This is a genomic window from Butyrivibrio sp. YAB3001 (genome assembly GCF_900112195.1).
Taxonomy (GTDB): domain Bacteria; phylum Bacillota; class Clostridia; order Lachnospirales; family Lachnospiraceae; genus Butyrivibrio.
The window spans coordinates 20,204-77,874 of the sequence record NZ_FOKR01000013.1; the positions used below are offsets into that span (position 1 = coordinate 20,204).

Genomic DNA, 57,671 nt, shown 5'->3' on the forward strand with positions numbered 1-57,671 from the left:
CAGTAGAAGCAACAGCTTCGGGAAGCCAGACAGATGTAGGAAGCAGCGCAAACGTAGTAAATGATGGCTATGTTATCAAGGATGCACAGGGAAATAATAAAACAGCTAACTTTACAAACATAACTAAGGTGAACGGAACACTTACAGTAAATCAGGCACAAGTAACCATAACAACAGGTTCCGACAGCAAAGCATATGACGGAACAGCACTTACATGTGCAACAGCAGGAATAACAGGACTTGTAAATGGTGAAACAGCAATAGTTACAGCAACAGGAAGCCAGACAGAGGTTGGTGATTCCCAAAATACATATTCAATTAACTGGGGAACAACAAAGTCTTCAAACTATAAGGTGACCGAAAGCCTTGGAACACTGACAGTAACTAAGAATAGTGCAGCAGTGAAACTTACAGCAGCAACAGCTTCCAAGCCCTATGATGGAACAGCACTTACAGATTCAACAGTAACTCCATCAGGACTTCCGACAGGCTTTACCGTAGAAGCAACAGCTTCGGGAAGCCAGACTGACGTAGGAAACAGCGCAAACGTAGTAAATGACGGTTATGTTATCAAGGATGCACAGGGAAATAATAAAACAGCTAACTTTACAAACATAACTAAGGTGAACGGAACACTTACAGTAAATCAGGCACAAGTAACCATAACAACAGGTTCCGACAGCAAAGCATATGATGGAACAGCACTTACATGTGCAACAGCAGGAATAACAGGACTTGTAAATGGTGAAACAGCAATAGTTACAGCAACAGGAAGTCAGACAGAGGTTGGTGACTCTCAAAATACATATTCAATTAACTGGGGAACAACAAAGGCTTCTAACTATAAGGTGACAGAAAACCTTGGAACACTGACAGTAACAAAGTCAGGAGTACAGGTTATCCTTACAGCAGCATCAGATAGTAAGCCTTATGATGGAACACCTCTTACAAATGATAGTGTAACAGCAACCGGACTTCCGGCAGACTTTACAGTAGAAGCCACAGCATCGGGAAGCCAGACAGACGTAGGAACCGGGGCAAACGTAGTAAATGACGGATGGGTTATCAAGGACGGATCAGGAGCAGTAAAGACATCAAACTTTACGAAGGTTGAAAAAGTAAACGGAAAGCTGACTGTTAATCCGGTACCGGCAACTATCACAACAGGTTCGGATACTAAGCAATATGACGGAACAGCACTTAAATGTACGACAGCAGGAATAACCGGTCTTGTTGCAGCTGATACATCAAAAGTTCTTGTAACAGCAACAGGAAGTCAGACAGAAGTTGGATCATCCTCAAATACATATTCAATTAACTGGGGTACAGCAAAGGCTTCTAACTATACATTAAGCGAAAACCTTGGAACATTGACAGTAAACAAGAATGGCGCAGCTATTACACTTACAGCAGCGTCAGATAGTAAGACATATGATGGCAAAGCACTTGAAAACGATGAGGTTGCAGCATCCGGTGTACCTGCAGGATTTACAGTAACAGCATCAGCAACAGGTTCTCAGAAAGATGTGGGATCAAGCGCAAATGTAGTTTCAACATATACGATTAAAACAACTTCAGGAGCAGATAAGACAGCTAACTTTACAAATGTAACCAAGGTTGATGGAACACTTACAGTAAGCAAAGCAGCAGTAACTATCACAACAGGTTCAGATAGTAAAGAATATGATGGAACAGCATTAACAAAGAATGATGCTACAATAACGGGACTTGCAACAGGCGATACTGTTACACTGAAAGCAACCGGTACTATAACAGAAGTTGGTACAACGCCTAATACCTATACAATCGCTTGGGATGGCGCTAAACTTGCTAACTACACAGTAACTGAAAAGATAGGAACTCTTGAGATAACAAAGAACTCAAGTGCGATTACCTTCACAGCACCAAGTGATTCAAAAACATATGATGGCAAAGCACTCACAGCAGATGGAAGCGGTACAAACAAGATCATGGTCGGAGGACTTCCGACAGGATTTAAGGCAGTTGCAAAGGCAGTTGGAAGCCAGAAAGATGTTGGAACATCTGCAAACGTGGTAGCTGACGGATATGTTATAAAGGATTCATCAGGAGCAGATAAGACAGCCAACTTTACAAATGTAGTAAAGGTAGATGGAACATTAACAGTTAATCCGGCAGCAGTAACCATCACAACAGGATCAGCAAGCAAGGCATATGATGGAACAGCACTTACAAGTGAAAAAGTTACTATTACAGGGCTTGCAGCTTCTGAGAGCGTAACGTTACAGACTACAGGAAAGATTACAGAAGTCGGCAGTACAAATAACACATATACAATTACCTGGGATAATGCAAATGTTAAGAACTATACAGTAAAAGATAGTCTTGGAAAGCTAACTGTAACCGGTTCGAATATACAGATCATCTTAACGGCAGACAGCGATACCAAGACATATGATGGCAGTGAACTTACAAAGGGAAGCTTCCAGATATCAGGAGCAGCAGTTCCTGCAGGTCACACCATAAGAGTAACTATCGCAGGTGGCCAGACAGACGTTGGAACAAGCGCTAACAAGATTATTAAGTATTCTATCTTCAACGCAGAAGGAATTGACAAGACAAAGAACTTTACCAGCGTAGAACTTGTAGATGGAACACTGACAGTTAATCCGGCAGCAGTAACTATCACAACAGGATCAGCAAGTAAGCAATATGACGGAAAAGCATTAGTAAAAGATGAAGCAACAATAACCGGTCTTGTTGGAAAAGACTCAGCGGCTGTTAAGGCAACAGGAAGCCAGACTGAAGTAGGAAGCAGCTTTAATAACTATAGTATTAAGTGGACAAATGCTAAAGCATCAAATTATACAATTACTGAAAATCTTGGAAAGCTTTCAATTACACCTAGTGCTGTAGCAATTACAGTAAAGGCTCCGAGTGCAGAAAAGATTTATGATGGCAAGGAACTTAAGGCAGATGGAAGCGGAAAAGAAAAGATAACTGTTGAAGGTCTTCCGGCAGGCTTTACAGTATCAGCAAAGGCAACAGGAAGCCAGATCGATGCAGGAGCAAGTGCAAACAAGATTTCCGGAGCTATTGTAATAAAAGATGCTAAGGGCAAAGATAAGACAGCAAACTTTACTAACATCAGCACCCAGGATGGAACACTTACAGTAAATAAGGCTCCTCTTACAATTACAACAGGATCAGCAAGTAAAAAGTACGATGGAACACCTCTTACAGCAGATGCATCCAGTAGTGGTCTTGTGAATGGCGAAACTGTAAACTTAAAAGCAACAGGTAAGATCACAAATGTTGGAACAGCAACAAATACTTACAGCATTACATGGGGAACAGCAAAAGCATCCAACTACCAGATTACAGAGAAGCTTGGAACCCTTACGATTGAAGGACGTGGTACAGATCCATTTATTATCAGGGCAAATACAGATGATGTCACTGTAGACTACAATGGCACTGAATATAAAGACTTCGATTTTGCACTTGAAGGATCAGGAAAACAGTCAGTCATCAAGACAGTTGTAAATGCTATATCCAATGCAATAAGCAATATGTTCTCGGTAATTGTAAATGCAAAAATGGATAAAACAACAAGCAATACTGTAACCATAGGTGGTACAGCATTCACAGTAACAGGAATCAAGGTTGCCACAGCAGAAAAAGATGCAGGTGTTTACAACATGAGCATGGATACAAGTGGCATGAAGGTAGTTGATCCTGAAGGAAATGATGTAACAGATCAGTTCAGATATGAAGACGGCAATATGGGAATACTCACTATCAACAGAGCACCGGTAGTTATAACAACCGGTTCTGCAACCAAGGTTTATGATGGCAAAGCTCTTACAAGTGATACAGCAGAGATTAAGGGAATTATTAAAGGAGAGGTTGCAACAGTCAAAGCTATTGGCAGCCAGAAAGAAGTTGGAAGTGGAACAAACGGTTATTCACTACAGTGGATTACAGCGAAGGCTTACAACTACGTGATTACAGAAGATCTTGGAAAACTGGTAGTTACGGCAGCTCCTATTCCGGAGCCTATAATACCGCCGACACCGCCAACTCCAACACCACCGCCTACTCCTGAACCTATACCAACTCCAACACCAACTCCAACACCTACGCCGGAACCAACACCGGAACCCACACCAACACCGGAGCCTACACCAACGACAGAACCAACTCTTGAACCAACACCTACACCTGAACCAGTACTTACAATTCCGGATGGGATAATACCTTTGGCAGCAACACCTGAAGAAATACCTGAAATGGTTATAGCACCATTACCTGAAGGCGCAGTTCTTGGAGCAAAGAGACAGCAGGGAGAAGTCCTTGGAGCAAGAAGGGGAAGAACAGAGGATGACACAAATGATATCGCAAGATTCCTTGTAATTCTTATAGCAGCAGGCGTTACAGCTACAATATTACTTACCAGAAAGCGTGAGGATGAGAAGGAATAATTACCACTAAATAAAAAGAGATTTCATGTGAACCTTCAATAAAAGCCATTTATATGAAAATGCTGCCGCACTTAATTGTGCGGCAGCATTTTTTGAATTATCTATTGTTTTCATGTTCAAGCGAAGCTTTGATAAATCCTGAGAAAAGAGGATGTGGTCTGTTTGGTCTGGACTTAAGTTCAGGGTGAGCCTGAGTTGCCATGTGGAATGAATTGGATGGAAGTTCTATCATCTCAACAATTCTTCCATCAGGTGAAAGGCCACAAAGCTTCATTCCGTTAGATACAAGTACATTTCTGTAGTCATTGTTAACTTCATATCTGTGACGATGACGTTCTGTTATATTTTCTGAACCAAATAATTCAAATGCCTTGGAGTTTTTATCAAGGACACAAGGATATGAACCAAGACGAAGTGTTCCGCCGATGTCTTCTACACCATTCTGATCAGGTAAAAGAGCTATCATAGGATGTGTGGTATTAGGATCAAATTCGATTGAGTGAGCATCAGTATATCCGATAACATCTCTTGCAAATTCAATAATTGCAAGCTGCATTCCAAGACAAAGGCCAAGGAATGGGATGTTGTTTTCTCTTGCATATTTGATTGAGGATATCATGCCTTCGATTCCTCTGTCCCCGAATCCGCCGGGAACAATGATTCCGTCTACATCACCGAGAATCTCAGAAACATTATCATTATTAACAGTCTCTGAATCAACCCACTTTATATCAACTGTAGTATGGTTTGAGATACCGCCATGCTTAAGTGCTTCAACAACTGAGATATATGCATCGTGGAGCTGAGTGTATTTACCAACAAGAGCAACCTTGACTTCATGCTTGAGAGAGTAGAGTGTATCTACCATTGACTTCCAGTCAGCCAGATCAGGTTCAGGACAGTCAAGGCCAAGGCATTCACATGCCACCTGGGCAAGATGCTCTTTTTCCATTGCAAGAGGAGCTTCATATAAGTATTCAAGGTCAAGATTGTTAAGAACGTGGCTGCTTGGAACGTTACAGAAAAGAGCTATCTTATCTTTTGTCTCTTTATCAAGCTCAATCTCAGTACGACATACGATAACGTCAGGTTGAAGACCCATTCCCTGCATGGTCTTAACTGCAGACTGAGTGGGTTTTGTCTTTATTTCCTGCGAGCAGCGAAGATATGGAATGAGAGACACAAGGATAAGCATTGCGTTTTCATGTCCGATCTCATGCTGGAACTGTCTTATTGCTTCAAGGAAAGGCTGAGATTCAATATCTCCGACAGTACCGCCAACTTCAATAATTGCAATGCGAGTCTCATCATCGGTAAAGTTTCTGTAGAACTTGCTCTTAATTTCGTTAGTAATATGAGGGATAACTTGAACGGTGCGTCCGCCATAATCGCCACGACGCTCCTTTTGAAGGACAGACCAGTAAATCTTACCGGTAGTAACATTGGAATTTTTATCAAGATTCTCGTCAATAAATCTTTCGTAGTGACCAAGATCGAGGTCAGTTTCAGTACCATCTTCAGTCACGAATACTTCGCCGTGCTGAACAGGGTTCATGGTTCCGGGGTCAATATTGATATATGGGTCAAATTTCTGCATTGTAACTTTGTACCCACGAGCCTTTAGTAGTCTTCCAAGCGAAGCTGCTGTAATTCCCTTTCCTAGACCGGATACAACACCGCCTGTTACAAAAATATACTTTACTGCCATTTTGAAAAATCCTCCTGATTATTGACGAGAAAAATAATTAAAATGTAGTTACCGGTCAGGAACTGACAAGTAACAAATGTAACCTTATAGAAATAAAAATAGATTGTTTCAGTATCAAAACAAAGTCTTATTATATATATATGACAGTAGAAAATCTAGAGTCATTTGGAAAATTCTTTATAAAACTTTCAGAAACAGCGATTGAAAATTTAAATTGTGTGCGATACAATATCAAAATGTAGGGAAAGAAAACCATATCTAGTGAAAGTGGTTTTAAAAATTAAAGCTAAATGTAATTATTAACAAATTGACTAAATGATACATATATCATAACATTATTTATTATAATGTAGAAACGGATAAAAAGGTATGGACAATAATAAAAATCAAAGAAATAATAATCCGCTGGGTGACGGATCAGGTTCACCAAGAAGACAGAACATTATTTTGCTGCTGATCGCGGCGCTTGTAACAATGATCTGTATGACATATTTTTTGAGGGCTTTCTCGGAAAATACAAATAGAGAGATTACCTACACAGAGTTCATCAATATGGTGGATAACGGTGAGGTTCAGAAAATCTTTATCGAAGATGACAGAATCAACATTACTCCTAAGGAGACCAAGGAAGAGGATCAGCTTGGCATAGGTTATTCATATTGGGCCGGAACAAATACTGTTACGTATTATACCGGTAAGGCAGAAGCTGACAGCGATCTCACAAAGCGAATGCTTGAAGCAGGAGTTGAAGTCAGCAGTGAAGTTCCTGATAATTCAGGAGTTATCCTTACATTTATCTTATACTATGTTGCGCCAATTCTTTTGATGTGGTTTATACTTTCACTTATCTTTAGAAAGATGGGAAAAGGCGGCGGACCACTCAGTGTTGGTAAGAGCAATGCCAAGATTTATGTGCAGAAAGAGACTGGCGTTACTTTTAAGGATGTTGCAGGCGAAGATGAGGCAAAAGAGTCTCTTGTGGAAGTAGTTGATTTCCTTCACAATCCTGCAAAGTATGCCAAGATCGGAGCTAAGCTTCCAAAGGGAGCTCTTCTTGTAGGACCTCCCGGAACCGGTAAGACTCTTCTTGCCAAAGCCGTTGCAGGTGAAGCGCATGTTCCGTTTTACTCACTTGCAGGTTCTGATTTTATCGAATTGTATGTTGGTGTTGGTGCCAGCAGAGTAAGAGATCTTTTTAATGAAGCAAGTAAAAATGCTCCATGTATCATTTTCATAGATGAGATTGATGCGATCGGTAGAAGCCGTGACAATAAATATGGCGGCGGTAACGAGGAAAGAGAGCAGACTCTTAACCAGCTTCTTTCTGAGATGGATGGTTTTGATTCTTCAAAGGGTGTTCTTATCCTCGGTGCAACTAACAGACCTGAAATACTTGATAAAGCACTTCTTCGTCCCGGACGTTTTGACAGAAGAATTATTGTTGATAAGCCTGATCTTAAGGGAAGAGAAGAAATTCTTAAGGTTCATTCAAAAGATGTAAAGATGGATGAAACCGTTGATCTTAAGGGAATTGCCCTTGCAACCAGCGGAGCTGTTGGTTCAGATCTTGCAAACATGATAAACGAAGCAGCAATCAATGCTGTTAAGGCAGGACGCGAATTTGTTTGCCAGCAGGATCTTATGGAAGCGGTTGAGCAGGTTCTTGTTGGTAAGGAAAAGAAAGACAGAATCCTCAGCAAAGAAGAGCGTAAGATTGTTTCTTATCATGAAGTTGGTCATGCGCTTATAAGTGCGGTTCAGAAAAATACAGAGCCTGTTCAGAAAATCACAATTGTTCCTAGAACAATGGGTGCGCTTGGCTATGTAATGCAGGTTCCTGAAGATGAAAAGTATCTTCAGACTAAGGATGAGCTTTTAGATGATATCATCGTTACTCTTGGTGGACGAGCTGCAGAAGAAGTTATATTTAACACAGTAACAACCGGAGCTGAGAATGATATTGAGAAGGCAACTTCCATGGCGCGCAGCATGATCACAATGTTTGGTATGAGTGAGAAGTTCGGCCTTATGCAGCTTGAGTCAATACAGAACAGATACCTTGATGGTAACAGAGTCCTCAACTGCAGTGATCACACAGCAGCTATGGTTGATGAAGAAGTTAAGCAGCTTCTTGCTCAGTGCTACGAAAGAGCTAAGCAGATCATCAGTGAGCATCTTGATGCTATGGATAAGATCGCACAGTTCCTTATTGAGAAGGAAACTATTACCGGTAAGGAATTCATGAAGATATACAGAGAGGTTTACAATATTCCTGAACCTACAGAAGAGGAGATTGAAGCTGCAAAGCATGGCAGAATCTATGCAACAAGAGCAGAGTCAGCTCTGGTAGGTGAGAATGTTCCTGTGAAGAGCAAGGAAAAACCTCAGGAAGTTAAAACTGAGTCTGATTCTTCTGATGTTAATGCAAGCCCGGAAGCAGAAAATGATGATGAAAAGCCATCTGTTTCTGCTAATGAACCACTGAATAATGGGTACACAAGTATATTTGATACAAGAGTATCAGATGATGGCACTAAGAAGGCTTCTGTCGAAGATAATTCAAAGGGAGCGGAAGAAAGTAACCCATCTGAGGAAAATGGTCTTGGCGGTGGAAGATTTTCACATGTTCCGGATGATTTTGATAAGAAATAAGTAATTTGGCCGAATGTGTCACATTATTCTTAAAACAGAATATTGTGCCATTCGGCTTTTGATTTATGAATGATATTAGCGAGATTCTATTAAGAATGGATGAGCTTGTTGATATAGACATTGTTTTAATAGAAAAGGGTAAATACCGGATAATATGAGTAATTTTGATATTAAAGAGGAATTAAAAAAACTTCCAAGCAAACCCGGCGTATATATTATGCGGGATGAAAATGAGACAATCATGTATGTGGGGAAGGCGATTAATCTTCATAATCGTGTAAGGTCATATTTCAGGAACAATATTGGAAGAGGACCACAGATAGATCAAATGGTCAGGCAGATTGCGCGCTTTGAATACATTGTCACCGATTCTGAGCTGGAGGCACTTGTCCTTGAAAATAATCTGATAAAAGAAAATTCACCGAGATATAACACTCTTCTTAAGGATGATAAGACCTATCCTTATATAAAAGTGACAGTTTTTGAAGACTATCCCAGAGTTCTCTTTTCAAGGCTTATGAAAAAAGATAAATCGAGATATTTTGGACCATTTACCAGTGCAGCTGCGGTAAAAGATACCATCGAGCTTATAAATAAGATCTATGGATTAAGAACTTGCAATAGAGTACTTCCAAGAGATATAGGCGCGGACAGACCGTGTTTGAATTATCATATGAAACAGTGCTGCGGTCCTTGTACGGGAGCGGTTCCCAAGGAAGAATACAAAAAGAGAGTGGATAAGGCACTGGATTTCTTAAATGGAAATTATGGGGTCATTATAAAAGACCTTGAACAAAAGATGAATGCAGCTTCGGAGGAACTGGATTTTGAGGCTGCCGCCAAGTACAGAGATCTTTTGAATAGTGTTAAGGTTGTTGCGCAGAAGCAGAAAATGACGGATTCTTCTATGGAGGATAAGGATATAGTTGCAATTGCTTCTGATGATAAAGATGCTGTAGTACAGGTGTTTTTTGTCAGAGACGGAAGACTTATCGGCAGAGAGCATTTTTATATGACACACGTGTCTGAAAATCCTCAGGCAGAAATTCTTCTAAACTTTGTAAAGCAGTTTTACGCAGGAACACCGTTTATTCCAAGAGAATTGATGCTTCCAGAGTCAATCGAAGATATGGAAATCATAGAACAGTGGCTTACACAGAGAAAAGGCAGCAGAGTCTACATCACGGTTCCTGAACGAGGACAAAAGGAAAAGCTGATGGAACTTGCGACTCAGAACGCGCAGCTTATCCTTTCCAAGGATAAAGAGAGAATAAAAAGAGAAGAAGGAAGGACTATAGGGGCAGTCAAAGAAATTGAAAATCTTTTGGGAATCAAGGGACTTGAGAGAATGGAAGCTTATGATATATCGAACATAAGCGGATTTGCCAACGTTGGCTCCATGGTTGTATATGAAAAAGGAAAGCCCAAAAAGAGCGATTATAGAAAGTTCAGGATAAAGTCTGTGGCAGGCCCTGACGATTACGCCTGCATGCATGAGGTTCTTACAAGAAGACTTCTTCATGGTATCGAAGAAAAGCATGATCTTGAGGTAAGGGATATTGATGCGCAGTATGGGAGCTTTACGAAGTTTCCTGATCTGATACTAATGGATGGCGGGCGCGGTCAGGTAAATATATGTCTTCAGGTTCTCGATGAACTTGGAATAAGTATTCCTGTTTGCGGTATGGTTAAGGATGATAATCACAGGACCAGAGGTCTTTACTATAATAATGTGGAATTACCGATTGATACACGCTCTGAGGGATTTAAGCTGATCACAAGAATACAGGATGAGGCCCACAGATTTGCGATAGAGTATCACAGGTCCCTTAGAAGTAAAGCGCAGGTAAAGAGCTCTTTGGATGATATCCCGGGAATTGGGCCAGCTAGAAGAAAGGCACTTATGAAGCATTTTAAGTCAATAGATGATATCAAGAATGCTTCGGTTGAAGAACTTGCGCAGATTCCGGAAATTCCGGAGAACGCAGCAAAGCAGATATATGAATTTTTTCATCAGTAATAGATAAATTTTTTTGATGATAAAAATGTGTGCACATCACAGCTTTTTTGAAAAAAATTAGTAAAGAGAAGTTACTTTAGATAATTAAATATAATTTGCTGATAGGTACATACTGTGATATATTTGTGGTGGTGCGCGGAAACTGTTTAGTTTCACAGATTAAAATAACAGGGGGGATATTATGGCAAGCGTTAGTCTTAAAACTATCATTGAAAAAATGAAGCTTGAAAACCTGACTCCGGAGCTTGATATCAAGAAGATCAGGATCAGTCAGCCGGATATTAACAGACCGGCACTTCAGCTCGCGGGCTATTTTGAACATTTTGAGGCAACCAGATTACAGGTAATCGGATTTGTTGAGTATACATATATGGAATCCATGCCGGTTGAGAAAAAAGAAGAAATGTATAGAGAGTTTCTTTCTTTTGATATACCGGGAGTGGTATTCTGCAGAGAGCTTACACCGGATCCTCTTTTCATAAAGATTGCGATTGAGGAAAGAGTGCCGGTACTTATGACTAAGAAGTCCACATCAGCATTTATGGCAGAAATAATCAGATGGCTTAATGTTAAGCTTGCGCCTTGCATCTCTATTCACGGCGTATTGGTTGATATCTATGGTGTTGGTGTTCTTATTACCGGTGAAAGTGGAATCGGTAAGTCAGAGACAGCCATAGAGCTGATAAAGAGAGGACATCGTCTTGTTTCAGATGATGTAGTGGAACTTAGAAGAGTAAGTGAAGAGACACTTATTGGTACAGCGCCTGATATCACAAAGCATTTTATTGAAATGAGAGGCGTTGGTATTATCGATGTTAAGACACTTTACGGTGTTTCAAGTGTAAGAGAGACACAGACAATCGACCTTGTCATCAAACTTGAGGACTGGGATAAAGATAAAGAGTATGACAGATTGGGACTTGAAGAAGAGTACACAGAGTATCTTGGAAACAAGATCGTGTGCCATAGAATACCTATCCGTCCCGGCAGAAACCTTGCAGTAATCTGCGAGTCAGCTGCGGTAAATCACAGACAGAAAGCTATGGGCTACAATGCAGCGCAGGAGCTTTACAACAGAGTTCAGAACTCTCTTGCCCGCAGACGGTCAGAGGATGACGACGAATAAATTATTTATATGAACTTATATAAGGAGAACACAAAATGGCTAGATATGTATTTGGCGCAGATGTTGGTGGTACAACTGCAAAGATCGGATTGTTAACTGAGGGAGGAGAAAAGGTTGATTTTTGGGAAATCCCTACCCGTACAGAGAACAACGGCGAGTATATTCTTGCTGACGTAGCAGATGCTATAAGAGCCAAGATGAAAGAGAGAGGAATCGACGATTCTGATGTTGTCGGAGCAGGCATTGGTGTTCCCGGAGCTGTAAATGTTGATGGCCTTTGCTATCAGGCTGTTAACCTTGGATGGGAAAAAGTTAATGTTGTGAATGAACTTCACTCAAAGCTTAAACTTCCTGTAAAGGCAGGAAATGATGCCAATGTTGCAGCACTTGGCGAAGCTTGGAAGGGTGGCGGACAGGGCTATCAGAACATGCTTCTTGTTACACTTGGAACCGGAGTTGGCGGTGGAATCATTAACGAAGGCAAGATTCTCGCAGGTTCTAAGGGATCAGGCGGAGAAATCGGACATATTCATCTTGAGGATGAAGAGCCTGATGCATGCGGATGCGGTAATCATGGTTGCTTTGAGCAGTATGCAAGCGCTACAGGCGCAGTAAGACTTGCAAACAGAATTCTTGCTGCTTCTACGCAGGACAGCGTTCTTAGACAGTTATCCAAGATTGAGTGCAAGGATGTATTTGACGCAGCCAAGAATGGCGATAAGGTGGCAAAAGAAATTGCTGACAGATATGGCTATTATCTTGGAAAAGGCATTGCTATCACAGCAAGTGTAGTAAATCCTGAGATCATCGTGCTTGGTGGAGGCGTTTCAAAGGCAGGAGAAATGCTCTTTGATCTTTTGATGCCAAGCTTTAACAAATATGTGTTCCCTGGCTGCAAGGATGTTAAGTTTGCTCTTGCAAAGCTTGGTAACGATGCAGGTGTTTACGGTGCAGCCAAGATGTTACTGTACTAAAGAAAACTGATAAGATTGCGTTTTCTTATATGTTTCATAATGGGAGAATTTTTTTTGAACAAGGATGTAATAAACGCTTTAAAAAACATAATTCCATCATCGGAATTACATATCAATGAAAAAATGAGCAGGCACACCACGTTTAAGACGGGTGGGCCTGTAAGCTTGTTTTTAAGACCTGAGAATGTTAACCAGCTTAAAGATGCGGTAGCGCTCCTTAGAAGAGCAGAAGTTGAGTTTTTTGTACTTGGAAATGGAAGTAATCTGCTGGTTTCAGATAAAGGTTATGATGGAGCTGTAATATCTTTGGGAAATCTGACCGATATACATCTCGAAGACGATAAGACAATTTATGCGGAAGCGGGGGCAATGAATTCTTCTATCGCGGCATTTGCCAGAGATAATGCCCTTACCGGCTTTGAATTTGCGGCAGGCATTCCCGGAACTATAGGCGGCGCGGTCATCATGAATGCAGGTGCCTATGGCGGCGAGATGAAGATGGTCGTTAAGGAAGTCAGAGCACTTTCGTCTTTTGGAGAGATAATCAGAATTGACAGAAATACGCTTAATTTTGGTTATAGGACAAGTGCACTTAAAGGCAAAGATTTTGTTATTACTTCAGTTCGGATAGAACTTGAGGAAGGCAATACAGACGAAATTGCAGATAAGATGAAAGAGCTTGCTATTAAGCGAAAAGAAAAACAGCCACTCGAATATCCAAGCGCCGGCTCAACTTTTAAACGCCCTGAAGGCTATTTTGCGGGGAAATTGATAGAAGATGCCGGATTAAGGGGATACAGTGTGGGTGATGCCTGTGTGTCTGAGAAGCATTGCGGATTTGTTGTTAATAAAGGTAATGCAACATCAGCAGATATCTATAAGCTGATATGTGATGTTCAAAAGAAAGTCAAAGAATCATCCGGCGTTAAGCTAGAACCGGAAGTTATTATGTTAGGTAAATTTTAAAAGTAGCATTTTTGCAAAAGAGGGTAAAGATGAGATTTGTCATAGTAACCGGTATGAGTGGTGGCGGTAAGGCCACAGCAATTCATATGCTTGAGGATGCAGGCTATTATTGTGTTGATAACCTGCCGGTATCTCTTATTGGAAAGTTTGCGGAACTGATTACAATGCCGGATAGCGAGATAAACAAAGTTGTTCTTGGAATTGATTCCAGAGCAGGAGAGGCGTTTGAAGAGGTTTCCGGAATCATTGATTCTCTCAAGGAAAAAGGAATTCCTGTTGAAGTTCTTTTCATGGATTGTGGAGATCAGATTCTTATAAAAAGATATAAAGAGACCAGAAGAATTCACCCTATGAATCTTAATGATACAGGGAAAAGAATCGAGGATGGAATCGCAAAGGAAAGAGCCGTTCTTGCTGAGATCAAGAAACGCGCGGATTACGTTATAGATTCATCTCAGCTTTTAACCAGAGAGTTAAAAGAGGAACTTGACAGGATATTTGTTAAAAATGAGGGCTATAACTCCCTTATGGTCACAATTCTGTCATTTGGATTTAAATATGGAATTCCTTCTGATGCAGACCTGGTTTTTGATGTTCGTTTTTTACCAAACCCATATTATATAGATGAACTTAAGCATCAGACTGGAAATGACAAGGGTGTGCAGGATTATGTTAAAAGTTTTCCTGCCTGTGGAGAGTTCTTGGATAAGCTTACCGATATGCTTCAGTTCCTGATTCCTGGATATGTCCAGGAGGGCAAATATCAGTTGGTAGTTGCCATAGGCTGTACCGGAGGTCAGCACAGAAGCGTAACGATTGCCAATGAACTTTATTCGAGATTAAAGGATTCAGAGGGCAAGTTTGGAATTAAGATATCTCATAGAGATGTAAAAAACAGCTCCAAATCAAATTGATTTTAAGGTAATAGATAGGATGTCTTTTTCTTCAGAAGTAAAGGAAGAACTGGCTAAACATATTGGAAATTCAAGACATTGCCAGCTGGCAGAGGTCGCAGCGATAATTGATCTTGCAGGGCATATAAGCATATCGGAAGACGACTCTGTTACGCTATTTTTGCAGGCTGACAATCCTCTTGTGGTTAGAAAGTTCTTTACATTATTAAAAAAAGCATTTAATATAGGAACTAGCATTTTGGAGGATATCCCATATTTCAAGGATAATGGTCGTATTTACAAGGCTGTGATGAATGATCAGAGCCAGATAAGGTCAGTTCTTGGAGCTATCAAAGTGATGGATAGTAAAGGGAATTTACGAGATATAGATGACGGGATAAGTGTTCAGGTTACAAGGAACACATGCTGCAAGAGAGCATTTTTAAGGGATGCTTTTCTTTGCATTGGTTCTATCAGCGATCCTAATAAGGGGTATCATCTGGAATATGATTGCAGTAGCGAAATTCAGGCTAATCAGATAAAAGAGATGATTGAGAGCTTCGACATAGAAGCGAAGATCATCCAAAGGAAAAAGTATTTTGTTCTATATATTAAAGAAGGTTCAGGGATTGTTGATCTTCTTAATATAATGGAAGCGCCGGTAAGTCTTATGAATCTGGAAAATCTGCGCATAGTAAAAGAAATGCGTAATTCCATTAACAGGCGCGTCAACTGTGAAGTTGCCAATATTACAAAGACAGTAAATGCTGCTACTAAGCAAATTGAAGATATTACTTTTATCAAAGATCATTATGGTCTTGAAAATCTGCAGGCAGGACTTAGAGAAATGGCTGAGGTCAGATTGGAAAATCCTGAGGCTACACTTTCCGAGCTTGGTAAATTGCTGGATCCGCCGGTTGGAAAGTCGGGAGTCAATCACAGGTTGAGGAAACTTAGTGAGTTGGCAGATAAGATAAAAGGAACTTGATGTGTTAATAATTTCAGGAGGGGAATTATGATAACAAAATCTATCGAAATTAAATTGCCTAGAGGACTTGAGGCAAGACCTGTTGCTGAAATGGTTCAGCTTGCAAGCAAATATGACAGCACTGTTCATATTGAGGCTCAGTCTAAGAAGGTTAATGCCAAGAGTATCATGGGTATGATGACGTTGACTCTTAACTCTGGCGAAGTGGTAACTGTTATTGCAGATGGATCTGATGAAGAGGCTGCTGTAGCAGACATGGAGAATTTCCTTCAGGGAAATGCAAAATAAAAAAGCCCTATAAAAGGGAGGATGCCAGGTAAGCTTCCTTACCTGGCATATTATGAAAAAGTTTTTTTAAATTGGTATTGTCTTAACTCATCTGACAATATTATGATATCAACTCAATATGTCTAAAAGATGATTCCAAGTTACCATTCTTTTAATTAATTGTAAATAAATTATGAACGACGTTGAAGGAAAAATTCAGCGTCGTTTTTTTATTAATTTATTACTAAAAAATAAAATAAAAATTAAAAAAGAATAAAATATTTACATTATTCAGCATGATTATGATAGGTCGTATGATTGCTAAATGCTTATAATCAGTATCTGTGCTGAGTGTTTCTGTTCAGACAAAAAAGGCATTTTGCAGCACATTTTGTGAAAAAAGATTCAGGAGTATGATATGGGGAAAATCAAGGATATAAGCACGATGAATAATAATCGCGGAAGCGGAAAAGGCACATTTATAGTAAAGATTGAACATAGCCATAATAATACCTGGCAAGGGAAAGTTACATGGGCTGATGAAAATAAGCAGGTAAGGTTCAGAAGCGCATTAGAACTTATAAAACTCATGGATGAGGCACTTGGACAAAATCAGTTATCTGGTGAAGATGAAGTGAACCATTCGGTTTTGTGATATTTTTTATCGGAGGGTGAAGGGAATGAAAAGTTTTAACAAAGTATTAGTAATTCTTCTTGCACTTAGCATGATATTTACTACATTAGGTGGTGATATTGCATGTGCAAGAGCGTTAGCAGTTGAGGATGCAGAAGAATTAGCTCAGATAAAAGATGAAATCTCGACTGTTGAAATCGAACAGATCCCTGACGAACAGGGTACAAACGATGAACCTACAGACCAACAGGAAAGCGTAAATCTTGAAGCTGAAGAGGGTAGTCTGATTGAAGAAGAGTTTTTGGAATCTGAAGATCAGGATGTAACAGAAGAAATTGCATCAGAAGAAGTAAGTGCAGATGTTGAGGATGAAGAAGCTGATAGTAATGAAGATGAATCATCTGAAACAGAAGCAGAGGAGCGCAATCTTGATGAAGTAGTATCTGAGAAGCAGGAGAAAGGAGAGCCTGAAAAAGAAGATAGGGGTTCAGATGAAGATATAGCGCTCTCTGATGAAAAGGAAGATACAACTCTTGAAGAGAAAACTTCTGAAAAAGGGGAAATTTCAGAAGAGACTGATGAAGAACTATCAAATGAAGAAAAAGAAAGTGATAAGTCAGAAGAATCAGATGAGAAAAAAGAAGATAAAAAGTCTGATAAGAAAAAGAAGAAAAAAACTGTAGAAGAAAAAGAAGATGAAGTTACAGACGAAGATAAAGAACTTCAGGATGAAATTCAGGAAAAAGAAGAAAAGCTCGTAACTGTAACTTACAGAACTACAAAGGGCGGAAGAGTTTCTTCTCATCAGGAAACAATTAATATAAATGATGAAGAGGCTAAATTCGAGGGCTCTACAGCAGAGGCATGGAACGATAAGTATAGCTTTATAGGCTGGACAACAGAAGATGGAGAAGTTGTTTCAGTAGATGCAACACTTATTCCTGAGAATGTTGAAGCGGATATTACCTATATCGCTAACTTTGAAGCTGCATTAGATATTGCAGATAAGATGCCTGCAATCGATGTTAATGATTATCATGCTGGTGGAATGATCGTATCTGTACATGCAGCAGAAGGTATCTTCCCGGTTAATACAGAGGTGGTTATCAGCCCTATTGCAGACGAAGAGGCAATAGCTACAGCTAGGGATGAACTTGGAGACCAGATTACAACAGCAAAAGGTGTTGATATTTCTTTTGTATACGAAGGAAATGAGATCCAACCTGCTGACAACAAGTATGTAAGTGTAAGCCTTTCTCTTGAGGAAGCTTTAGAAGCTGAGAATGTCAGCGTCCTTCATGAGCATGACGGTGATGTTGAGACAATCGCAGCAAATGTTGAACAGGACGGCGCAGGCAATGTTGAGAGCGCAAGCTTTGAAGTAAATCAGTTTTCAATTTTCATTGTTGCTGGGGAAGACAAGGAAGATGAAGATAATACTGATAAAACCAAGCTTGTTACTTACAAGTTTTACTATGGTAATGAGCTTGTAAATACTCAGACTGTAAAAAAAGATGAAACAATAAAGAATCCTGGAATTCCTGAGGGGCTTGGAGAACATGAGGAATTTCTTGGATGGTTTGTTAAGGGGACAGAAGAAAAAATAGAGTTTCCGCTTGAGATAGAAGAAGATCAGTTCGAAGCGGGAGAGACTATTGTAGAAGTTGAAGCGAGAATTTCTATTACTTATTTTGTATCTTTTATCGGTAACGATGGGGAAGTAATAAAAGTACTTGAGGCGAAATCTACATTAGATGAAAATAATAAAGAACAGTATTCAACAATAGATGTATCAAAAGTAAAGTATGCTATTGGAGATGAAGAAAGCAGCGCACATAAGGTATTTGTAGGCTGGACAACTGAGAAAAATAATAAAGAAGCTTTACTTAAGGAAGATGTCATAACAGTAGATAAAGATATGGAACTATATGCACTTGTTGTAGAACCATATTATATCTATTTTGATGCTAATGATGGAAACAGCAAAGAAAGCAGCTATACAGTTCCAATCTATGCAGAATATGGCGAGTCTTTAAAGGATAAGAAGCCTCAAATTGATCCTATAAGAAAAGGTTACACATTTAAAGGTTGGTTTACTTCGCGTGATGCAGCAGAAAATCTTGATGACAGCAAGAAGTTTACCGATGATGACTGGAACAAGAACGTTGAAGATGTATTTGATGAAGTATTTAAGGAAGAGATTGCGAAAGGAATCACAGGCAACAATCTGACATTATATGCAGGCTGGGAGCAGAATGCGGAAGTCAATTACACAATCATCGTTTGGGCACAGAACATTTCCGATGTTTATGATGCTGATAATAAGATTGGGGATCATGAAGTCGGAAAGAAGTCATATGATTATGTTGCAAGTTATGGCGGAGAGACGGGCACTCTTTTGGCAAAACCAGGAGCTGATATTGCGATTGCAGGTAATGATAGCGCAAAGATAACAATTGATGGCAAAGAAGTCTATGATAGCGATGCTTTAAATGATAAGCTTTCAAAAGGTTTTCACTATGTAGGAAGCGCAGTTGTAAAGTCTGGCGAAAAGGTTAGCGAGGCCCAAAAGTCAGTAAGTGGATGCGAAATAAGCAAAAAAGGTGATACTGTAATAAATGTCTATTATGATAGAAACGTTGTAAGCATAGACTTTATGGAAGCAGAAGTCATCAGCAAAGAAGAAGCTGTTAATGCTGTAAATAACTCTGAAGACGTATATGGAGTAAAGCTAGTTAAGGATGCGAAGGGCGCAACAGGTACCAGCGTAGTAAAACTTACTAAGAAAACTGATGGCACTTGGGAGTATGAGCTTGAAAATAAAAGGGGCAAATACTCATCAGAAGGACCATTCTTAAAATATGTTCTGGATGAAGAAGTATCAATGTCAGATCTTTATGGAAAGGATATTCCAAAAGAATGGCCGGAAGGTGAATGGAGAACAAATAAAGACAGACATGTAACATTTTTAAAGTCTCTGATCCTTGACGACATTGATGAGGCTGAGACAAATGGGCGTGGTCAGCGTGTAAAACTTGTTCTTTGGCACTTCAGGGATATGAATTATCCTGCCGGAGTTCATTTCTATCAGCAGATTAAAGATGAAGATGGAGATGGAAAAATTGATCATCAGATCATAGATAAAGATGAGGATGGAGTAAATGATCTTGATGAAAACGACATTGATCTGAATGAAATTGGATTTACAGGACATGATTTTAACTGGAAAGTTTCTGATAAGTACACAGGATTTAAGGCAGTGGCATATAGAGAAACAGGAACAAAAGAATGGAATTACGAGATGCCTGAATCCATTCCGATTCCAGATAATGGTCTTGATATAAGATACGACAGATTAAAGTATAAACTCACTTTTATGTACGGTGATACAGAAATCCGCGTAAAAGAGGATAATACAGAAAAAGATCTCGAAATATATTATGAAACGGCATTAGACAAATATCGTAATGCATTTGAAAATTGTGAAAAACAGCTTGAGGATTTGTATAACAAAGATGAGAAGACTCATTTAACACGGCATTATGTATTTGTTAAATGGTATGAGGATCCGGAATTAACCAAAGAATTCAAGTTCACTAAAGAAGTCGATGGAAAAGAACAGCCTATTACTATGCCGGTTGGTGGTAAAGTTGTTTATGCTAAGTTAGTACCAGTTCAGTATACAGTTAAGTTGTATCCAAATGGTGGAAGTTTCAACAATGGACCAACAAATTACAAAGAGTTCACTGTTGACTGGGGCACAAATATTAAAGCAGAGCTTGATGTCACTAGAGAAGAAAAAGGCGACAAATATGATCTTGTAGGCTGGTTCTGGTATGACGACAAAGAAAATAAATGGAGTGATATTTATGTTGCTGATTCAGATGTTGTATCAAATGTGACACTGATTGCAAAGTGGAGAAAACCAGGTAAGGTACTTGTAAAATACCTGGCTGATGAATCCATTGCAAAAGAGGCTGTAAGATATGATGAGTACAGTTATTCATCAGATTCAACTGCAAGAGTACTGTCAAAACCAGAATTAATAGACAAGAACTATATGTTTATGGGGTGGGAACTTCTTGATAAAGAGGGCAATGTTGATAAATTCTTCAGCCCAAATGATTGTTTTGACATAACAGCTGATTATATTGCTTCTGAACAAAATGATCTTGGCAAAAATGAATCAGTTGTCAGACTCAGAGCTGTATTTGAGAAAATTGGAGCAAAGGACACTTCTACAGAAAAGACATCAATAATATATGATGACAACTATGAAGGCGGCGGACGGACAAATCCTGAAGATGATGCTGATAATGACGTAAAGAGAATCAATGAAAGATTTAAAGCTAAGACACATGAGCAGACAGGACTTAATAGTCGTGTAGGCTACAAATTCATTGGATGGAGCACTAAGAAAGGTGCTACAGAAGTAGAAATATATCCTGGAGAAACATGGATTGCAGCAGATAATGAGAACGGCGAAGAGAGCAACATCCTTTACGCTGTATGGGAAGAAGTTCCTGAGAATCCAGGAGATGAACCGGAAGAACCAGAGGATCCAGAAGAACCAGAAGAACCGGAAAATCCAGAAGATCCGGAAGACCCAGAGGAACCGGAAGACCCAGAGGAACCGGAAGAACCAGAGGATCCGGAAGATCCAGAGAATCCCGAAGAACCAGAGGATCCCGAAGATCCAGAAGAACCCGAAGATCCAGAAGATCCAGAAGAACCAGAGGATCCAGAAGACCCAGAGGATCCGGAAGATCCAGAAGAACCGGAAGACCCAGAGGACCCAGAGGACCCAGAAGACCCAGAGAATCCCGAAGACCCAGAGGATCCGGAAGACCCAGAGGAACCGGAAGAACCAGAGGACCCGGAAGATCCAGAAGAACCGGAAGACCCAGAAGACCCAGAGGATCCCGAAGAACCAGAGGATCCCGAAGAACCAGAGGAACCGGAAGAACCAGAGGACCCGGAAGATCCAGAAGATCCGGAAGATCCAGAAGATCCGGAAGACCCAGAAGATCCAGAGGATCCGAAAGACCCAGAGAATCCAAATCCAACACCTACACCAGATCCGGCGCCAGTACCGGCAGAGCCGGTATATCCGGAACAGGAAGAACCTACATATCCTGAACCAATAGCGGTTCTCAGTGCACCTATTTCTACACAGGAGTTTGAGGCATTTGAACTTGCTGAAGTATTAGGTGCTGTAAGAACTGAGGCTCCTGTGGAAGCAGATCTTCCTGAGGTTTTAGGTGCAAGAAGAGGAGCAACAGAAGATACTACAAACATTCTTTTTAGAGTAATAGCTATAATTGCTTCAGCAATTGCTGCATTAACACTTATATTTACTTCTAAAAAGAAAGAAGACAATGAAGAGGATTAATTGGTTTTAACCCAGATTATATCAAAGATTCGATGCGAAAGCGGTTGATCACAGTATGTGGTTAACCGCTTTTTTGCGTATTAATAACTTAAAAAATATATAAACTAGCGGTTTATAGAAAATTAATAAATAAGATATAAACATTTGTGTTCAAAATGTGAAATAATATTTAATACAGTGTGTTGTGAATGTGAAATAAAATTCACAAATTAATCAAAATATGATTAGTTATATGATTGACTGATTTCTATAATTACTTTTAGTGGGGGATAAACGAAATGGAAAACAAAAGTAATCATCATAATAAAAATGCAAAGGATGGTGCCAGAGACAGTCAAAAAGGTACATTCATTGTAAAAGTTGAGTTTTGCCAGAATAATACCTGGCAGGGGAAGATAACTTGGGCGGAGGAAAATCAGTCACAAAGATTTAGAAGTGCATTAGAGTTACTCAATCTTATCGATGGTGCTATGGCTAAAACAAAAGAGAAAGCATCGGAAGAAGGCAATCAGGAACATTCGGTTTCATAACATTTTTACAGGAGGGAGAGATAGAGATGTTAAAGAAATGGAAACGTGTATTAGCAATTCTTCTCACATTCGCGTTGGTCACAACCTCATTTGGAAGTGACTGGGCTTCAATGCGTTCTTTTGCCGTTGAAGACGAGGAAGAATTAGCGCAGCTCAAGAATGAAGACATCACGACTGCTGATTGGGAGCAGATTCCGGAAGAAGGAGGTCAGGAAGAGTCTCAGGAAGAGTCTCAGGAAGAAATACAGCAAGATGATGACGCTGCTGTAGAAGAGAATAATGATGCGAATACTGATGAGACCACTGAGGAGACTACCGAAGAAGTGGTATCTGAGGAAACAGCAGATGCTCAGGAGGAAGAATTATCTTCTGAAAGTGAAGAAAATTCTGAAGCTGTTGCAGAAGAATCTGCAGAAGAAATAAGTGAAGAAAAAGAGACAGCTGAAGAAGTAGCAGAAGAGACAACAAATTCTGATGAAACTTCTGATAATAAAGAAACCTCCGAAAAAGAAGATGCTTCAGAGGCTTCAAAAGAAGCGGTTTCCGAGGAAGCTGAAGCGAATGTCGCAGAGGTAGAGGAAGCAGATAACGAGGATAAGGACAAAGAGGACAAAAAGGATAATCAGGAAGAGTCAGAAGAAAAGTCTGATAAGAAGTCAGATAAGAAATCTGATAAAAAGTCCGACAAAAAGTCTGATAAAAAAGAATCCGAAGAGTCAGAAGAGAAAACAGACGAACAGGAAGAAGTAGAAGAGCTTCTTGTAACTGTTCATTATATAGCTTCTGAAGGCGGAACAGTTTCTTTAGAAGAAGAAACAATTAATATAAATGATGAAGAAGCAAAATTTGAAGGTGCTACAGCACAGGCAGATGATGGCTACATTTTTGTCAATTGGACAGATGATGAAGGCGTTGTTGTTTCAGAAGAACCATCATTAGTACCTGAGAATATTGAGAGGGAGAGTGCTTTTACAGCTAACTTTGAAGAAGAAGCAGTAGAAGAACCAGAAGACCCGGAAGAGAAAAAGGTTACTGTTACCTATAAGGCAACAGAGGGGGGAACAGTTTCTTTAGAAGAAGAAACAATCGATTTAAATGATGAAAAGTCTAGTTTCAAGGGAGCGACAGCAGAGGCTGATGAAGGCTATCTTTTTGTGAACTGGACAGATTCAGAGGGAAAAGAAGTTTCAACCAATGAGACATTCGTTCCTTCAGAAATAGAAGAAGATGCGGAGTTTACAGCAAACTTCGAGGAAAAAGCACCTGTTGAAAAAATCGTTACTGTTACCTACAAGGCAAGAAAAGGTGGTTATGTTGCAGAAGGTAACAAGACGAAAAAAGTTGAGAAAGTTGATATCAATAAAGAAGGCGCAGCTTTTGAAGGTGCAACAGCTTACAGCTGGAATGATAAGTACGAGTTTGTGAACTGGACAGATTCAGATGGAAATGAGGTTTCAACTGAAGCCACATTTATTCCTGATGGAATCGAAGAAGACACAGTCTTTTACGCAAATTTCGAAGCTGTAGAAGATATAGCTGATAAGATGCCTGCCATTGAAGTAGGTGGTTATCATGCTGGTGGACTTATAGTTTCAGTAATTGCAGAAGTAGGCGTATTCCCTAAAGGAACAGAAGTTTCTATCACTTCTATTTCAGATGATCAGGCCGTAGCAACAGCTGAGGATACTCTTGGAACAGAAGTATCATCTGCTAAGGGTGTTGATATTACTTTCTATTATGAAGGCGAAGAGATTCAGCCTGCAGATAATAAGTATGTTCATGTAAGTCTTGAACTTGAAGAAACAATTGAGACTGAGAACCTTGCGGTTATTCATGATCATGGAGACGAAGCAGAACAGATTGATGTAGCTGTAAGTGAAGATTCTGAAGGAAATGCAGAAACAGTAGCTTTTGATGTAAGTGAGTTCTCAATCTTTATCGTTGCTGAGCATGGTACATCTGATGATGATACAGAAAACAATAAGGCAACACTTACATACTATTTCTATAATGGTGATGTTGAGTTTAGTAGACAGATTGTAAAAGAGGGCGAAGATTTTTATAATCCTGGAATTCCTTCACTTTTGCCAAATCAGGAATTTAATGGCTGGTTTGAAAAGGATGATGATGGAAACTTCATCGGTGAGGCAATCACATTTGGCAAGGTTGGAAAGATTGATGCCCAGACAGAGATAAAGCTATACGCCAATATTACAACAACATACTATGTAACTTTTGTAGGCCAGAGCGATGAAATCGTTCAGGTTAAGAGAGTTGCGGTTACCGGAAATCAGAGTCCGATGACTAAAATTGACGATGTAGTTGTTACACCTGCGGATTCACAGCAGGCATTTGCCGGATGGGCTAATTCAAAAGCAAATCAGACTAATAAAATTGTTATCCAGGAAAATGAAATTGATGCAAGCGATGATCAGTACAGAACCTTGTATGCAGTTATCATAAATGCATACTGGCTGCACTTTGATGAAAACGATGGTGTAGGCGGTGGTGCTGATTATATTGGACCAAGATACATAGAAGATGGTGTAAGACCTGAGACTGTAAAACCGGATCCTCCAACTAGAAAAGGTTATATATTTGGTGGATGGTACAACGGAAAGGGAACTAACCCCGGAGAAGTTACCGGAGGAGAATTTAGATGGGACATTCCGCTTACTCAGGATACAACTATATATGCGAAGTGGACAGAAGATCCTAATACTACATATACAGTTATCATATGGAAGCAAAAAGTTACTGATGATAAAGATGCTACAGAAAAGCATTATGATTATGAGACCAGTGAAGTTAAGACCGGTAGAACAAATAGTACCATTACAAATAATACAATACGCACATATCTGAACAAAGAATATGGCGGATTCCATTATGACCATTATGATGTTGTTAACAGTAAAGGAGCAACTACAACAATAGGACCGAAGGGTGATACTGTTGTTAATGTATATTATGATCGTAATAAGTTGACTATAACATTTAAAGATTCACTTGGTAATACACTTGGTAAAGCATTTGATGGACTATATGGTCAGACCTTGTCGGAGTATGGCTATAATTGGAACTGGAATAATTGTACCTGGTATTATAAATCAAGTTCAGGAAATACAGTTCTGTTGATATTGGATACTTTCAGATTTGACAGCTATTCAGATGCTGGTGCAAATGCGACTGAACTGGTTGTATATAAGAATAAAACATCAACTGGTCATGAATTGCGATATATCAAGCAGAATATTGATGGATCCTATCCAAGCACAACACCATTTACGGGATCATCATCTATCAATAATTTTAGTATTACTGAGAAATTTGATGGGTTTAAAGCGTTTGAATACAGACGTGGAAAGAAAAAAAATAATTCAACAACATGGACTTCCTGGACACCAGGACCAGATGGCACCTCAGTAGATCTTACTGGTTATGATTACATTGAAATTCATTATGAGAGACTGAAATACTCAATCACTTTCATGGATGGAAACGATGAAGTTGATCCAGAAACAGATGTCTTTGAGAAGATTCCATATCAAAAGAGTCTTTCAACTTATGAGACAAGTGCTCCTACACTTCCGGATAAGGCAGGCTATAAGTTCATCGGATGGTTTGAGGATAAGAATGGTCAGACACCTTTTAACTGGTCATTGACCATGCCTGCAGCTAATAAGGTTATCTATGCGTACTATGCACCTATTCGTTATAAGGTTACACTTGATGCTAATGGCGGTACACTTCTTAACGGACAGGTTGAATCATTTAACCTTAACTATGGAGATCACATTAGTAAGGATTCTTTAACAACAAATGTTGAGTATCCTGGATATCTTCTTATCGGATGGTATGACCAGAGCACAGATAAGCCATATTCATACGATATAGTTACAGGACCGGCAGTTGAAAAGATTGACGGACAATGGTACGGCTTTATAAACCTTAAAGCTGAGTGGAGAAATCCTGGCGTTAACAATATTGTTTACGAAGCGGGCGATCATGGTTCAAATCCACCTGTAGATGGATATAACTATTCAGGTTCATCAGCAGCTGTAGTAGGCGCGCCTCCTGCAACTATTGAAACAAAGTATACCTTTATTGGATGGAGAGTTAAGGGAACTGAATCAGATTCAAAGCTTTCAAGAATCTTCTATCCTAATAACAGTATCCAGCTAAAGGATTATACAAAGTATATAGTTGGCGGAAAACTTACCTTTATCGCTATTTATGAAGAGACAGGAACAGGTTCAACAGAAAAAACTACAATAACATATGATCCTAATGGTGGAGTAGGAACAGCTAAAACTTTCGAATATAGAAAGAATGAAGGTTTTACTCCGCTTTCACAGACAGAAGCAGGCTTTACACGTGAAAATTATGAATTCATTGGATGGGCAAAGACAGCTGATGCTACAACACCATGGCTATCACTGCTTGACATTGCAAATGGTAAGGAGATAGGAGCAGATAATCTTCCTGATGAAGATGGTGATAGGAAGCCGGATGTTCCAAACATTCTCTATGCTTGTTGGAAACGTCAGACTGCAGAATACACAGTTGAGTATTATAAAGGTGAGGCTACAGATGATACAGATGCAGATCACTATTTAGGAAAAGTTACCGGACTTGGACCTAAGAATGTTGGTGATCCAGTTATTCTCGTAAACGGTACTGCTCCTGGAGAGCTCAACTATGCAAAGGCACAGGGGCTTGTAGGCGCAGGCTATAAAGATGGTGTTCAGACACCTGCAACTTACGTGATGAAAGCTGAGAACAATGTAATCAAGGTTCTTTATTCAGCAAAGACACTTACAGTTACAATTAAGGGCAAGAAAACTGAGATTACATATGACGGCAAAGAGCACACTGTAACAGGATTTATTCCGTCTGCAGTAGATGAAGATGGAAATGCTGTTACATGTACAGAAGACGATTTCACATATGATGGAAACTCAACTATCACAGGAACTCATGTAGCAGATTCTGCAGATCTTGAGTTTGACCTTACTAAGTTTACAAGTAAGTTAACAGGCTATGATAAAGATGCGATTACATATCTGCATGATTCTCAGCAGCCTAAGAATGAACTTGTCATTAAAAAGGCAAGCATAACTGTTGAAACATATACAGGCGAGAAAGTATATGATGGCAGTGCACTTACAAAGGGTGCAAAGGTTACAGCTACTAATGTAAGCACATCAACTTCTAATGGAACCGAGACCAAGACTACAACTATTGTTGATAATCATGAGAATCAGGCAAAAGAAGTAACACTTATAAATGGTGAGGTTGTTTACATTACTATAACCGGAACACAGACAGCAGCTGATACATCAAATAACACCTACAGTTTTGACTGGACAAATAGCTTAACTACAGGAAAATCAGGCGACTATGAAGTGACAGAATCACTTGGAACACTTAAAGTAACTGATTTCAAAGGACAGATCACAGTAACTACAACAGGCGGAACCTTTACTTATGATGGTAAGGAACATGGAGCTACAGTTGAGGTTAGCGGACTTCCTGCTATTGGATATTCTGTTTCTGATGATGAAAAGAAATCAAATGCTAAGGCTACTGATGTTACAACAACACCAATTACTGCTACAGCAGATGTTCTTATCATCAGGAATGCGGCCGGTGATGACGTAACATCTAAGCTGAATATCAAATATGTAACCGGATCAATAACTATACTTCCTGCAAGCATCACTGTTGAAACATTTACTGATGAGAAAGTATATGACGGCAGTGCACTTACAAAGGGTGCAGAGGTTACAGCTACTAATGTAAGCACATCAACTTCTAATGGAACTGAGACCCAGACTACAACAATAGCCGATGATCACAACAATGAACTTAAGAAAGTTACATTAATAAATGGCGAAGTTGTTTACATCAAGGTTACAGGTACACAGACTGAAGTTAATACTGATGTGGCTCATGCGAATAACAATACTTATGAATTTGACTGGACAGCAGAAAGCGGAACAACAGCTAAGCAGAGTAACTATACTATCGTAAGCGAGACAGTTGGAACTCTTACAGTAAAAGAAACAACAGCTGAGATTATAGTTACTACAGTTGGCGGAGAGTTTACCTACGATGGAACAGCGCATGGAGCGACTGTAACAGTATCTGCGCTTCCAACCGGATATACTCTTGGAACACATACATCAAATGCAACAGCAACTCATGTAGCAGAATGTACAGAAACATTTACAGATGGAACTGGAAATTCAGTGAGCAATGTTGTAAATGCGACAGCTGATAATCTTGTTATCAAGAACGCAAGTGGAACAGATGTAACAGCAACACTTAAAGCAAATGGAAATATTACTTTTGTTGACGGTTATATCAAGATCAACCCTGCAACACTTACAGTAACAACACCTGATGCAAGTAAGGAATACGATGGACAGCCTCTTACAGCAGAAGGTACAATAAGTGGATTTGTAACTGTTGGTGGAGTACAGGAAACTGCAAAATTTGAAACAACAGGAACCCAGACAGAAGTAAATGCAGGCACACCACATGATGGAAACAATACTTATTCTATTACGTGGAATGGCACAGCAGTACAGACTGACTATGAGGTTTCAGAGACACTAGGAACTCTTACAGTAACAGAGACAACAGCAGCAATCACTGTAACTACAGTTGGTGGAGAGTTTACCTATGATGGAACAGCGCATGGAGCAACTGTTACAGTAACCGGTATTCCAACAGGTTACACACTTGGAACACATACATCAAATGCAACAGCAACACATGTGGCAGAATGTACTGAAACATTTACTGGTACAGATGGAACAGTTGTGGACAAGGTTGTAAATGCGACAGCTGATAATCTTGTAATTACAAATGCAAGTGGAACAGATGTAACAGCAACACTTAAAGCTAATGGAAATATCACATTTGTTGACGGCTATATTAAGATCACACCTGCAACACTTACAGTAACAACTCCTGATGCGGAGAAGGAATACGATGGACAGCCTCTTACAGCAGAAGGAACAATAAGCGGATTTGTAACCGTTGGTGGTGTAAAGGAAACAGCAACATTTACAACAACAGGAACCCAGACAGAAGTAAATGCAAACATCCCACATAATGGAAATAATACATATTCACTTGTATGGGATGGCACTGCAACACAGACTGACTATACTGTTTCAGATACAGTTGGAACTCTTACAGTAAAAGAGACAACGGCAGCAATCACAGTAACTACAGTTGGTGGAGAGTTTACCTATGATGGAACAGCACATGGAGCGACTGTTACAGTAACAGGTATTCCAACAGGTTACACACTTGGAACACATACATCAAATGCAACAGCAACGCATGTGGCAGAATGTACAGAAACATTTACAGATACAGCTGGAAATACAGTAAGCGAGGTAGTAAATGCGACAGCTGACAATCTTGTAATTACAAATGCAAGTGGAACAGATGTAACAGCAACGCTTAAAGCAAATGGAAATATTACTTTTGTTGACGGTTATATTAAGATCAACCCTGCAACACTTACAGTAACAACTCCTGATGCAGAGAAGGAATACAATGGGCAGCCTCTTACAGCAGAAGGTACAATAAGTGGATTTGTAACTGTTGGTGGAGTAAAGGAAACAGCAACATTTAAAACAACAGGAACCCAGACAGAAGTAAACTACAACATCCCACATAATGGAAATAATACATATTCACTTACATGGGATGGCACAGCAGTACAGACTGACTATACTGTTTCAGATACAGTTGGAACCCTCACGGTTACTACTAACGAAAGTGCTAAAATAGAAATCATAGCTCCTAGTGATTCGAAAGAATATGACGGAACTGCACTTACATGCGACGGAACAGGAGTTAAGAAAGTAACAGCAACCGGACTTCCTTCAGGATTTACAGTAGAAGGAAGCGCAACCGGAAGCCAGACTGATTTTGGTTCAAGCGCAAACCAAGTAAGTGATTATACTATTAAGAATGCTGCAGGCGAGGAAAAAACAGCTAACTTCTTAAGTGTAACTAAGACTGATGGTACACTTAGTGTTAGTAAGGCTCCATTGACAGTAACAACAGACTCGGCAGCAGGACCTTTTACAGGACAACCACTTACTAAGCACGAGAATGCATCATTAACAGGTCTTAAGAATAATGAGACTGTAACATTTAACGTAACCGGTTCACAGACTGAAGTTAATGAGAATGTTCCTCATGATGGAAATAATACTTATGAGATCATCTGGGACGGAACTGCAACAGAGACTAACTACTATATCAAGGCAGAGAATCTTGGAACACTTACTGTTTCAGCAGCAGCAATAACTATTAGGGCAAAAGATGCTGTTAAGGATTATGATGGAACACCACTTACAAGTAATGTAATAGTAGTTGGCGGAAGCGAGATTCTTCCTACCAACTATGAGATTGTTGGTGAATGTGAAGGTACCATAACAAATGCCGGAACAGAAACAAATAAGATCAAATCCTTTAAAATTCAGGATGAAAATGGAATCGATAAGACCTCTAACTTTAATGTTGGTACTCCTATTGATGGAAAACTTACAGTCAATCAGATAACAGCTAATGTTACAACTGCTTCAGGTACAAGGGAATACGATGGAAATCCATTTACCAAGGATGAGGCAAGTATTACAGGACTTATTCCAAGTGAACAGAGCTTAGTTGAGATTCATGCTACAGGATCTGTAACAGAAGTAGGAATTGTAGTTGACAACACTGAGAAGATTACCTGGAATAATGTAAATCCTAATAACTATATCCTTTCAAAGAGTATCGGAACACTTGAGGTTACCAAGAGTACCAAAGCGATTACTCTTACAGCAGCAACTGATTCCAAGGATTATGATGGATCACCTCTTACAAATGCAAACGTAACAGTAAGCGGAAAGCCTGCCGGATTTACGGTTAATGCAACAGCATCAGGAAGCCAGACAGATGTCGGAACTTCTTCAAACGTTGTTTCAAGCTATGAGATTCTTGATGCAGCAGGAGTTAATAAGGCAGAAAACTTCACAAATGTTACAAAGGTTCCCGGAACACTTACTGTTTCTCCGGTAGATGTAACAATCACTACAGGAACAGATAGAAAAGAGTATGATGGAACTCCTTTGACAAATGATGAAGTCAGCATTACCGGACTTGCAAGAGGCGAGAGTGTAACACTCAAGACAACCGGAACAATCACAGAAGTCGGTTCAGTTGATAACACCTATGCGATTACATGGGATAATGCTAAGGCAAGTAACTATGTGATCAATGATAAGCTTGGAACACTGACTATTGACAAGAATTCTACTGCAATCAAGATTACTGCTCCTTCAGACACTAAGACTTATGACGGAAAAGCACTTACTGCAGATGGAAGCGGCGATAAGAAGATAATAGTTACAGGTCTTCCTTCCGGATTCTCAGTAGTGGCAAAAGCTGATGGCTTACAGACAGATGCCGGAACAAGCAGCAATGTCATCAGAGAAACATATGTAATCAAGAATGCAGCAGGAGATGTAAAGACATCCTTCTTTACCAATGTCACATTGGTAGATGGTAGCCTTACAGTTACTCCAAAGGCTGTAACAATTACAACCGGTTCAGCAAGTAAGCCATATGATGGCAAGCCACTTACAAAGGACGAAGCTAAGATCGCAAATCTTGCAGATGGTGAGTCAGTTGATCTTAAGGCAACAGGAACAATTACAGAAGTTGGTTCAACAGCAAATACATATTCAATTAAGTGGACTAATGCGAATGCTGCAAACTATAAAGTAACAGACAATCTTGGAAAACTTACGATCACAGAATCAAATGTTGATGTAGTATTTACAGCTCCTTCAGCAAGCAAGACTTACGATGGAACTGCACTTACAGAAGATGGTTCAGGTGATAATAAGGTTACGGCAGTAGGACTTCCTGATGGATTTACATTCAAGGCAACAGTTTCAGGAAGCCAGAAAGATGCAGGTTCATCAGCAAATAAGATCACAGCATTTACAATCTACAATGCAGCAGGTGATGATAAGACTGATAACTTCGCAAAAGTAGCTAAAGTTGATGGAACACTTACAGTTAACCCGGCTCCTGTAGTAGTAACAACAGGCTCTGCAAGCAAGCAGTATGACGGAACACCACTTACAAATGATGAGGCTTCAGTAAAAGGTCTTGTTGGAACAGAAAGCGTTACAATTAAGACTACAGGAAGTCAGACAGAAGTAGGTAAGAGCTCAAATACTTATAAGATTAAGTGGAGTGGAGCAAAGGAAAAGAACTATACAATTACTGATGATCTTGGAAATCTGCAGATAACTGCTAATGGTGCAGAGATTAAAGTCACAGCACCTAGTGCAAAGAAAGTTTATAATGGCAAAGCACTTACTGCAGATGGAACAGGAAAAGAAAAGCTTACATGGACAGGACTTCCAAGTGGATTTAAGGCAGAAGCAACTGTAACAGGTTCACAGACTGATGCAGGTGAAAGTGCTAACGTTATTACCGGAGGCATTGTTATCAAGAATGCGAGTGGGGATGACAAGACTGCTAACTTCACAAATATTACAACTGTGGACGGTAAGCTCGTAGTAACTAAGGCTCCTGTAACAGTTACAACTAAATCAGCCAAGAAGAAATATGATGGTACACCTCTTACAGCAGGCGCATCTATCACAGGTCTTATTAAGGGCGAGAAGGCAGATGTAAAGGGAACAGGAACAATTACAAGAGTAGGAACTGCAACTAATACCTATAGTATTACATGGACAACAGCAAAAGCTGGAAACTATGAGATAACAGAAAATCTTGGCACTCTTATAATTGACGACAGAGGAGCTGACGCATTCGTTATCAGAGCAAATACTGATGATGTAAACGTTATATATGACGGTCAGTACTACAACAACTTTGATTACGCACTTGAAGGAATTGGAGAAACATCTATTATTACGTTGTTATCAGATGTAGTAGCACCGGTAACAGAATTCTTCAGTAATCTGGTTAGTATTGTGGCAGATGCTTCAATGGACGGAAATACAAAGACAGCAATAACTATAGGAGATGCTACCTTTAATGTAACAGGTATCAAAGTGGCAACATCTGAGAAAGATGCAGGAGTATATAAACTTTCTATGGATGCAACTACTATGAAGGTTGTGGATTCAGAAGGCAATGATGTAACAGACCAGTTCAGGTATGAAGATGGAACAATGGGAACACTTACCATTGGAAAGGCACCGGTAATAGTAGCTACAGGTTCTGCTACAAAGACCTATGATGGCTCAGCTCTTACCGAGGCAACAGCAACTATTACAGGCCTTGTAAAGGGAGAAACCGCAAACGTTACTGCAACAGGAAGTCAGACTGAAGTAGGAAGCAGCACAAATACATATAGTATTGAATGGCTGACTGCAAATGCAAACAATTATACACTTACTGAGGACCTTGGAACTCTTACAGTAACAACAGGAACAACTCCAGGACCGGATCCAGATCCTACACCAACACCTACTCCGGATCCAACACCTACACCTACTCCAGATCCTACACCAATACCGGATGTTCCTACTCCTACAGCACCAACTCCTACACCGGTTGCAGTACCGGCAGATCAGGCAGTACTTGGCGCTAGAAGAGATGGAGCCGGAAATGATCAGGCAGTACTTGGAGCAAGACGTGGCAGAACTGAAGATGAGACGAATGACACAGCAAGAGTTATTGTGATCATCATGTCAGTAGCAGCTGCAATTGCGCTGATCTTTACAGGCAAAAAGAAAGAAGAGGATGAGGAAGGCTGATAAACATGATCGCATATACTAATTCTGAGTTTGGACGAAGGATTAGTCTGACCATGGATTAAGGGCTTTATCAAGAATCAAAAAATAAGAGCGGCTGGCCGTATATATACGGTCAGCCGTTTTTTCCGTAGAACAACTATTGTACTTATTGAAGCGAAAAAAGTGATTTATGCACCCTTGTTCACAAAATTTTAGATAAATATTATCATTTGCCCTATTGATTTTATTTAAGACATAAGTTATTATCGAACTACGGAAACGGTTGAGGAATGTGCTGTTTCCGAGTATAATCATATATTTGTTGTTGTTCTCTTATTCAGAGTGGTGGAGGTACATAGGACCTATGAAGCCACGGCAACCCCTTGATGATTCAGGAAGGTGCCAACCTGAGCGTGCAATTCCGTATGGAATATGGAGCAATATTATTTGTTCCTACGAGCAATAAGAGGATCTGATACGATAATCAGCTCCGTTTGTTTTGTTCTTTGCACGCGACAAAACGACGGAGCTTTACTTGTGTAGAAAGGAAAAAGAATGGATAAGTTTATTTTTACATCCGAATCAGTAACAGAAGGACACCCAGACAAAATATGCGATAACATCTCTGATGCTATCCTTGATGCCTGCATGGAGCAGGATCCTATGAGCCGTGTAGCTTGTGAGACAGCTACATGTACAGGATTTGTTCTCATCACAGGTGAGATCACAACAAAGGCTCACGTAGACTATGCTAAGATTGCACGTGAGACAATCAAAGAAATCGGTTATGATGATTCAGCTAAGGGATTTGATGGAAATACCTGCGCTGTATTTGTAGCTCTTGATCAGCAGTCAGCTGATATCGCTATGGGCGTTGATAAGGCTCTTGAAGCAAGAGAGAACCAGATGACAGATGAACAGCTTGAGGCAATTGGAGCAGGCGACCAGGGTATGATGTTTGGTTATGCTACAAACGAGACAGAAGAGTATATGCCATATGCTATCAGCCTTGCACACAAGCTCACAAAGAAGCTTACAGAAGTTAGAAAGAACGGCACACTTCCATATCTTCGCGCTGACGGAAAGAGCCAGGTATCAGTTGAATATGATGAGAATGGCAAAGTAAAGAGACTTGAAGCAATCGTTATCTCTACTCAGCATGATGAGAAGGTTACACAGGAACAGATCCATACAGATATCAGAAAGCACGTTATCGACGCAATTGTTGATTCTGCAATGGTTGATGAGAATACAAAGATCTACATCAATCCTACAGGACGTTTCGTTATCGGAGGACCTCAGGGTGATGCAGGACTTACAGGTCGTAAGATCATTGTTGATACTTATGGTGGAGCAGCTCGTCATGGCGGCGGTGCTTTCTCCGGAAAAGACTGCACAAAGGTTGACCGTTCAGCAGCCTATGCAGCAAGATATGTTGCTAAGAACATTGTGGCAGCAGGACTTGCAGACAGAGCTGAGATCCAGCTTTCATATGCTATCGGCGTAGCACAGCCTACATCAATTCTTGTAGATACATTTGGAACAGGTAAGGTTTCTGATGAGAAGCTTACAGAGGCAGTTCGTAAGGTGTTTGATCTTCGTCCTGCAGGAATCATCAAGATGCTTGACCTTCGTCGTCCAATCTACAAACAGACAGCAGCATACGGACACTTTGGACGCAATGACCTTAACCTTCCTTGGGAGCAGACAAACAAGGTTGAAGAGCTTAAGGCAGCCGTACAGTAAGTAACTGCCTGGATATAAAAAGAGACGTTCTTTCGTGGATTGAACTGTAATCCGCGAGAGAACGTCTTTTGTTTTAATGTGAAATTTCAGTAGAATTGCTTTGCAATGGATGCGCACTCGCGCAACATTCTTTATTGCATATCAAGTCACTTGAACATTTTGTTTGCCCAAAAGATCATTCAGTTCAGAAAGAGTCTGATTATCAGCCTTGATTGTCTGGGACTTTCCAAGTTTCTTTATCTGCTTGGTGTCATTTAAGTATATTGCAACTTCATCCCGTCCATCACTTTGCGAAAGAATCCTGTTTATGGCATCAACTTTGGCTTCATAAGCATCTTTATCTGCAAAGCGCAGCCAAACTGTTTTTTGAACTTCGTCAAAGAGAAGAATTTTTGTGGCAATGAGTTTGGCATCTTTATCTTCCTCCACTGACACACGACCTTCTATGAATACCTTTGATTCTTCGTTAAGGCGTGGGGCGTTCCCTTCATAAGTCTTAGGAAATACGATAACTTCCACTGTTCCGACAAGATCTTCAAGCGTGAGAAATGCCATTATCTGGTCATTTTTAGTGTATTTAATCTTTTTTTCTGTAATTATTCCACCTATCCGCGCGTTGGCATTATCTTTAACAACAGGCATATTTGTTTCATCATCAAGGTAAAAATCTGCTGTTGTGTTGGTAATGCGCTTTTTCCACATGGCAGTAAATTCTTCAAGAGGGTGACCTGAAATGTAAATGCCAAGGACCTCTTTTTCAAATTCAAGCATCAGCTCTCTTGGGAATTCGCCTACGTTTGGAAGAGGAATCTCAAACTGCTTTTTGGCACTTTCACCTGCGAGGTCAAAAAGAGTAAGCTGACCTGCCATGGAATTTCTTCCTGAGGAGTGGAGCTGATCCATTATCTGACTGTAGACGGTCATGTGTTGCTTGCGCGTCCCGCCAAGGCAGTCTAATGCTCCGGCTTTTATAAAGTTTTCAATTGCGCGCTTGTTTACATCATTTTCACGGCCCTGCATTCTTGTAAGAAAATCGTTGATATTCTTAAATTTTCCGTGCAGTTGACGCTCTTTTACAATAGAAGAGATAACGGGCCTTCCTATACCTTTTATGGCGGTAAGGGCATAGCGTATGGCTTTCTTTTTGCCTGGAGCACTTGTGAGCACAGCTCCGGGAATTGGTTTATCCGTCTTAGAAGCATCAACTTCGGTTACGGAGAATCCGTTAAAACCTTCATTGATATCAGGAGGTAAAAGAGAAATATTCATATTTCTACAGCTCATGATATAGCTTGATACTTTTCCGGGATTGTCGATAACTGAAGTCATGAGAGCGGCCATGAATTCAACCGGATAATAGTACTTGAGCCATGCAGTCTGAAGCGCAACTACAGCATAGCAGGCAGCGTGGGATTTGTTGAAAGCGTATTTCGCAAAATCCATCATGGAGTCATAAATTGCATTTGCTACATCGGATTCGATACCCTTTGCGGCACATCCTGGAACATGCTCTTCTGAGTTTCCGTTTACGAAGTTTTCACGTTCAACTTCCATGACATGCTGTTTCTTTTTACTCATGGCACGACGAACCAGGTCAGCTCGGCCAAGAGTGTAGCCGCCAAGCTGCTGAACAATCTGCATAACCTGCTCCTGATAAACGATACAGCCGTAGGTTGGTTTGAGAATTGGTTCAAGTTCAGGTGTCTGGTAGGTTATGGAAGCGGCATCATTTTTTCCTGCAATATATTTAGGAATAAAGTCCATTGGCCCCGGGCGGTATAAGGAGATGCCGGCAATGATATCTTCAAGAGACTGCGGCTTAAGTTCCTTCATGAAGTTGGACATTCCCCCGGATTCAAGCTGGAAAACACCATCACAACGACCGGTTCCGATAGAAGCAAGTACAGCCGGATCATTATAGTCTATCTTGTCTATGTCAATAAAATTGGAATCGCCTGGTTTTGCGCCAATTGAACGATTAGCAAACTCAGTAGCATCTTTGATGACAGTTAGAGTGCGTAGCCCAAGAAAATCCATCTTAAGAAGACCAAGTCTTTCGATAGTTGTCATGGTAAACTGGGTTGTTATATTTCCTTCTGCCGAGCGTGAAAGAGGCACAAGATCCTCTGCGGGAGCCTGACAGATTACCACACCGGCAGCATGGATTGATGTATGTCTTGGAAGACCTTCAAGCTTTTTGCACATGTCGATAAGCTTATGTACAGTCTCATCGTTTTCGTACTGTGAGCGAAGTTCAGGATTCATTTCCAAAGCTTTGTTAAGCGTCATATTGAGCTCTGTTGGGACCATTTTGGAGATGGTATCGCCAAAACTGTAAGGAAGGTCCATAACACGGGCAACATCGCGGATAACACCCCTGGCAGCAAGCGTACCAAAGGTGATGATCTGGACAACCTTATCAGAGCCATATTTGGAAGTGACATAGTCAATAACATCCTGGCGGCGTTCATACTCGAAGTCTACGTCAATATCCGGCATGGATACACGTTCAGGGTTAAGGAATCGTTCAAAAAGAAGATCATATTTTATCGGATCTATGTTGGTTATATGCATGCAATAGGATACAAGACTACCAGCAGCAGAACCACGCCCCGGACCCACAGCGATGCCATTTTCGCGGCAATAGTTGATATAATCCCAAACAATAAGGAAATAATCCACATATCCCATCTTCTGGATGACACCAAGCTCATAATCAAGACGCTTTTTTAAAGAGCCATCATCGTTTGGATAATGCTCATGAAGGCCATCAAGGCAAAGCTTATTAAGATAAGTCCAGGAATCATATCCTTCGGGAACTTCGAAATGAGGCAATTTCGTCACTCCGAATTCAATGTCCACATTACATCTGTCAGCGATTTTTTGCGTGTTTTCAATAGCTTCTAGCGCATATGGGAAAAGAGAACGCATCTCATCTTCACTTTTTACATAGTATTGTCCGCCTTCATAGCGCAGTCTGTCTTCATCAGACACTTTTTTTCCCGTCTGGATGCATAAAAGAAGGTCATGAGCTTCTGCATCATCGGCGTAGGTATAGTGGCAGTCATTTGTGGCTACAAGAGGAATATCCAGCTCTTGTGAAAGTGCCATAAGCGTGCTGTTGACGGCGCGCTGCTCGGGAATGCCATGATCCTGAAGCTCCAGGAAAAAATTGCCATGTCCGAAGATGCCGTCAAGGCGCATTGCTGCTTCTTTTGCCTTTGCAGGAGCCCCCTTGATTATATTTCTTGGTATCTCGCCGGCAAGGCATGCACTGAGAGCTATGATTCCTTCGTGATATTTTTCCAAAAGCTCCATATCTACACGGGGCTTATAGTAATATCCTTCGGTAAAACCACGGCTTACAATATGTGAAAGGTTGGAATAACCAATGTTGTTTTCGGCCAAAAGAACCAGATGATAATATCTGTCATCTGTCTGAGCGGCCTCTTTTTCAAAACGGGAGCCCGGGGCGACATAGACTTCGCAGCCGATGATCGGATTTATGCCGTTTTCTTTGCAGGCTTCGTAAAAGTCTATTACACCATACATGACACCATGGTCAGTTATGGCGCCGGCTGTCATTCCCAGCTCGCCTAACCTTTTTACATATTCTTTTATCTTATTTGAACCGTCCAAAAGAGAATACTCTGTATGAACGTGTAAATGTGCAAAAGACATGATCTCTATTCCTTACTGTAATTATAGGCAAATTTTAGTGTTTACCTTACATCATATAATACCACAGAGGAGCTTAAAAAGCTGTTGAGTAAATAAATCATAAATTTTTTTTGAAATCGTTTTCAGAAACGTTGCGAAAACACTAACTTTGCGATAATATAAATGGGAATATGGCAAACTGTTATCATTAAATGATAAAGATATATAGAATCGAGGATATTAATATGGCAAAGCAAATCAAAACTATTGGCGTACTTACTAGTGGTGGTGATGCACCTGGAATGAATGCGGCTATCAGAGCTGTTGTTCGTAAGTCTCTTGCAAACGGACTTAAGGTTAAGGGTATCAAGAAAGGTTACATGGGACTCCTTAACGAAGAAATCGAGGACATGGACAGAAGAAGCGTTGCTGATATCATTCAGCGAGGCGGTACTATTCTTGGTACAGCAAGATGTATGGAATTCACTACACCTGAAGGACAGGCAAAGGGTGCTGAGATTTGCCGTAAGCATGGAATTGATGGTGTTATCGTAATCGGTGGTGACGGTTCATACCGTGGAGCTCAGAAGCTTTCACAGCAGGGAATCAATACTGTTGGTATTCCTGGAACTATCGACCTTGATATCTCATGCACTGATTATACAATTGGTTTTGATACAGCTATTAATACAGCAATGGAAGCCATTGACAAGATCCGTGATACTTCATCATCACATGAGCGTGTAAGTATCGTTGAAGTTATGGGGCGTCATGCAGGATATATCGCTCTTTGGTGCGCAATTGCCAACGGCGCAGATGATATCCTTCTTCCTGAGAAATATGATTATAACGAACAGCGTATTATCGACAATATCATCGATAATCGTAAGAAGGGTAAGACACACCACATTATCGTTAATGCTGAGGGAATTGGTCACTCAACATCAATGGCTCGTCGTATCGAGGCTGCTACAGGATTAGAGACAAGAGCATCAATTCTTGGTTACATGCAGCGTGGTGGTAGCCCTACATGTAAAGACCGTGTTTATGCTTCAATGATGGGTTGCTATGCAGCAGATATTCTTGCAGCAGGTAAGACTAACAGAGTTGTTGGTTACCGCAATGGTCAGTTTGTTGACTATGACATTGATGAGGCTCTTGCAATGAAGAAGAACATCAATGAATACATGTATGAGATTGCAAGAATTCTTTAATAAATCGGATATCTTATAACTAAAGTATTTCCAAGGTGGTTTTCCTCCGGTCAATGGAGACGGCCACCTTGGTTTTTTATTGAATAGGAATGCGACTGTTGCGCAAATACTTCGGTGTGCTATACTAGTACTACGGTCAAAAAAGGAACGAAAAACAGCTAATTTGGAGATTTTTTATGATAACCAGCACAAGCAATGAGAGAGTCCGCAAGGTGGTAAGCTATATGGGAAAAAGCAAAGCCAGAAAAGACGCGGATGTTTTTGTTATAGAGGGCATGAAAATGCTTAGGGAAGCGCCGGTATTACAGGTAAATGAAGTGTATGTTACTGAGCGCTTTTTGGATAAAGCAAGTGAAGATGATAAGGAAATTCTTTGGAGATATGGTGCAGAAACTGTTTCTGATGATGTAATGAAGAAAATGGCTGACACACAGACTCCCCAGGGAGTTCTTGCAGTTATAAGTCAGTATCATTATACTATGGACGAAGTTATGGAAGGGTATAGCAAGGACGAAAAAAACCCTGTTCCGCTTATGCTTGTGCTTGAGAATATTCAAGATCCCGGAAATCTTGGCACAATGCTTCGTTCCGGAGAAGGCGCGGGCGTTACCGGTGTTATCATGAGCAAGGGAACTGCTGATATATATAATCCCAAAGTTATTCGCTCTACCATGGGCTCTATTTTCAGAATGCCGTTCATTTATGTTGATACTATGCCTGATGTGCTTAAAAAGCTGTCTGAAAAAGGAATTCGCACCTATGCGGCACACCTTAGGGGTGAAAAGAACTATGATGAGCTTGATTATACCAAACCTACAGCTTTTCTTATCGGCAATGAAGGAAATGGACTGACAAAAGAAACTGCAGATGCAGCAGATACATATATACTGATTCCTATGAAGGGAGAAGTTGAGTCTATGAATGCAGCTACTTCTTCCGCAATACTAACTTTTGAGGCTTCAAGACAAAGGAGGGGCTAAAGAAATGACTATTGGATTTATTGGACTTGGTAACATGGCAAAGGCTATGATCGGTGGAATCTTAGCAAAGGGCTTAACAGGACCTAATGAGATTATAGGAACTGCGGCTACAGAGGAAACACGCCTTAAGGTGGCGAACAAATATGGTATTCAGACCAGAAGTTCTAATGAAGCAGTTGCAAAGGAAGCGGATATCATTTTTCTTGCTGTAAAACCTCAATATCTCAAAGTGGTTATTGCAGATATTATGGACAGTATTGATGAGAATAAGGTTGTGGTCAGCATTGCTGCGGGCAAGACGATCAGCTGGCTGGCAAAAGAATTTGAAAAGCCTGTAAAACTTATCAGAGTAATGCCAAATACTCCGGCACTTGTCCTTGAAGGGTGTTCTGCAGTCTGCAGGAATGACAATGTAACTGATGATGATTTTCACTTTGTTTTGGAACTGTTGGAAAGCTTTGGCAAGGCCTATACTGTTCCTGAATCAATGATGGATGTTGTTGTTGGAATAAGCGGATCTTCCCCTGCATATGTATTTCTTTTCATAGAAGCTATGGCAGATGCGGCAGTTGCCGGTGGTATGCCCAGAAAGCAGGCATATGAATTTGCAGCGCAGTCTGTCCTTGGAAGCGCCAAAATGGTTCTCGAGACAGGTAAACATCCGGGTGAACTTAAGGATATGGTATGTTCACCTGCAGGAACAACAATCGAGGCAGTTAAAAAGCTAGAAGAGAAAGGTTTCAGATCAGCTGTAATTGAAGCTGTTGAAGCATGCATAAATAAAAGTAAGAGTCTATAAATGTCGAGGTAAACGACATATTTACAAGTATTATTATTCAAGTAGTTGGTTTTATTCTATGTTAAATTGAAAGGGCGATTTTTCTTACCAATTTTGATGAATTGCAGGTAAGGAAGATCGTTCTTTTTATTATTCAATATATGTTATATAACGACAATATAAAAGCTAAAAAACGGAAAAACAGCAATAGAAATTAAACTTAAAATTGATAAAAAAACTAATTAAATAAAACTAAAATTTGACATAATTCAAAATTTTTGTTAATATTTTTATGTTTTCGAGCTAGTAACAAATCGAAATAATTTTGTAACATTTAGAATTTAGAAGAGTTACTTACGACAAAAAATAGTTGAGGATAGCAAAAGTATGAAAAAAGCAATAAAGTTGTCCGGAGGGGGAAGGAGACTTATTACTGTTTGCAGTCTCGTCTTTGTTCTTTCAATTTCCCACGGATTAACTGTAAATGCTAAAGGTAACAGTACTATTTCAGAGGTTGCTGCCGGCATTTCAAACATCATAAGTCCTATTTCACCGCTTGGCATTGATAGCAATGCTACAGAGGTTATTGTTGCGACAAATATGGACAGATCAGATTACGAAAGTCATGATACTTCAGGTGAAGAAACTGAGTCTAAGCTTGTTATGACTAACGTTTCCAGCATCATGAATGTAAGAGAGGAGCCCCAGGAAGAAAGTACTAAAGTGGGCGTCCTTTACAAAGATTGCGGAGGTAAGATCCTCGAGAGGAAGGATGGCTGGACCAAGATTCAGTCAGGCGATGTTGTTGGATGGGCCAATGATGAATATCTTCTTTTCGGTGAGGATGCCAAGCAGGCTGCATCTGATGTTGGCAAGCAGATTGTCACAAGTCAGAACAGCGCGCTCAATGTGAGAAAAGAGCCAAGCGATAAGGCTGAGGTACTGGGAGTTCTCACTGAGAAGGCTTTTGTTGATATGGTTGAAGATCTTGGCAATGGCTGGATAAGCGTTGATTACAACGATGAGACCGGTTATGTTCAGTCGGAGTATGTGACGACTGAGTTTAAGATTGACCAGGGCGAGACAATCGCGGCTATCAAGATCAGAGAAGAGAAAGAAAAAGAGAGTAAAAAGAAAACTGCGCTTACCAAGAATCAGGGAGCAGTCAGCGCAGATGCCGACGAACTTAAACTTTTGGCTGCACTTATTCAGTGTGAGGCAGGAAATCAGCCTTATGAAGGAAGAGTTGCTGTAGGAGCAGTGGTTCTTAATCGTGTGAGAAGCGGAGCTTATCCGGATAGCATATACAGCGTTATCTATGCTTCAGGACAGTTTACTCCTGCACTCAATGGAACTGTTGCCCGGGTTTATAACAGCGGTAAGATTTACGATATGAATTATCAGGCTGCACAGGCAGCGTTAAACGGAGAAACAACTGTTGGATCAGCGCTTCACTTTAGAAGGGCGAATGGCAGAGACGGAATAATCATCGGAGCTCATGTATTCTGGTGATGTATTACTTGTTCCTTACCATATGAATACGCTCAGTTCGTAAGTCCGCAAAGTATTATAAATACAGTGTTTTAGGAACTGTCATAATATGATATCATGTAAAGGACTGCATAATTATGCGGTCCTTTATTGCTACATAAGGAACGATCATTCACAGGAGGAATTAGGGTATGAATCTATACGGACGCGACTTTCTTAAATTACTTGATTATTCAACTGAGGAAATAGAATATCTTGTAGAACTTGCTGCTGAGCTTAAGGAGAAAAAGAAAAACGGTATTCTTCATGATGAGCTTAAGGGAAAAAACATAGCTCTTATTTTTGAAAAGACCAGCACAAGAACAAGATGCTCTTTTGAAGTGGCTGCAAGTGATCTTGGTATGGGTTCAACATATCTTAATCCAAATGATTCTCAGATAGGTAAAAAAGAGAGCATTGCAGATACTGCAAGGGTTCTTTCAAGTATGTACGATGGAATTGAATACAGAGGCTTTGAACAGGAAATCGTGGAGACTATTGCTAAATACAGCAAAGTTCCTGTGTGGAACGGACTTACCAATGAATTCCATCCTACACAGATGCTTGCAGATCTTTTAACTATTAAAGAGCACTTTGGCAAGGTAAAAGGCCTGCACCTGGTTTATATGGGTGATGCCAGATACAATACAGGAAATTCTTTAATGGTGCTTTGTGCAAAAATGGGAATGCATTTCACAGCAGTTTCCAATAAGAAATACTATCCTTCCGAGGAACTTGTTAAGACCTGCAAAGAAATCGCAGAGTCTACAGGCGCAGTAATTGATTTTTCGGAGGATCCTATCGAAGGAACAAAGGGTGCCGATGTTATATATACAGACATCTGGGTTTCCATGGGCGAGCCTGACAGTGTTTGGGAAGAGAGAATAAGTGACCTGGAGAAATACAGAGTTACAATGGATATCATGAACAATGCCGGACCACAATGTGTATTTATGCATTGTCTTCCTTCATTCCATGACCTTAATACAGGAATTGGAAAAGAAATCAAGGAAAAATACGGCCTTAACGAGATGGAAGTAACAGATGAAGTATTTGAATCTGAAAGATCCATTGTTTTTGAAGAGGCAGAGAACAGAATGCACACTATCAAGGCGGTTATGCTTGCAACATTGAAACGTTAACAGTGACTATTGAGGGTTTTGACAGATTAGGAATGACATCATATAGCAGGGGATAGAGAATGTTTACGAAGGAGACGATTGAAGAAAGTTTAAGAACTAACTGGGCAGGGAGAAATATTGTTTTTAAAGAAGAAACAGGTTCAACTAATGACGATGCCAAGAAGCTTAGCGAAAGCGGAGCGCCAAGTGGCACGCTTGTAGTTGCCGACAGACAGATAAGAGGGAGAGGATCAAGAGGCCGAAGCTGGGAGACGCCTGATGGCGCAAATATTGCAATGAGTCTTTTGATAAGGCCCACTGCGCCACCTGAGAGAATATCGATGCTGACACTGATAATGGGACTTTCAGTAGCGGAAGGTATTGAGGATGCGCTTGTTGAGTGCCAGGATGTAAATTTAAGCAAATCAACTACTGTCTATTTTCCGGGACTCATACTCTCAGAGAGTAAATCTTTTCCACAGATCAAGTGGCCAAATGATATTGTTATTGCAGGAAAAAAAATCTGTGGTATACTGACTGAACTACATATGAATGATGATAATACAATAAAAGATGTTGTCATCGGTGTTGGTATCAACGTAAACATGCTTGAATTTCCTGAGGAAATCAAAGATATTGCAGGATCAATCCTTTCTACAACAGGAGTAAAACTTGACAGAAGCAAAGTTGTGGCGTGTTGTATGGGCCGATTTGAAGAGAACTATGAAAAGTATAATAGGACGTATGATCTTTCTCTTTTACGGGAACAGTATGAAAACAGGCTTATAAACAGAAGAAAACTGGTAAAAGTCATGGATCCCAAGGGAGCTTATGAAGCCATCGCACATGGAATAGATAGCTTTGGAGCGCTTGTGGTTTCAGATGCTGAAGGCAATGAGTTTAACATAAACGCTGGAGAAGTTTCAGTCAGAGGACTGTATGGATATACATGATCCAGTGAGGCTATGAATGATAATAATCTGCAGATAGAAATAGTATTGAGACCGGTAATTATATTTACTTAGGCAGTTATGTGCAGATTTGTTGCGGGTATAATGGCAAAAGCAAATGGAGAACGACATGATCTTAGTTGTGGATGTAGGAAATACAAATATTACATATGGTGTTTTTAAAGGCGAGAAACTTGTCAGTTCTTTTAGAATGACTACCGGGACAATAAGGACTTCCGATGAATATGGGCTGGAGCTATTGGCGCTTTTGAATATAAATGCAATTGATAAAGACAAGCTTGAAGGCGTAATGATCGCAAGCGTTGTTCCAAAGGTAATGCATGCCCTTGTTAATGCGATCGTTAAATATATCGGAAAAAAGCCATATCTTGTGGGCCCGGGGATTAAGACCGGCATAAAGATTGCTGTTGATAATCCAAGAGAAATCGGTCCGGATCTTATCGTTGATGCAGTTGCCGGATATGCTCTGTATGGCGGTCCGGTGATAGTTGTGGATTTTGGTACAGCTACAACTTACATAATGATTAATGAAAAAGGCGAATTCTTTACGGGTGTTGTTTGTCCCGGAATTCGCATTTCTGCGAAAGCTCTCTGGCAGGATACCGCAAAGCTTCCTGAGATTGAGATCAAGAATCCCAGAAGTATACTTGCTAAAGAGACAATTTCAAGTATGCAGGCGGGACTTATCTATGGACAGATCGGCCAGAGTAAATATATTATTAGTGAGATGAAAAGAGAGTCAGGTCTTTTAAATGCGAAGGTTGTGGCAACAGGAGGACTGGGAAGACTTATTACGGATGAAACTAAAGAGATTGATGTTTACGATCCGATATTGACTTTAAGGGGACTACAGATTCTTTACGATAAGAATAGAAGAAGCAAACCTCAGTTAAAAGAATTTGAAAACGAGAACGCTCCGGAGTAATATTTGTTACTGATACAATATCACTTTAATATAGTCAGGTTTATTTTTTTGAGGCTGTATCAGGATTATAAATAAAAGGATAAGATACATGAGTGCAAAGGATTTTGAAGAAGAGTTTAAAAAAGAATTTAAAGAAGGCGGATATGAACCTTCAGAAGATAAGAAGGATGAGTATACTATAGGCGAAATGCATAAGACCAACAAGGGAAGAGTTTTTGAGGCGGCAGCAGGCGGCAGAGTAGTTCTTTGCGGAGCGAATGCTTATGAGCAGAAGTACTATTTTAATCCTCTTTTCAGACAGGTTCCAGAGAGCATAAAAAAAGAACTGAATATTATAAGTGTTCTTTTTACTCAGGAGGCAGGCGGAATCTTTACGATTGTTTTTGAAGAGGACGGAACGATAAGCATAGAGACAAATGCTGATGAAGAAGATATTACTTATGATGAGATTACTGCAGGTCTCTTAGTTGGCGAGGTTCGCCGCAAGAGACAGGATCTTTTTGAAGCATTGGGATTATATTACAGGATATATGTTCTTCACGAAAATCCCGCAGATATTCTTGGGGAAGAAGAGTAAGTAAGGAGTTTTAATGGCAGGTTACGGAAAACTACAGATAGGCAACGTAGTTTTGGAAAATAATATAATACTTGGTCCTATGGCAGGTGTATCAGACCTGCCGTTTCGTATTTTATGCAAAGAAATGGGGGCTGGCCTTGTATGCATGGAAATGGTCAGCGCAAAGGCAATAACCTATAAAAACAAAAATACGGGTATGCTGATGGAAATTCATGAAAATGAGCATCCTGTTTCACTGCAGCTTTTTGGCTCTGAACCGGAGATAATGCAGCAGGCAGTAGAAATGATAAAGGATAGACCTTACGATATCCTTGATGTAAATATGGGATGCCCGGTTCCGAAAGTTGTGGGAAACGGTGAGGGCTCTGCTCTTATGAAAAATCCTGAACTCATCGAAAAAATAGTCAGAGCGCTTGTCGAGGTATCAGACAGACCTGTTACGGTCAAGATACGAAAAGGTTTTACGGAAAAGACAGTAAATGCTGTAGAGTGTGCCAAGGCAGCTGAGGCAGGTGGAGCGGCAGCAGTTGCAGTTCATGGAAGGACAAGGGAGCAGTATTATTCCGGCAAGGCAGACTGGGATATAATCAGACAGGTTAAAGAAAATGTAAAGATACCGGTTATCGGAAACGGTGATGTCACAGATGGTGAAAGCGCAAAGAGAATGTTTGATGAGACCGGATGCGACGGAGTTATGATAGCAAGAGCTGCCCAGGGGAATCCTTTTCTTTTCAGAGAGATAAAGAGCTATTTCGAAGATGGAGCCTCCTGCCCGAGACCTGATAACCGTGAAATCTATGATACTGTGATACGACATGCAGATCTTCAGCTTAAATATAAAGGTGAATATACCGGAATAAGAGAGATGAGAAAACATGTCTCATGGTATACATTTGGAATGCCCGGAAGCGCTAAATTCCGTAATGAGATAAATCAGATGGAGAACATGGACTCTCTTAAGGAAGCATGCGCTAAGCTTTTCAAAATCTGATTATTACATTGACATGATTATATTTAAACTGTATAATAGCAAAGTTAAAAAGGGAATTTATAATTATCATTGATTTTTATATATCAGAGTTTATGTTTTAATCTTTGGAAAGGGTAGGTTTTTTAGATGGAAGAGAAGAAGAATATTTTAACTTATGAAGGTCTTAAGAAATATGAGGATGAGCTTCATGAGTTGAAAGTCGTAAAGCGTAAAGAAGTTGCTGAGAAGATCAAGGAAGCAAGAGAACAGGGTGACCTTTCAGAGAACGCTGAGTATGATGCAGCTAAGGATGAGCAGCGTGATATCGAAGCAAGAATTGAAGCTCTTGAGAAAATTCTTAAAAATGCTGAAGTAGTAGTTGAAGAAGATGTTGACCTTAATAAGATCAGCATTGGTTGTAAGGTTAAGATTCGTGACCTTGAATTCAATGAGGACCTTGAATATAAAATCGTAGGATCATCAGAAGCTAACAGCCTTAAGGGCAAGATTTCTAACGAGTCTCCTGTAGGTAAGGCTCTTATCGGTGCTAAGAAGGGCGAGGTTGTTTCTGTTGAGACACAGGCAGGCGTTCTTAAGTATGAAGTACTTGAGATCCAGAGATCAGAAGGCTGATTTCAGTTTTTGAATGTTTTAAATTTTGTTAAATATTGGGGGCCAGCGATTATATAACATTCGCTGGCTCTTATAAGATAAGGACTTGAAGAATACTAGGAGGATTAAAAAGTGGCAGATAATAATCAGCAGAATAATCAGCAGAACGCACCACAGGAAGACGTTGGGCGTCTTCGTCAGGTCAGAAGAGATAAGCTTGCAGAACTTCAGGCAGCAGGAAGAGATCCTTTCCAGATTGTAAAATATGATCAGACACATCATACACAGGATATCAGAGATAACTTTGAGAACCTTGAGTTTGTTCCACCTGTAGACGAGGAAGGAAAGGCAGTTGTAGTAGCTCTTTCAGATATCCCATCAGAGAAGGTTGTATCTCTTGCAGGACGTATGATGAGTAAGCGTGTAATGGGTAAGGCTTCTTTTGCTAATCTTCAGGACAGAGATGGTCGTATGCAGCTTTATGTTTCAAGAAATGATCTTGGAGATGAGGCTTATGCTGATTTCAAGAAGATGGATATCGGCGATATTATCGGAGTAAAGGGATTTGCTTTCAGAACTAAGACAGGTGAGATCTCAGTTCATGTAAAAGAGCTTGTTCTTTTATCTAAGTCCCTTATGCCACTCCCTGAGAAATTCCACGGACTTACAGATACAGAAATCCGTTACAGACAGAGATATGTTGACCTCATCATGAATGAAGAAGTAAAGGAAACTTTCAAGAAGAGAAGCGCAATCCTTCGTGAGATCAGAAACTTTCTTGCAGATAGAGATTTCTTAGAGGTTGAGACTCCTATGCTCGTTGAGAATGCAGGTGGAGCAGCTGCAAGACCTTTCATAACACATTATAATGCTCTTGATGAGGAGAGAAAGCTTCGTATCTCTCTTGAGCTCTACCTTAAGAGACTTATTGTTGGTGGTCTTGAGAGAGTTTATGAGATTGGCCGTGTATTTAGAAATGAAGGTGTTGATACCCGTCACAATCCTGAGTTCACACTTATGGAGCTTTACCAGGCATACACAGATTATGAAGGAATGATGGAACTTACAGAATCAATGTTCCGTTACCTTGCTGAGAAAGTTTGCGGAACAACTCTCATCAAGTATGGCGACAACGAGATTGACCTTGGAAAGCCTTTCGAGCGTCTTACAATGAATGATGCCATCAAGAAATATGCCGGTGTTGACTTCGACGCAGTTAAGTCTGATGAAGAAGCTAAGGCACTTGCTAAAGAGCACCACATTGAATTTGAAGATCGTCATACTAAGGGCGACATCATCAACCTCTTCTTTGAGGAGTTCTGTGAGAAGAATCTGATCCAGCCAACATTCATCATGGATCATCCTCTTGCTATTTCACCTCTTACAAAGAAGAAGCCTTCTGATCCTGAGAAGGTTGAGCGTTTCGAGCTCTTTATCAATACATGGGAAATGTGTAATGCATATTCTGAGCTTAACGATCCTATCGATCAGCGCGAGCGTTTTGCTGCACAGGATGCTAATGCGGCAGCAGGCGATGAAGAAGCTGAGCACACAGATGAGGACTTCTTAAATGCCCTTGAAATTGGTATGGCTCCAACCGGCGGTATCGGCTACGGAATCGACAGATTGTGTATGCTTCTCACAGACAGCGAAACCATAAGAGATGTTTTGCTCTTTCCAACTTTAAAATCTGTAAAAAAGTAATTTGAGAGCAGTATTCGTGCGGATTTTAATATAATAGGAAAACTCATTTTATATAGAGATAAAAGAGCGATTCGTGAATAAACGAACCGCTCTTTTGTTGTATATTATGTGATGAAAGCACTAAAAGCCGGAAATCACATTTGCGGATATACGAATGAATAAATGCGAAAATAGCGCAGATAAAGTGTATAATATATTCTGACAGACTATTTTTGATGGCAGGAGAAGGTATAAGATTTCATTGCCATCATTATAGAGGAGGATTTTGGGGTGGATAGAAAACTTCCGGTTGGGATTCAGGGATTCGAGAAATTACGGACAGATAATTTTCTTTATGTAGATAAGACTGAATATATATATAATCTCGTTCACAATAATGTACCCTATTTTTTGAGCAGACCCAGAAGATTCGGAAAAAGTCTGTTATTGTCGGCCATGAAGGCATATTGGGAGGGAAAAAGAGAGCTTTTTTCCGGATTGGATATAGAGAGACTCGAAGAAGGAAATGCAAATGCCTGGAAAAAATATCCTGTTTTTTATTTTGACTTTAATGGTGCAAATTATAATGAAGAAGGAGCACTGGATAAAAAAATCTCATTTTTACTTCAGGGTTGGGAAAAAGAGTATGACTCAGTGAATGAGAATAATACATTGGCAGAAAGATTTCAAAAGTTACTAATCAAGGCAAAAGAGAAGACCGGCCTTAGATGCGTTGTTTTAGTTGATGAGTATGATAAGCCTCTTTTGGATGTTGTAGATGATACAAACATGCAGGAATACAACAAAGCTCTTTTTAAAGGATTTTTTAGTACTTTAAAAAGTTTTGATGATTATATTCAGTTTATTTTTATAACTGGAGTATCAAAGTTTCACAAAGTGAGTATTTTCAGTGATTTAAATCAGCTTAGGGATATCTCTTTAGACGAGGATTATGCGGAACTCTGCGGGATTACTGGCGATGAAATAAAGAGATATTTTAGTCCGGAGCTAGAGACATTATCTAAAAGACAGGAAATAAAATCTGATGAATGTCTGAATGTTCTAAAAAGACAATATGATGGATATCATTTTCATCCTCGAGGACTTGGGGTATTTAATCCTTATAGCTTGTTAACTGCCTTTTCAACAAAAGAGTTTGGATCATATTGGTTTGAAACGGGAACACCAACTTATCTTGTGAAGAGGGTTAAGAATAGCAGTTTTGATCTCAGAAAATTTACAGATCATACAATTTATGCCAGTGAAGCAATTTTAAAAGATTACACCGGAGATTCATTGGATCTCATTCCATTACTATATCAGACAGGATATCTTACAATAGAAGAATATGATAAAACGAAAAAGAGATATACATTGAGTTTCCCTAATGACGAAGTAAAGTATGGTTTTTTGGAGAGCCTGATGCCATCATATATACCCAAAGCAACAGCGGGGAGTGGGCTTGACATTTTTTCATTGGATGAATATGTGGAAAATGGAGACCTTGATAAAATAAAAGACGTGTTGGTATCTCTTTTTGCCAATATAACTTACACAATACAAGAGGATCCATTTGAGCATTATTTCCAGGCGGTTATTTATTTAGTGTTTACTTTGCTTGGAAAACTTACCCTCTGCGAAATGCATACATATACAGGCCGTATAGATTGTAAACTTGAGACAAAGGATTATATTTATCTCTTTGAGTTTAAGCGTGATGATACTGCTGAGGCTGCGCTTAAGCAGATTGATGATAAAGACTATGCATTGCCATTTTCTGCTGATTCCAGAAAACTATATAAAATTGGAGTTGCTTTTGACTCTGCTAGCAGAATGCTTACCGGATGGGAGGTTGCGGAATAAAAATAGATGGTGATATTTTTTTTTCATGCGAATCATTCACTAATGAAACAATAATAGAGATAAAAACAGTAGACAGGGGTAAATATGCTTAAAATATACTATGGAGATTTAGAAGCAGATAACTATATTTTTAATCCAGATGTCTTTTTTAACAATAGCTATGAGGATGAATGGATTACTGATCAGTTATCTGTCCAGATGATAAAGGACGTCGACAGATCAGATGTTATTGGTCCTAAGGTAATTGATAGTCCTTTTTTGGGATCTATTCCGGTTGAGAGGCTTTCTGGTGGAGTCAAGACTTTAATCCTTATGAATAATGATTCAGAACATATTTTCAATGCGTCTGCTTGTGGGGATAACTGTGCAAAATGGATTCTGAAGATTGCTGAAGAAAAGGATCTTACAATCAGGTTGGGGTATTTGATGGACTTTGGTAAAGGGGATTTTGAGATAGAAATCTTGAATTTGGGCAAAACAGTACATAATGGTCTTGAGCTTGCAGAAGCAGTACTAGACAATCACTTAATATAGGAAGTGCATCATGGTAGGAAAATACGATATTGAGGTATATAACAACAAGGCACACTATTTTCTCACTGTTAAGAGGAATATAACTATTTTGCAAGGAGATAGTGCAAGCGGAAAGACTGAACTTATAGTGCAGCATAGTGTAAAGACAGCTTATAAATACTCAAAGACTAAACTGAATGATTATTATAAAGCGCCAAAGGTAATTGAAAAGATTAAACATGCCCGTTGCTTCCATGACTATACGTATTTCACCATCTAACTTCTGGAGAATACTATCGAGTCCGTCTAGCCCTTTCTCAACATGTTGCATTTCAAAAGGACTGCACACTATTTCTCCATACGGCTTAAGTATGCAGACAGTGCTTTTTCCTTTTGATACATCAATTCCAACACTAATCATTCTGAACCTCCTCCAACTGTTATAACCCATGTCTTTGTATTCATATCCCTTTTCCTCCTCACAAAAAACTACAATAAAAATAGTACACCATTTGGTGTACTATTTTTATTAAAAAACTATCAAATAGTATTATACGTTTATAAACTTCTTTGTACTATCGCTAAGTTTGTTCGTAACCTGATTGTTATTATCCATGGCCTCTCCGATTTCTTGAATTTCTCCCACAATCTCCGTAGAGTTGGAAGCTGAAAGGCTGATGGCCTGTGTGGACTCTTCAACGGAATCGGTGATTGTAAGAATTGAGTCTGCCATGCTGTGCATAGTGTTATCAAGAGAGTCTGCCTTCTCAGTAAAGCCTTCAAGAATTTCATTCATTATCTCTGCTGTACTCTCGTATTTCTCTCCTGTCTCAACAAAGGCTTCATAATCGGCAATAACAGTATTGTTGATAAAATCTACAACCTCGATGGCATTATTCGAAAGCTCCTGAACAGCCTTTGTCACATTCTCACTTATAGTCTGAATATTTCCGGCTGTCTGTCTGCTGTTATCGGCAAGTGCACTGATCTCCTGCGCAACTACCGCAAAGCCCTTGCCGGCTTCACCTGCTCTTGCAGCCTCAATGCTGGCGTTAAGTGCAAGAAGGTTTGTCTGGGAAGCTATATCGAGGATAACCTTGGTAAGTTCTCCGATCTGATTAACCTGCTCACTTTCTTTTACTGACTCATCAAGGGTCTTGCTGAGCGCCTCAACTCTGGCACCTGTATTCTCCTTCTTCTGCATAGCCTCATTCTTAATGGTATCAGCTTCCTTCTGGATCTCGCCTGCACGCTCTTTTCCTGAAGCAACCTCATCATTGATGCTCTCCACCGCATCTCTTACATCATTGAGCTGCTCCTTAATATGAGAAGCTGTAGTTGACACATTGTCCATGCTGGCTGAAAGCTCCTCAAGCGCCGCTGATGTGTTGGTGATGTTGTCGTTAGCCAAAGCAATCTGTGAGGTCATCTTGTCTGCGGAATCTATAAGAATGAGTGTTCCGCTCTTAACATCTTTCATTACGCCCTGCAGGGTTTCAATAAAATCATTTATGCCGTCTCTTATAAATACAAGCTCATTTCCGGTCTTAACATTTACTCTTGCTGTAAGGTCACCCTTTCCGGCGTTGATATCATTTATAATTTCCTGAACAGAGTCGGAAATCTTAACAATAACTTTGGTGATAAGAACAAATGAAACATAGAGGTTCAAAAGAAGGCACACGATAAACACAACCATTCCTGTTACATTCATGACAGTTATCTTACTTTTTGACTGTGCCATATAATTTAAAACATTACCCTGAAGTGCATCCACCGATGCATCAAGGGTTGTCATGCCTGCTTTGACACCTTCCATGTTAGTTACATAATCTCCGGTAAGTATCTCCGAGGCAACACGTACATCGCCGGTTGTCATCATGATATTGAACACTTCATCAACGTTCGCAATAAGAGCCTTTGCCGAAGCATCAAGCTGTGTCGTTGCGTTTGGATTGCCATATATAGTAAACTCATCGCCGATTTCTTTTACAAGAGTGGTCATTTCGCTCTCGTAGGATTTAAGCTCGCTTACGATTCTCTCTTTATCAGCATCAGTGTAATATGACCATAGTCCCATTGCGCTCTGGATCGTTCCTTCAATCCTGGCCAGATCTTCCTTAACTGTTCCCTCTTTATGAACCAGCTCGGTTACTCCGGCAATTATACCCTGAGCACTGTCAGACATGGATGATATTCCATCGTTAACAATGTAGCTTACTATGTTAAATACCAGCAACATCAGAATATTAAAGAACAAAATCTGAACCGGAATAGATTTGAAAAAACTGACCTTATTCTTGTTTTCAGTTGTCCTTGACATAGCGACACTCCTTTCAATATAATAAATATCCACCTATATACATTATATAGCTAAATAATGCATTGTTTTACGTTTAATATTTTTTTAATAAAATTAAATAAAAAATGCATAAAAACACAAAAAAACAGGCAGCCTTACCAGCTACCTGTACAATCTTTGCTTTATTCACGGAACCAAGGTGATAAGGACCTCGGCATCTCCGTCTATTGTAAATTCTCCGCTTACCGCAGTCACAAACAGCGACTCTCCTTTTTAGCTCTGATGCATTATCCCTGACATATAACATCTGCACATCCTTCGAGAATAACTATGGAGCCAAAAGACCTCTCGTCAGCATCTCCTTTATAGGACGCCCCTGAAGTAATGACTTCATGACTCACTACAAAGTAGTCACAACTGAGAAGATATCCGTCCCGGGAGACATATTTCTCCGGTCTTACAAGCTTAGTAACATCCAGCGCCTGCTTGATATGAAGAGGCCTGGTCTTGCCATCTGAACCCACACGTCCGTAATCAGAAATTCTGTAGGTTACATTTGAGCTCTGCTGAACTTCAGCCAGAAGGATCCCTCCTCCTATTGCATGAAGTGTTCCCGGAGTTATAAGAAGGACATCCCCCTTCTTTACATGCTCTTTATGGAGAACTTTCTCCAGTGCGTTATCAGAAATCCTCTGCTCAACTTCTTCTTTTGTTATTTCCCTGTTAAATCCCTGATATGTAATTGTTTACCCATATTGGCAAAAAATGAAAAAATTGCCGATATGGGTACTTTTATGTTTGCTCATTTATAGTGGGATGAATAGGGCCGTTGGGGTTATAATGGATGTATCTGTTTCGGAGGAGTTTTGTGGTATGTTTTTTATCATGGGAATTACAGACGACAGAGGATTTTGATTTCTGTTCTAAGTGTGGAACGAGGTTTTAAATGAAGATTAAGCAGATTTTTGATGGGGATTATGGCTGCGAAGAACTGCAGCCAGGACAGAAGCCGAAGGTATCAGTTACGCTTGTAGATGATGCCGGAAATGAAAAGCTCGTATCAGTGGAAGATGACTGGCTTACAGAGAATGGATTAGATGTTGGATCAGAATGGCCATCAGGAAAATGAGATAGGAGACATGAATCATGGTAAAAGTATATTGCTATTCTAGATGTACTACTTGCAAGAAGGCACTGAAATGGCTTGATGACAATGGTATTAAGTACGAGAGCCTTGATATTAAGGAGCAGCACCCGGACCGCAATATGATAAAGGATCTCAATGTTAAGAGTGGGCTTCTTTTGAAAAAGTTTTTTAATACCAGTGGACAGCTGTATCGGGAAATGGAATTGTCAAAAAAACTTCCGACAATGAGTGATGATGCGATGTTAGACCTGTTGGCATCGGATGGAATGCTTGTAAAACGACCATTACTGATTACTGACAAGAAAGTGCTTGGCGGATTTAAAGAGGATGAATGGAAAGAGGCGTGCTTATAATGATGGGAGGTCTTTATGGACAAGATCTTTGAAGTTGCTGACCGTTACATAAAATCGAGTGATTGGAAATTGTTTTCAGTTCTGAAGTTTTGCCTAATTTCTTTGGGCATTATGCTTGGAATGCTTGTTAGACCACAGAACAAAAGAAAAGTCTACGGACTTGCAGGAATAACATTTCTTCTGACATATATTCCGCTAATGGCAAGATTTTTTAAACTGTATATGGATGAGGAGAACGAAGCCTAATGGTTAAAAAGATTGTTAGGGATCCAATGTTCCTGCAGCAAAAGTCAGAGTATGCAACAGAGTCTGACA

General features: G+C 40.0%; 35 protein-coding genes, 1 pseudogene and 1 riboswitch (1 of these 37 cut by a window edge). Of the genes and pseudogenes, 31 read left to right on the plus strand and 5 right to left on the minus strand.

Translation table 11 applies throughout. From position 1 onward, the window contains the following. Positions 1 to 4,463, plus strand: a 4,463-nt coding sequence (locus tag BM086_RS20990) for a beta strand repeat-containing protein (RefSeq protein ID WP_175560284.1), incomplete at its 5' end; no start/stop codon positions are given. Between the two features lie 97 nt (positions 4,464 to 4,560). Here BM086_RS20990 and BM086_RS13610 read toward each other — a convergent pair. Next, a complete protein-coding gene (locus BM086_RS13610; RefSeq protein ID WP_092327673.1) occupies positions 4,561 to 6,171 on the minus strand; it encodes a CTP synthase in 1,611 nt (536 codons plus the stop codon). Positions 6,172 to 6,540: 369 nt separating this feature from the next. Between BM086_RS13610 and ftsH the strand changes: the two genes are divergently transcribed. The 13 genes from ftsH (at position 6,541) to metK (ending at position 36,157) form a co-directional block, all read left to right on the plus strand. Then, complete coding sequence (gene ftsH, locus BM086_RS13615; protein ID WP_092327676.1) at positions 6,541 to 8,823, plus strand: ATP-dependent zinc metalloprotease FtsH; 2,283 nt, start codon at positions 6,541 to 6,543, stop codon at positions 8,821 to 8,823. 154 nt (positions 8,824 to 8,977) lie between these two features. Next, positions 8,978 to 10,843 (plus strand): excinuclease ABC subunit UvrC, encoded by a 1,866-nt coding sequence (uvrC, locus tag BM086_RS13620; protein ID WP_092327678.1) that lies wholly within the window; start codon positions 8,978 to 8,980, stop codon positions 10,841 to 10,843. A 181-nt stretch (positions 10,844 to 11,024) separates the two neighbouring features. Further along, complete coding sequence (gene hprK / locus BM086_RS13625) at positions 11,025 to 11,969, plus strand: HPr(Ser) kinase/phosphatase (RefSeq protein WP_092327681.1); 945 nt, start codon at positions 11,025 to 11,027, stop codon at positions 11,967 to 11,969. Positions 11,970 to 12,004: 35 nt separating this feature from the next. Next, entirely contained in the window at positions 12,005 to 12,943 is a 939-nt protein-coding gene (locus BM086_RS13630) for an ROK family glucokinase (RefSeq protein WP_092327684.1), read from the plus strand. Between the two features lie 54 nt (positions 12,944 to 12,997). Next, the gene (murB, locus tag BM086_RS13635) at positions 12,998 to 13,909 is read left to right on the plus strand and encodes a UDP-N-acetylmuramate dehydrogenase (protein WP_242952206.1); all 912 of its coding nucleotides are present in this window, start codon (positions 12,998 to 13,000) and stop codon (positions 13,907 to 13,909) included. 29 nt (positions 13,910 to 13,938) lie between these two features. Next, on the plus strand, positions 13,939 to 14,823 hold the full coding sequence (rapZ, locus tag BM086_RS13640) for an RNase adapter RapZ (RefSeq protein WP_092327689.1): 885 nt from the start codon (positions 13,939 to 13,941) through the stop codon (positions 14,821 to 14,823). A 19-nt stretch (positions 14,824 to 14,842) separates the two neighbouring features. Then, the gene (gene whiA / locus BM086_RS13645; protein ID WP_092327692.1) at positions 14,843 to 15,790 is read left to right on the plus strand and encodes a DNA-binding protein WhiA; all 948 of its coding nucleotides are present in this window, start codon (positions 14,843 to 14,845) and stop codon (positions 15,788 to 15,790) included. A 27-nt stretch (positions 15,791 to 15,817) separates the two neighbouring features. Beyond that, the gene (locus BM086_RS13650; RefSeq protein WP_092327694.1) at positions 15,818 to 16,078 is read left to right on the plus strand and encodes an HPr family phosphocarrier protein; all 261 of its coding nucleotides are present in this window, start codon (positions 15,818 to 15,820) and stop codon (positions 16,076 to 16,078) included. Positions 16,079 to 16,475: 397 nt separating this feature from the next. After that, positions 16,476 to 16,712, plus strand: coding sequence for a hypothetical protein (locus tag BM086_RS13655; RefSeq protein WP_330391606.1), 237 nt, complete (start codon positions 16,476 to 16,478; stop codon positions 16,710 to 16,712). A gap of 25 nt (positions 16,713 to 16,737) precedes the next feature. Continuing rightward, positions 16,738 to 22,083, plus strand: a complete 5,346-nt coding sequence (locus tag BM086_RS13660; RefSeq protein WP_092327698.1) for an InlB B-repeat-containing protein — start codon at positions 16,738 to 16,740, stop codon at positions 22,081 to 22,083. A 278-nt stretch (positions 22,084 to 22,361) separates the two neighbouring features. Continuing rightward, a complete protein-coding gene (locus BM086_RS13665) occupies positions 22,362 to 22,613 on the plus strand; it encodes a hypothetical protein (RefSeq protein WP_092327701.1) in 252 nt (83 codons plus the stop codon). 26 nt (positions 22,614 to 22,639) lie between these two features. Next, entirely contained in the window at positions 22,640 to 34,432 is an 11,793-nt protein-coding gene (locus BM086_RS13670; protein WP_092327704.1) for an InlB B-repeat-containing protein, read from the plus strand. 309 nt (positions 34,433 to 34,741) lie between these two features. After that, positions 34,742 to 34,848, plus strand: a riboswitch (SAM riboswitch). A gap of 118 nt (positions 34,849 to 34,966) precedes the next feature. Further along, on the plus strand, positions 34,967 to 36,157 hold the full coding sequence (gene metK, locus BM086_RS13675; protein WP_092327706.1) for a methionine adenosyltransferase: 1,191 nt from the start codon (positions 34,967 to 34,969) through the stop codon (positions 36,155 to 36,157). A gap of 141 nt (positions 36,158 to 36,298) precedes the next feature. Here the strand turns inward: metK and BM086_RS13680 are convergent, their stop codons facing one another. Next, the gene (locus tag BM086_RS13680) at positions 36,299 to 39,838 is read right to left on the minus strand and encodes a DNA polymerase III subunit alpha (protein ID WP_092327709.1); all 3,540 of its coding nucleotides are present in this window, start codon (positions 39,836 to 39,838) and stop codon (positions 36,299 to 36,301) included. A gap of 224 nt (positions 39,839 to 40,062) precedes the next feature. Here BM086_RS13680 and pfkA point away from each other — a divergent pair, with 224 nt between their 5' ends. From pfkA to BM086_RS13745, 13 genes are all read left to right on the plus strand, one after another. Beyond that, a complete protein-coding gene (gene pfkA / locus BM086_RS13685; RefSeq protein ID WP_092327712.1) occupies positions 40,063 to 41,031 on the plus strand; it encodes a 6-phosphofructokinase in 969 nt (322 codons plus the stop codon). A 176-nt stretch (positions 41,032 to 41,207) separates the two neighbouring features. Further along, positions 41,208 to 42,011: a TrmH family RNA methyltransferase gene (locus tag BM086_RS13690; RefSeq protein ID WP_092327715.1), complete on the plus strand. Its 804-nt coding sequence runs from the start codon at positions 41,208 to 41,210 to the stop codon at positions 42,009 to 42,011. Between the two features lie 4 nt (positions 42,012 to 42,015). Further along, the gene (proC, locus tag BM086_RS13695) at positions 42,016 to 42,810 is read left to right on the plus strand and encodes a pyrroline-5-carboxylate reductase (protein WP_092327718.1); all 795 of its coding nucleotides are present in this window, start codon (positions 42,016 to 42,018) and stop codon (positions 42,808 to 42,810) included. A 366-nt stretch (positions 42,811 to 43,176) separates the two neighbouring features. Then, positions 43,177 to 44,301 (plus strand): cell wall hydrolase, encoded by a 1,125-nt coding sequence (locus BM086_RS13700; RefSeq protein ID WP_092327721.1) that lies wholly within the window; start codon positions 43,177 to 43,179, stop codon positions 44,299 to 44,301. A 170-nt stretch (positions 44,302 to 44,471) separates the two neighbouring features. Beyond that, positions 44,472 to 45,461: an ornithine carbamoyltransferase gene (argF, locus tag BM086_RS13705; protein ID WP_092327723.1), complete on the plus strand. Its 990-nt coding sequence runs from the start codon at positions 44,472 to 44,474 to the stop codon at positions 45,459 to 45,461. A 59-nt stretch (positions 45,462 to 45,520) separates the two neighbouring features. Beyond that, complete coding sequence (locus BM086_RS13710) at positions 45,521 to 46,393, plus strand: biotin--[acetyl-CoA-carboxylase] ligase (RefSeq protein ID WP_092327726.1); 873 nt, start codon at positions 45,521 to 45,523, stop codon at positions 46,391 to 46,393. Between the two features lie 127 nt (positions 46,394 to 46,520). Continuing rightward, the gene (locus tag BM086_RS13715; RefSeq protein WP_092327728.1) at positions 46,521 to 47,336 is read left to right on the plus strand and encodes a type III pantothenate kinase; all 816 of its coding nucleotides are present in this window, start codon (positions 46,521 to 46,523) and stop codon (positions 47,334 to 47,336) included. A gap of 88 nt (positions 47,337 to 47,424) precedes the next feature. Beyond that, positions 47,425 to 47,913, plus strand: a complete 489-nt coding sequence (locus BM086_RS13720; RefSeq protein WP_242952207.1) for a DUF6145 family protein — start codon at positions 47,425 to 47,427, stop codon at positions 47,911 to 47,913. Positions 47,914 to 47,926: 13 nt separating this feature from the next. Then, entirely contained in the window at positions 47,927 to 48,904 is a 978-nt protein-coding gene (dusB, locus tag BM086_RS13725) for a tRNA dihydrouridine synthase DusB (RefSeq protein ID WP_092327730.1), read from the plus strand. Between the two features lie 126 nt (positions 48,905 to 49,030). Next, on the plus strand, positions 49,031 to 49,516 hold the full coding sequence (gene greA / locus BM086_RS13730) for a transcription elongation factor GreA (protein WP_092327732.1): 486 nt from the start codon (positions 49,031 to 49,033) through the stop codon (positions 49,514 to 49,516). Positions 49,517 to 49,627: 111 nt separating this feature from the next. Further along, the gene (gene lysS / locus BM086_RS13735) at positions 49,628 to 51,199 is read left to right on the plus strand and encodes a lysine--tRNA ligase (protein WP_092327735.1); all 1,572 of its coding nucleotides are present in this window, start codon (positions 49,628 to 49,630) and stop codon (positions 51,197 to 51,199) included. A 270-nt stretch (positions 51,200 to 51,469) separates the two neighbouring features. After that, the gene (locus tag BM086_RS13740; protein WP_092327738.1) at positions 51,470 to 53,041 is read left to right on the plus strand and encodes an ATP-binding protein; all 1,572 of its coding nucleotides are present in this window, start codon (positions 51,470 to 51,472) and stop codon (positions 53,039 to 53,041) included. A gap of 84 nt (positions 53,042 to 53,125) precedes the next feature. Then, on the plus strand, positions 53,126 to 53,575 hold the full coding sequence (locus BM086_RS13745) for a DUF4869 domain-containing protein (protein ID WP_092327741.1): 450 nt from the start codon (positions 53,126 to 53,128) through the stop codon (positions 53,573 to 53,575). Between the two features lie 208 nt (positions 53,576 to 53,783). Here BM086_RS13745 and BM086_RS13755 read toward each other — a convergent pair. The 3 genes and pseudogenes from BM086_RS13755 to BM086_RS13765 all read right to left on the minus strand — a co-directional run. Continuing rightward, positions 53,784 to 53,975, minus strand: a pseudogene (locus BM086_RS13755) (IS110 family transposase); the annotation flags it as partial. Positions 53,976 to 54,104: 129 nt separating this feature from the next. Further along, positions 54,105 to 55,877, minus strand: coding sequence for a methyl-accepting chemotaxis protein (locus tag BM086_RS13760; RefSeq protein ID WP_092327747.1), 1,773 nt, complete (start codon positions 55,875 to 55,877; stop codon positions 54,105 to 54,107). Positions 55,878 to 56,143: 266 nt separating this feature from the next. Continuing rightward, positions 56,144 to 56,380 carry a hypothetical protein gene (locus BM086_RS13765; RefSeq protein ID WP_092327749.1) on the minus strand — a complete coding sequence of 79 codons (237 nt, stop codon included), beginning with the start codon at positions 56,378 to 56,380 and terminating at the stop codon, positions 56,144 to 56,146. A gap of 422 nt (positions 56,381 to 56,802) precedes the next feature. On the opposite strand from BM086_RS13765, the gene BM086_RS13770 reads away from it, so the two are divergent. The 4 genes in view from BM086_RS13770 to BM086_RS13785 are tightly spaced (at most 17 nt apart) and all read left to right on the plus strand, a layout consistent with a single transcriptional unit that may run on beyond the window. Beyond that, positions 56,803 to 56,985, plus strand: a complete 183-nt coding sequence (locus tag BM086_RS13770; RefSeq protein WP_092327752.1) for a hypothetical protein — start codon at positions 56,803 to 56,805, stop codon at positions 56,983 to 56,985. A gap of 17 nt (positions 56,986 to 57,002) precedes the next feature. Next, complete coding sequence (locus BM086_RS13775; RefSeq protein ID WP_092327754.1) at positions 57,003 to 57,356, plus strand: arsenate reductase family protein; 354 nt, start codon at positions 57,003 to 57,005, stop codon at positions 57,354 to 57,356. 15 nt (positions 57,357 to 57,371) lie between these two features. Then, positions 57,372 to 57,602, plus strand: a complete 231-nt coding sequence (locus BM086_RS13780; protein ID WP_022770129.1) for a hypothetical protein — start codon at positions 57,372 to 57,374, stop codon at positions 57,600 to 57,602. After that, positions 57,602 to 57,671, plus strand: the 5' end (the start) of a protein-coding gene (locus tag BM086_RS13785) for a peptide deformylase (protein ID WP_092327757.1). Its footprint extends 341 nt past the window's final position; 70 of the gene's 411 nt are visible here — the first part of the coding sequence; the start codon lies at positions 57,602 to 57,604; the stop codon falls past the right edge of the window. Before BM086_RS13780 ends, BM086_RS13785 begins: the two co-directional genes overlap by 1 nt.

What these genes read in the sequence shown, in the direction of transcription:
- BM086_RS13700 (WP_092327721.1), top strand. Translation starts at nt 43,177, where the DNA reads ATGAAAAAAGCAATAAAGTTGTCCGGAGGGGGAAGGAGACTTATTACT.
- BM086_RS13780 (WP_022770129.1), top strand. Translation starts at nt 57,372, where the DNA reads ATGGACAAGATCTTTGAAGTTGCTGACCGTTACATAAAATCGAGTGAT.
- BM086_RS13660 (WP_092327698.1), top strand. Translation starts at nt 16,738, where the DNA reads ATGAAAAGTTTTAACAAAGTATTAGTAATTCTTCTTGCACTTAGCATG.
- BM086_RS13775 (WP_092327754.1), top strand. Translation starts at nt 57,003, where the DNA reads ATGGTAAAAGTATATTGCTATTCTAGATGTACTACTTGCAAGAAGGCA.
- uvrC (WP_092327678.1), top strand. Translation starts at nt 8,978, where the DNA reads ATGAGTAATTTTGATATTAAAGAGGAATTAAAAAAACTTCCAAGCAAA.
- BM086_RS13670 (WP_092327704.1), top strand. Translation starts at nt 22,640, where the DNA reads ATGTTAAAGAAATGGAAACGTGTATTAGCAATTCTTCTCACATTCGCG.
- BM086_RS13745 (WP_092327741.1), top strand. Translation starts at nt 53,126, where the DNA reads ATGCTTAAAATATACTATGGAGATTTAGAAGCAGATAACTATATTTTT.
- BM086_RS13630 (WP_092327684.1), top strand. Translation starts at nt 12,005, where the DNA reads ATGGCTAGATATGTATTTGGCGCAGATGTTGGTGGTACAACTGCAAAG.
- BM086_RS13690 (WP_092327715.1), top strand. Translation starts at nt 41,208, where the DNA reads ATGATAACCAGCACAAGCAATGAGAGAGTCCGCAAGGTGGTAAGCTAT.
- argF (WP_092327723.1), top strand. Translation starts at nt 44,472, where the DNA reads ATGAATCTATACGGACGCGACTTTCTTAAATTACTTGATTATTCAACT.
- BM086_RS13760 (WP_092327747.1), bottom strand. Translation starts at nt 55,877, where the DNA reads ATGTCAAGGACAACTGAAAACAAGAATAAGGTCAGTTTTTTCAAATCT.
- greA (WP_092327732.1), top strand. Translation starts at nt 49,031, where the DNA reads ATGGAAGAGAAGAAGAATATTTTAACTTATGAAGGTCTTAAGAAATAT.
- BM086_RS13680 (WP_092327709.1), bottom strand. Translation starts at nt 39,838, where the DNA reads ATGTCTTTTGCACATTTACACGTTCATACAGAGTATTCTCTTTTGGAC.
- metK (WP_092327706.1), top strand. Translation starts at nt 34,967, where the DNA reads ATGGATAAGTTTATTTTTACATCCGAATCAGTAACAGAAGGACACCCA.
- pfkA (WP_092327712.1), top strand. Translation starts at nt 40,063, where the DNA reads ATGGCAAAGCAAATCAAAACTATTGGCGTACTTACTAGTGGTGGTGAT.
- BM086_RS13715 (WP_092327728.1), top strand. Translation starts at nt 46,521, where the DNA reads ATGATCTTAGTTGTGGATGTAGGAAATACAAATATTACATATGGTGTT.
- whiA (WP_092327692.1), top strand. Translation starts at nt 14,843, where the DNA reads ATGTCTTTTTCTTCAGAAGTAAAGGAAGAACTGGCTAAACATATTGGA.
- proC (WP_092327718.1), top strand. Translation starts at nt 42,016, where the DNA reads ATGACTATTGGATTTATTGGACTTGGTAACATGGCAAAGGCTATGATC.
- hprK (WP_092327681.1), top strand. Translation starts at nt 11,025, where the DNA reads ATGGCAAGCGTTAGTCTTAAAACTATCATTGAAAAAATGAAGCTTGAA.
- BM086_RS13650 (WP_092327694.1), top strand. Translation starts at nt 15,818, where the DNA reads ATGATAACAAAATCTATCGAAATTAAATTGCCTAGAGGACTTGAGGCA.
- rapZ (WP_092327689.1), top strand. Translation starts at nt 13,939, where the DNA reads ATGAGATTTGTCATAGTAACCGGTATGAGTGGTGGCGGTAAGGCCACA.
- BM086_RS13710 (WP_092327726.1), top strand. Translation starts at nt 45,521, where the DNA reads ATGTTTACGAAGGAGACGATTGAAGAAAGTTTAAGAACTAACTGGGCA.
- BM086_RS13665 (WP_092327701.1), top strand. Translation starts at nt 22,362, where the DNA reads ATGGAAAACAAAAGTAATCATCATAATAAAAATGCAAAGGATGGTGCC.
- BM086_RS13655 (WP_330391606.1), top strand. Translation starts at nt 16,476, where the DNA reads ATGGGGAAAATCAAGGATATAAGCACGATGAATAATAATCGCGGAAGC.
- dusB (WP_092327730.1), top strand. Translation starts at nt 47,927, where the DNA reads ATGGCAGGTTACGGAAAACTACAGATAGGCAACGTAGTTTTGGAAAAT.
- BM086_RS13720 (WP_242952207.1), top strand. Translation starts at nt 47,425, where the DNA reads ATGAGTGCAAAGGATTTTGAAGAAGAGTTTAAAAAAGAATTTAAAGAA.
- BM086_RS13610 (WP_092327673.1), bottom strand. Translation starts at nt 6,171, where the DNA reads ATGGCAGTAAAGTATATTTTTGTAACAGGCGGTGTTGTATCCGGTCTA.
- BM086_RS13770 (WP_092327752.1), top strand. Translation starts at nt 56,803, where the DNA reads ATGAAGATTAAGCAGATTTTTGATGGGGATTATGGCTGCGAAGAACTG.
- ftsH (WP_092327676.1), top strand. Translation starts at nt 6,541, where the DNA reads ATGGACAATAATAAAAATCAAAGAAATAATAATCCGCTGGGTGACGGA.